Below are 57,671 nucleotides of genomic sequence, written 5' to 3' on the forward strand. Positions count from 1 at the left end.
GATGCCAAGGCCGGGCGGCTCGCACTGTACCGCTGCCGGGTGGACGGCGAGGAGAAGTATGTCATCCCCGTCTACGGCAACGGCCTCTGGGGACCCATCAACGGCTTCATCGCCATCAACGGCGACCGGCGGACGGTCTTCGGGGCCTACTTCAACCACGAGAGCGAGACGGCCGGCCTGGGTGCGGAAATCAAGGACAACGCCGCATGGCAGGCGAAGTTCAAGGGCAAGCACCTCTTCGCCGGCGGCAACGACAGGCGGATAGCTCTCTCCGTGGAGAAGAAAATCTCCGACCCCAGTACGCAGGTAGATGCCGTGACGGGTGCCACGCTCACCAGCAACGGCGTGACGGAGATGTTCCATGCAGAGAAGGGCGGCCTGCAGCCCTACGTGAAATTCCTGAACAGCAAATGAAAATATCCCAACCATTCAGAACGTAAAGAAAAATGGATTTATTCTCAAAGCAAAATAGAGAGGTGTTCAGCAATCCGCTGAACCTGGACAACCCCATCATGGTCCAGGTGCTCGGCATCTGCTCCGCCCTCGCCGTCACTTCGCAGCTGAAGCCGGCGATTGTCATGGGGCTTGCCGTCACCATCATCACGGCATTCTCCAACGTGATCATCTCGCTCATCCGTAACACCATCCCCAACCGCATCCGCATCATCGTGCAGCTCGTGGTGGTGGCCGCACTGGTGACCATCGTCAGCCAGATACTCAAGGCCGTGGCCTACGACGTGAGCGTACAGCTCTCCGTCTACGTCGGACTGATCATCACCAACTGCATCCTCATGGGACGGCTCGAGGCGTTCGCCATGACCAACCGGCCGTGGCCCAGCTTCCTCGACGGCATCGGCAACGGACTGGGCTATGCCCTGATCCTCGTCATCGTGGGTGCCGTGCGCGAGTTCTTCGGCCGCGGGTCGCTGCTCGGCTTCAAGCTGCTTCCGCAGAGTTTCTACGATGCCGGCTACATGGACAACGGCATGATGACGATGCCGGCCATGGCGCTCATCCTCCTCGGGTGCGTCATCTGGGTACACCGTGCTTATTTCTATAAAGAAGACAAGAAGTGATTATGGAACATCTTATCAGTTTATTCTTCCGGTCCATCTTCGTGGACAACATGATATTCGCCTTCTTCCTCGGCATGTGCTCGTTCCTCGCCGTTTCGAAGAACGTGAAGACATCGCTGGGGCTGGGCGCAGCCGTCACCTTCGTGCTGCTCGTCACCACGCCGGTCAACTACCTGCTGCTGACGAAAGTGCTCGGACCCGACTGCCTTGCCGACGGTGTCGACCTGACCTACCTCAGTTTCATTCTTTTCATTGCGGTCATCGCCGGCATCGTGCAGATCGTGGAGATGGCGGTGGAGAAGTTCTCGCCCTCCCTCTACGGCGCACTGGGCATCTTCCTGCCGCTGATCGCCGTCAACTGCGCCATCATGGGCGCATCGCTCTTCATGCAGCAGCGCATCGGCCTCGACCCCTCGAGCACGCAGTACATCGGTTCCGTGTGGGATGCCCTCGTCTACGGCCTTGGCTCCGGCCTCGGCTGGACGCTGGCCATCGTGGCGATGGGTGCCATCCGCGAGAAGATGGAATATTCCGACGTGCCCAAGCCGCTGCAGGGACTGGGCATCACTTTTATCACCGTAGGACTGATGGCAATGGCAATGATGTGCTTCTCAGGTCTTAAAATCTAAGCGAACAATCATGGGACAATTCATAACAACAAGTATTGCGGTATTCCTGATTACCATCCTCGTGCTGGTAATCCTCCTGCTCGTGGCGAAGAAGTACCTCAGCCCGAGCGGAAAGGTGACGATAACCATCAACGGCGACAGGCAGCTGACCGTCGACCAGGGCAGCTCCGTCATGGCGACGCTGAACGAGAACGGCGTCTTCCTGCCTTCGGCCTGCGGCGGCAAGGCCAGCTGCGGACAGTGCAAGGTACAGGTGGTGGAAGGCGGCGGCGAGATACTCGACTCCGAACGCCCGCACTTCAGCCGCAAGGAAATCAAGGACCACTGGCGGCTCGGATGCCAGTGCAAGGTGAAGGGCGACATGGCACTGAAGGTGCCGGAGTCGGTCATGGGCGTCAAGGAGTGGGAGTGTACCGTCATCTCCAACAAGAACGTGTCCAGCTTCATCAAGGAGTTCAAGGTTGCGCTGCCGCCGGGCGAGCACATGGACTTCCTCCCCGGGTCCTACGCGCAGATCAAGATTCCGGCCTACGACTGCATCGACTACGACAAGGACTTCGACAAGAACGACATCGGCGAGGAGTACCTCGGGCCGTGGAAGAAGTTCAACATCCTCTCGCTCAAGGCACACAATCCCGAACCGACCGTCCGTGCCTATTCCATGGCGAACTATCCGGCCGAGGGCGACATCATCATGCTGACCGTCCGCATCGCCTCGACACCGTTCCTGCCGCGCCCGCAGGTGGGCTTCCAGGACGTGCCGACGGGCATCGGGTCGTCGTACATCTTCTCGCTCAAACCGGGCGACAAGGTGATGATGAGCGGGCCTTACGGCGACTTCCATCCCAACTTCACTTCCGGCAAGGAGATGATATGGATCGGCGGCGGTGCCGGCATGGCTCCGCTGCGGGCGCAGATCATGCACATGACCAAGACGCTGCACGTGCGCGACCGTGAGATGCATTTCTTCTACGGGGCACGCTCGCTCAGCGAGGCGTTCTTCCTGGAGGACTTCTGGGAACTGGAGAAGGAGTACTCCAACTTCCACTTCCACCTCTCGCTCGACCGTCAGGACCCGAAGGCGGATGAGGCCGGCGTGAAGTACTACACCGGTTTCGCCGTCAACTGCATCCGTGATGAATATCTCAGCAAGCATGAAGCACCCGAGGACTGCGAGTATTACCTCTGCGGACCTCCCATGCTTATCAAGACCGTCACCGACTATCTCGACAGTCTGGGCGTAGACCAGGATGCCATCATGTACGACAACTTCGGATAATAGGTCGCCGGTCTTCAGGAAGCAGCCTGCCGGACGTCAGACGGCAGATTCGCTGATTTCCCAGACGGCCGTCTGCCGGACTTCAGACGACGGTCTGCTGGTTTCTGGGCGATCTGTTTCCCTGATAACGAACAAGCGGGGGATGCCACCGGTGGCATCCCCGCTTGCTGTTCCTTCCGCCTTTCCGTCTCTCCTCCGTGCGGCTTTTGCTGCAAAATAATGTCTGTGACTACACGCATTCCAACAATTATTCGTAATTTTGCACCGTGTAAGGTGAAATAATTTATTCCTTTCTACCTATGGCGGAAAAGATCAGAATCAAAGACATTGCGGAGCGCGCCGGCGTAAGTGTCGGGACGGTTGACAGGGTGCTGCACAAACGCCCCAACGTGTCGGCGGTGGCCCTGAAGCGGGTGGAGAAGGTGCTCAAGGAGATGGACTACCAGCCCAACGTCTATGCCAGTGCGCTGGCCTACAACAAGAGCTATACCTTCTACTGTCTCCTGCCGAAGCATGCCAGCGAGACTTACTGGGAGGAGATAGAGACAGGGGCACTGAAGGCGGTCGAGATGCGCAGGGACTTTGACGTCGACCTGGAAATCATGTATTACAGCCGGCTGGACTCCCATTCCTTTATCACGACCTACCAGAAGTGCCTGAAGAAGAATCCGGACGGCGTGATTCTCGTCCCTACGACGCTGGAGCTGACGCGTCCCTTCACCGACGAACTGCACGAACGCAACATCCCTTTCATCCTGCTCGATTCCTATATGCCGTCCCTGCAGCCGCTGTCGTTCTACGGACAGGACTCCATCCAGAGCGGACGGTTTGCGGCGAGGATGCTCATGCTCGTGGCGGGAAAGGAACAGGCCGTCATGCTCATGCGGCAGACGAAGGACGGGAAGATGGCGAGCCGCCAGCAGGAGAACCGGGAGGTGGGATTCCGGCGTTACATGGAAGAGAACTGTCCGGAAACGGAAATCCTCGAGGTGAACCTGCCGCTGGATGAGGAGCGCAAACGCTACGACCGCATCCTGGAGAAGTTCTTCTCTGCCCATCCGGAGGTAAGGCACTGCATCACGCTGAATTCCAAGGCGCACATCGTGGGCGAGTTTCTCCTGAAGACCGGACGTCGCAATGTGCAGATCATGGGCTACGACATGGTACACAAGAATGCCGACTGTCTGCGTGCCGGGAGCATCTTCTTCCTCATCGCACAGCATGCCTATCAGCAGGGATTCTTCAGCGTCGACTCCCTCTTCCGTGCCATCGTGCTGAAGAAGAAGGTGGAGCCGGTCAACTATATGCCCATCGACCTGCTGACTCCCGAGAACATCGACTTCTATCACCGTTCCTGGGGGTAACGAGTAAGGTTCATTACCACCCATCGCCGCTTATCATCGCCCATCATTGCCTATCCCCGCTCACCATCGCCTATCCTCCCCCCCAAAAAAAAGCTGTCCCGAAAGCAGGAAACTACTCTCGGGACAGTTTTTTTTGTGTGGGGATGGGGGTCAGAAGTCTGCGCTCCAGATTCCTCTGTAGAAGACAAAGGACACCTCATCGTGGCTGTTGCTTGTCATGCGCAGCCACAGCGGATGCTTGGGATTGTCGATCGACAGTGTATAGTCTGTTGCCTGTCCGTTGACGAGGAAGGTGTTGGCGATGTCCTTCAGCTTGTACTGGTTGTAGAAGACGGCACCGTTCCTCTCGTTGGCCGTACCTTTCGGATTGGGCCTGAAGCCCTTAATGGTAATCTGGTCCTTCCCGCTGGTGCTGTAGAGCGTGCGGAGGTTGCCCCAGTTGTCGCCCACATAGGATGACAGGCTCAGGAAACCCGGTGTAGTGCTGAAGTAGACTGTGACGATCTCCATGTTCTTGCTTGCGGCATAGGCGGCGGCAGCCTTCCATACGTTCATTTCCGCCGTACTGCTGTAACCCACGTTGATGGTCCAGTTGTCGCTGAAGAAAGCTTCGAGCGGCGTGATGTCGCGCGGGGACAGCATGACGCTCTTGTCGTTGGGGTCGACCCACTTGTCGTCTGTGGAATAGGTGAATGCCGTCAGTTTCCTTCCGTTCAGCGAGTCGGCCTTCAGCACCTCGATGCCCTGCGGCGTGTAGATGAACGGAATGGCGACGGCCTTTCCGTTCTTGTCCGTCGTGTGCAGGGTATGCAGGTTCATCCTGGCAGGCAGCGTGTCTTTGTCGATGATGATGTTGTAGCGTTCGGAACTCATGCCCGACGCAACGGTGGCAATCTGCGTGAAGAAGCTGTCCCACGTGAGGTCTTCCGGCATAGGGGTCATGACGACCCGGTCACCGTGCTTGCGCCCTTCCAGGACGATGCTGTCCTTCGTGCAGGACATGACGCGGAACTCGAAGTCGCCCTGGAAGCCTTTCCCGTCCTTGCCGACAGACTTCCCGTTGATCTTCCCGACAGGGTCTGAATACTTGTGCAGGGCGGCATTGAAGGAGTCGAAGGACAGCAGCACGCCCTGTCCCTGCTGTACGGTGTAGTGCGAGGTAGCCTTGGCGTGATCGCTTTCCTCTTCGCAGAACACGTTGTCCTTCTTGTCGAATTTGCAGAGGATGTTGAATCCGCCGAATCCGCCGGAGCCCTGGTAAGCCATTTTCCATCCGTTCGGGGCAGCCGTGAGGATATCCTTTGTCTCGCTGATCGCCTCGGCGATGCGGTCGGGAGACGGCTTGTCGAAGGCATCTTCCACCTCCGGCGTACAGGAAGCCGTGAAGACGAGTGCCGTCAATGCAAACAGTAATCGATATGTCTTTTTCATAACTTAAGTCTTAATTTAATGTTTCCAGATCCAGTGTGCTTACTTCGCTTGCACGGCGCAGCACGATGGTGCGCAGCTTGTCGATGTCCACGCCCCACGCATCCTTCAGGTAGGTGCGGATGATGCTCAGCTTGGCAAGGATGGCCTTTTTGCCGCTCTCGTCGCCGTTGGCTGCCGTGACGGCCTGTGCGAGCCGTTTCTGCCACATGGCATCGGTGTCGGTTACGTAGCAGGAGAAGACCTCGGCGAAGTCCTCGTTGTATTCGCTGCTGGCATAGCCTGTGACGAATCCTTCCGCTCCCGAGTTCAGGTCCTTCACGTTCACCCAGTCGGCCGTGTGGTACTTGCCGGCGGAGATGCCGCGGAAGTCGGTCGAGTAGTCCTTGAGCTGGGTCAGGATGTGTGCGAACTCATGGTGCATCGTGTGGAAGTAGGCCCGGTTCAGGTCGAAGGCATCCGACGTGCCGTAAGGCGTCGTCTGCTCGATGTAGATGTGGGCGGGGTCGAGTGCGTTCACCTGGAAGAGGTTGACACGGATGCCGCCCTCGGCGAATCCCAGTACGATGGAGCCGTTGCTGGTGTATTCCGCCGACCCGATGAGCTGGAACTCACGGAAGCAGTGCTGCTTGAGGAAGTCGGGGCCCATCAGTTCGGTATAGGCATCGAGCCACACGTGCTTGATGATCTTTGCCAGGGCGATGGACTTCTTGATGTCCGCCGGACTGACGTTGTATGACATATCGCTGTTCTGGTCGATGTAAAGGTAGTCGAACCGGATGTTGTACGGGTCGGCGAAGTTCTTCCGCAGCCATTTGTCGAAAGCCGTGCTGTCCGCCTTTGCCTCTCCTTTCTGGAAGATGGAGCGGGACGTGTCGACATCATCGTTTGAACAGGCGGCAGCCAGGGCTACGACGACTGCCATGAGCAGGAATTTTATTGTTTTCATATGTATAGTCCTCCTTTTGTTTAATTTTCTCGTGGGTTAGGTTCCATTCCGGCCTCGATGACGTCGCCCGGCAGCTGCAGGGCACCGCGGAGGTCGCCGGTCTTGAAGTAGATGGGGTTCTCTCCGTCGAGCAGATGGGTGAAGGCGATGCCGTAGCGTTTGATGTCCATGAAGCGCAGTCCCTGCATGCAGGTCTCCAGCCGGCGCATCTGCAGCAAGGCGTAGAGCAGGTTGGTCTGGGTCTCGTCAATCGTGAATCCTTGTGGGTGCAGTGCCTTCTTGACGCCCATCTGGTCTTTGCTTTCCATCTTCTCCGGCACCGTTTCCTGGCTGTCGAAGAACGCCTTGATGGAGGCGATGGTCAGCGTCGGACGTGTCGCCGTACCGGAAGACGGGGCACAATGTACGGACACCCATGTGTTCATGTCGGCCAGTGCCTCGGTGTATTTCTTCAGCAGGATCTCTGCCTCGGCACGCACGAGGAGGGTCTCGTCAGCCGTAAGGACGGGATCGACGACATGGATGTAGCCTCTCGTCTTGGCGGCATTGGTGTATTCCCATTCGTCCGCCAGCTTCGGATAGACTACCACCTGGTTGGGTCCGTAGAGGAGCTTCGTCTCATAGAGCGTGTTGTTGATCGAGCCGGTACCCCAGGGCATCTCCGCCCAGTACAGCTCGCGGTCGACGAGGTAGTTGGCGTAGTTGTAGCGGTTGAAGGCACTTGAGGTGGTCGCATACCCGAGGTAAGAGACCGCCGTCTGGAGCATGAAGTTGGCATTCTCGCTGGAACTGATGTAGTTGTTGTGTATTTCGCGGCGGCCGCCCGAAAGGCTCTTGTAGCGCGAGACGGTGCGCATGAGCGACGCCGGCTGCGTGCCGAGTGCCTTGGTGGCATACTCCAGTGCCTTGTCCCACTTGTGGTAATAGAGGTTGAAGCGTGCGGCGAAGGCATAGGCGGCCCGCGGGTTGAAGTGATACTTGGGCACCGTCATGTACTCGTCGCTGACATGGGGCAGTGCCGCCTCGATGTCGGCGTTGATGTTCTCGTAGAGTTCGCGCAGCGTACCCCGCTTGTCCACCGACCGGTTCGCCTCCTTGGGGTAAGGCAGTCCGAGATACTGGTCGGCTTTCGACTCGTCGTAGGCCATGCAGAAGGCATTGGCGATGCTGAAGACCGCCCATGCCCGGCAGAGCAGCGCCTCGGCGCGTACGGCTTCGATGTTGCCGCTCTTCACCTTGCCGAGGTCTTCCAGCGCCTGGTTGGCGTTGCCGACGGCGTAGTAGGCGTAGCCCCATACGTGCTGCGGGTCGTCGTTTCCGGTCGTGTTGACCGCCTTCCAGCGGTACACCTGGTCCTGGTCGGTCTGGTAGTAGAAGGTCTTTCCGTTGTCCGTGACGTTGTCGCTGCTCCACTCCATCATGAAGGCCGGGGAGGCTGTAGAGTAGGCGGAGGACACGAGCTGCGTCGCTTTCTCGAAGTCGTTCACCTCGGCACGGTCGTCAGGCAGACGGTCCAGGAAATCGTTGCAGGAGGAAAGACCGAGGAGGCCTGCCCCCAGAAGCAAAACACTTATCTTTTTCATTTTCGTTTTCTCCTTATTGTTTTTGTATGTATCAGATTCCAAGCCGCAGCGTCAGGGTGAACTGGCGGGGTACAGGCAGGGCCACGCCTCCTGAATTGAAGAACTCCGGATCCTGTCCGTTGAGTTTCTTGTCAGAGTAGATCAGGAAGAGGTTGGTCGCCTGCAGCTTCAGGCTCATCGAGCTGAGTGCGATGTGCCGGATCAGCTGTGCGGGGAAGTCATACGCCAGGGAAATCTCCTTCATGCGGATGAAGTCGCCCTTGGCGATGCGCTCTGTAGAGTAGTTGTATGCGTTGTAGGCGCGGTGCAGATAGCCGTCCTGCTGGATGGAGCGGAGGTCGGCGATGGCGGGGATGGTGGTGTGGGCCTCGTCGCCGGTCTTTGTCCATCGGTTGCGGAATTCCTTGGGCATGGCGGACATATCCGAATAGCTCGTGCTGAAGAAGGGGTCGAGACGCACTTTGTTGCCGAAGGCGTAGGTGGTGAAGATGCTCAGGTGCCAGCCCTTGTAGGAGAAGGTGTTGCCGAAGGAACCGGTGACGGTCGGGTCGGTCGGCCCTTCGTACTTCAGGTGGTCGAGGTCGTAGCTCTGGAAGTCTACGCCGCTAGTGGTGAGTTCACCGTCCTGGTTGATGACCTGCGGTATGCCGTGCTTGTTGAGTCCCTTGAATTCCCAGGAGAAGAGGGCGCGGTAGGGATAGCCCACCATGGTGAATCCCGACCCGCTGACCATCGACATGATGCGCGAGCGGCTGTCGAGGTCGGTGACGCGTGTCTTCACGTGGGAGAAGATGAAGTCGGTTGTCCACTGGAAGTTCTTTGTCAGGATGTTCTTGCTCGAGATGGAAAGCTCTTCTCCGTGCGACTTCATGCTGGCCACGTTGGCATATTCGGTGATCGTACCCTTCGTGCCGTTCGTCGTGCGCGGCCCGATGAGGTCGTAGTTGTTGCGGGTGTACCAGTCGAAGACGACATTCAGGCGGTTGTTGAGGAAGCCGAGGTCCATGCCGATGTTGAACTCGTGCTTCTTCTCGTATGTCAGGTCGGGATTGGCGAAACGGGAGATGTAGAGTCCCGTCTCCTTGTCGACGGCGAAGGGCCGCCAGATGTTCGAGCTGCGGATGATGACCTGCGAGTTGGTGACGGCCGGCTTGTCGCCCGTCAGCGAGTAGGAAGCGCGCAGCGTGGCGTGGGTCATGGCGTTCTTGAAGGTCTTCTGGAACCACGGCTCTTCATGTGCGTTCCACACGCCGGATATGTTCCACGTAGGCAGCCATCGTGCCGTGCGCGCCTTTCCGAGGCGGTTGCTGCCCTCGTAGCGTGTGGTGAAGTTGGCGGCATAGCGTCCTTTCCAGGAGTAGTTGGCCGTTCCGAAGAAGGAGACGTCGCGGTTGTACGAGTTGTAGAGGTCGTAGTACAGGTTGTTGTCCTCGATGGCATGCTTGAAGTAATGGTAATCGTAATTGGGGAGATAGCCCATGCCGTACTGCATGCCCACCCCCTCGAAGTAGCTCTGCGTGCGGACGGTGTTGTTGATTTCCATACCGCCGTAGAAGTTAACGATGTGCCGCTCGTTGAAAACGTCGTTGTAACTTGCCGTTGCACGGAAGTCCCAGCTGTTCATGCGGTACTTCGTCTCGTCGTAGAATCCGCCCTTCGGCAGCACCGAGAACTTCAGCGAGTTGGGCTGGTCGGGGTCGAGGTAGAGCCAGGGGTTGGCGTTGCGGATGGTGGCATCGTCCATGGCACGGTAGGCCATCGCCATGTTGGAACCCTCACGGATCTGTGTGGCCTGCGAGGTGATGGAGTACTTGTAGGCCCCCAGCACGGATAGCTGCACTTTGCTGACGGGCTTGTACTTCAGTTCCGCCTGCACCTTGAGGTCGAGGACATCGAAGTCGATGAAGTTGTTCGCCAGCTCGTGGTGGATGTTGAACGGTGCGTAGTTGCGCACGTAGAATGTGTTGGGATCCAAGGCCCTTGAGGAGTTGATGGCATAGGAATAGGGGTTGATGTCGAAGTTGCGGTTCACTGCCCCCGACACGACATCCACGTCCTGGTTGACCGATCCCGGTGCCCGCTGCTTGCGGTAGGCGGTGTTGCCGATGAGGTTCAGCGTCACCTTCTTGCTGATGTTGTAGTTGGCGTTGATGGAGTAGGTCAGACGGCGCACCTTGCTCTGCTCGGCCCATCCGGGGTCGTCCATGAAGGAGAAGGAGGTGTAGTACTGCGCTTTGTCCGTACCCGACGACATGGAGATGGAGTGGTTCATCGAGATGGAATTGCTGAACAGCTCCTTGAACCAGTTGGTGTTGCGCATTTCCGCCTCCCGGAGGTAGGCGTTGATGGCGTCGTCGTTGTGGGCGATGCCGAAGCGGCCGTTGGTGGTGTCGTAGGTGTTGAGGAGGTTGTACATCTTCCCGTAGACACCGCTGGTGGATGCACGCAGCGTGCGCGAGAAGGAGAACAGTCCGTCTGCGGCCATCTCCTTGTAGATGCCCATCTGCTCCTGGGAGTTCATGATGTTGAACTGCGAGTAGCTCGGGCGGAGCCGCATGGTGTATTCTCCGGTGTAGCTGATGCGGTTGCTGCCGGCCTTGCCCTTCTTCGTCGTGACGACGATCACGCCGCCCATGGCGCGCGCACCGTAGATAGAGGTGGCGGAACCGTCCTTGAGGATCTGGAAGCTCTCGATGTCGTCGGCGTTCAGTCCGGCGATGGCAGAGGAGATCAGCGTGGCCGCATCACCCGAGGAGAGGTTGTCGGCATCGACTTCGGTGACGTCTTCCATGATGACTCCGTCGACCACCCACAGCGGCTTCGACGAACCGTAGATGGACGTGGCACCGCGCACACGGATCTTCGGTGCCGTACCGAACGTACCCGAGACGTTCTGGACGCTCACGCCGGCGGCGCGGCCTTCGAGCGACCGGCTCACGTCGGCCATGCCGTCGAGCTTCGCCTTGGAGGCGTCGATCTTCGTGGCGGCACCCGAGAAGAGGCGTTTGTCCTGCTGGGTCATACCTGTCACGACGACCTCCGTGAGCTGGTGGTTGTCGTTGGTGAGGCCCACCTTCATGCCGTCCTTGGGCGTGAGGGTCTGCGTGACCATGCCGATGTAACTGACTACGACTTTCTTTCCTGCAGGCACGTCCAGCGTGAACTTTCCGTCGATGTCGGTGACGGTTCCCGCCGTGGTACCCTGTACCATGACGGATGCGCCGATGATGGGTTCACCATCGTCCTGAGAAAATACAGTACCATTGATCTTTGTCTGACCGAACGCCGTGCCGATTGACAGGACGAGCCCAAACAAAAAAAGCGCAAATCTTTTCTCCATAGATTTTTTAAAATTAACTGATTTGTTTACTAAGGCATTGTTTTCAAGGCATCTTCCTCCTCCCTTCCTGGAGGCGCACAGGGCGGACGGCATGATGCGGCGGCAGATGCGGGTATCATGGAGGTGCGGCAGCACCTCGTCGATATTCCGGCATTGAAGCGTGATTGTTTAGGTTTCTTTATGCTTTGTTACTGCCGTTGGGTGCAAATGTAGCGAATATTTATAAAAGAACCAAGAAAAAAACGAAAAAATGTTGTGGGGGGGAGGAGAGGGGAAGCGGAGATAGGCGGCAATAAGCGGGGATAGGCGGCAATAAACGAGGATAAGCGGTGATAACGCGGTAATAAGCGTGGGTAAGCGGTGATAAGACTTATCCCACCTTACCCACCACATCCCCTCCTTCGGTGGGGTTTGGGGAGACATTAGGAGCTTGGGGAGATTCCTCACATCACCCACATCCCCACCTGGAACACGGCGGCACTGACCACCCAGGCCAGCACGGTGGTGTAGCCGGCGGCGAAGAGCGCCCACCGCCAGCTGCCGGTCTCGCCCTTGATGGCGGCGATGGTGGCGATGCAGGGGAAATAGAGCAGTACGAAGAGGAGGAAGCAGAACGCCGTCAGCGTGGCGACCGGTTCAGCCTCACGGTAGCTGATGCCGTGCAGCTTGGCGACATCCTGCGTGATGAGGCGGTGCAGCTTGGTGTATTTACCCGTCTCGTCGCTGTAGCTGTTGTCGTCGGAGAAGCTGTCGTCATCGGAATAGAGCACGCCCATCGTCGAGGCCACGATTTCCTTCGCCCCCACGCCGGCCAGCAGTCCCACGTCCAGTTTCCAGTTGAAGCCCTGCGGCCGGAACAGCGGCTCGACCGTCTTGCCCAGCTGTCCGATGTAACTCTGTTCCTGCCGTGCCTGCCGGTCCATGTGCGGGTCGTCGGGCAGGGGGAAGTAGCCCAGTGCCCATACGATGATGGATGCCACGAGGATGATGCCGCCCATCTTCTTCAGGTACTGCTTGCCTTTCTCCCAGGTGTGCCGTCCGATGGCCTTCCACGTCGGGAAGCGGTAAGGCGGCAGCTCCATCACGAACGGCGTGTCCTCGCCCTTGACGACGAAGACCGAGAAGAGACGGCTCATGACGACCGCCATCACGATACCTATTATATATAAGGAGAGCATGGCGAGCGACCGGTACTTCATGGCGAAGAACGAGCCGGTGATCATGACGTAGATCGGCAGGCGCGCCGAACAGCTCATCAGCGGCAGGATGAGCATCGTCACCAGGCGGCTGCGTCGGCTCTCGATGGTGCGTGTCGCCATCACCGCCGGCACGTTGCAGCCGAAGCCCATGATGAGCGGTATGAACGATTTTCCGTGCAGTCCCATCTTGTGCATCAGGCGGTCCATGATGAAGGCGGCGCGCGACATGTAGCCGCTGTCCTCCATGTAGGAGATGAAGAAGTAGAGAATCAGGATCTGCGGCAGGAAGACAATGACCGCTCCCACGCCGCTGATGACACCGTCTACGAGCATGTCCTTCACCGGTCCGTCGGGCATGTGGGTGGCGATGAAGCCGCCCAGCCGGCTGACGGCGGCGTCGATCCAGTCCATCGGGTACTGCCCGATGACGAACGTGGCGGTGAACATCACCAGCAGGATCAGGAAGAAGATGGGGAACCCGAGGTACTTGTTCGTGAGCACCTTGTCGATGAGGTGTGTCGTCTGGTACGTGTCCTTCTTGTCGCCCGTGGAGAAGCCCGCCTCTTCCAGCGCACCGTGGATGAAGCCGTACTTGGCATCCATGATGGCTGTCTCGCTGTCGCTGCCCGTCTCCTCTTTCACGCGTGCGGCGGCGGTGTCGCGGTGCCGGAAGATCTCGGCCGAGTCGCCCAGCGGTGCGATGAGCTGCTCCACGTCCTTGTCGTGTTCGAGGAGCTTGATGGCGAGGTAGCGGGTGGAATACCGCTGGCGCAGCTCGGGGTATTTCTTCAGGTGCTCCTGCATCTCCCGGATGCCGTTCTCTATCTCGTGTCCGTGGTTGATGTGGATGTGGCGGAAGCAGGGCGACTCGTCCTCCTTCCCCTCGTAGACGGCGATGACCTGCCTGAAAAGCTCCTTCACGCCGCGTCCGCTGGTGAATACCGTCGGCACCATCGGCGCACCGAACAGCTCGGAGAGCCGACGGACGTCGATGTTGTCGCCGCGCTGTTCGGTCTCGTCGAACATATTGAGTGCGCAGACCATGCGGACGTGCATGTCGATGAGCTGTGTGGTGAGGTAGAGGTTGCGCTCCAGGTTGGACGAATCGATGACGTTGATGACGACGTCCGGCGTCTTGTCTACGAGCTGCTTGCGCACATAGAGTTCCTCCGGGCTGTAGGCCGAGAGACTGTACGTGCCGGGGAGGTCGACGAGGTTGAACTGATAGCCGTCGTATGCGGCGTGGCCCACCTTCGCGTCGACCGTCACGCCCGAGTAGTTGCCCACCCGCTCGTGTGCCCCGGAGGCGAAGTTGAAGAGCGATGTCTTGCCGCAGTTCGGGTTGCCCACGAGTGCCACGCTGATGGTACGGCTCTTGCGGTCGGCGGCATCCGACAGCTCGGTCGGGGTCAGCTCCTTGTCGCTGCCGTCTCCGGGGTCGGCAGGCAGGGCGGCGTTGCGGGCCGTACGGACCTCCGCTTTCTCCAGCCTGCGGGCCTCCTCCTCCGAGAGCACTTCGATCTGGTCGGCCTCGCTGTGGCGCAGACTGACTTCATAGCCCATGATCTTGTATTTCACGGGGTCGCGCAGGGGGGCGTTGAGCAGCACCTCGACGGCCTTGCCCTTGATGAATCCCATTTCGATGATGCGTTTCCGGAATCCGCCGTGTCCCGATACCTTCACGATGACGCCGGTCTCGCCGGTCTTTAATTCTGATAGTTTCATAAGCTTCTGGTTCAAAATCCGGCATTCACCATTCACGATGATACCGCTGCCGTTCCCTTGTGCCTGCTGCGTGCGGCAACGTCCGCCCGGGAGTCCCGACGGCTCCTGCTCCTGCCGGAGTGGCCGTACGTCCGGCCGCCTGACAAGCAAAGGTAATGAAAAAAAACAGAACAGCCATCCCCTGCAGGCGAAATACCTAATAATGGGGATGCCGGCCGGAAGCGGAGGCTGCCGGATGATCGGCTTCCCTTGTTCTTTCACCCTTCCACATCTCCCTGTTTCACAGTAGGTTGTAGGTGCGTTGCAAGTAAGGCCTGATTGCAGTCCAAGTAAGGCCTGATTGCACGCCAGACAAGGCTTAGTTGGAACGCAAGTAAGGCCCGATTGAAACGCGGGTAACGCCTGTTCGGAATGCAGGTGAACATGAGGCGGAGTTTCCCTGCATGGCGGCCGCCTCCTTGCCCGGAAAAAAGAACGGATTTGCCCGGACTGTAGAGAATGGTCTGACACAGAGACCAGGGGAACAGATGATTTCCCGGAATCATTCTGCCAATAGGACATTTCAGCTCGGTCTCATGATTTTTCCGCTGCATGGGGGGAGAAGCTGGAGAATTATTGGTAACTTTGCAGCGTCGTTAAAAAAAACTTCATCCAGATGAGTCAACTGCGTCCTGCCAGGCAGATCCTGTATGCAGGAGGCGGCATTGCGGCCGTACTCCTCCTCGCCGGTCTTTTTCTCCGCACCCTTCCTCCCTCACGGCAGGAGGTGGAGGAGAGTGCCGTGACCGTCAGACAGGCATCCTGCTACGTGCTGGAGGCCGACGGAAAGGCAGCGGCCTATTTCGCCGACTATGCCGACTCGGTCTTCACGGGCGGATCGGTCAGCCGGGATTCCGTCCATACACGCTGCGTGGTGCAGCGCGGCTACTGGGTGAACCGCCTGCCTGTCGTCCCCTCCTGCTTCGGACGGATCGTCACGGGATGGAGCAACCGGCCGGCGGCGGTCGTCAACCTCGGGAACGATGCCGTGCGGCGGCTGCTCTTCCGCACGCTTGTCAGGATGGATGCGGAGATGGGCGGCCTGCAGACCCAGCGCAACGAGCTGGGTTACTACCTCCGTGTACACAGTGTGCAGGACTACGGCTACAACAAGATCGCCGACTACCATGAGGTGGTGGTGCAGCGGATGGACTCGCTCCGGAAGGTGCTGGAGGCGGTACACGGCATCGTCACCTCCCATGCACGGCTCCGCATCCGCCAGCTGAACAGCTATTCCATCACTGTGCCGGGCCGGCGGAAACGGACCGTCTGCAACCGTCTGGAAATCTTACGTGAGCGGAATGCCGTGCTCCTGCAGACCGAAAACGGCATGACACCCTTCCGTGTCACCACGTCCCTGCGTGCCGGCAAGGCGGCCGACGAGCTGAAGCGGTACTACCGGCAACATCCGCCCAGACCGTCGCTTCCGGGGCCTGCGGGCATCCGTGTGGACGGCGGACGCTACGACGGCGAGATACGGAAAGGCCGCCCCGACGGTTACGGCCGCTTCTACGGCGATGACGGCCGCTTCTACGACGGACACTGGAAGGAGGGCCTCCGCGACGGGTTCGGCATCTATGTCGCCCCCCACGAGTATCTGCAGGTAGGCGAATGGAAGAAGGGGGTCTTCAAGGGCGAACGCCTCACGTACAATGCCGACCGCATTTACGGCATCGACCTCTCGAGACACCAGCATGAGCAGCAGGGCCGATACTACCACATCAACTGGAACAGGCTCCGCATCACCCACCTCGGCACGCTGAGCAGCAAGACCGTCAAGGGAAGGGTAGACTATCCCGTCTCGTTCGCCTACGTGAAGTCGACGGAGGGCTGCACGGTGCTGAACGCCTATTATCTTACTGACTACGCCGAGGCGCGTCGGCACGGCATCCGCACGGGGACTTACCACTTCTTCTCCACGACGTCGCCCGGTGCGGCACAGGCCGACCATTTCCTGAAGTGCAGCCGCTTCGGCAAGGGCGACCTTCCGCCGGTACTGGACGTGGAGCCGAGCGATGCACAGATTGCCGGGATGGGCGGCGCGGAGGCGATGTTCCGCAGCATCCGTGCCTGGCTGACACGTGTACGGCAGCGCACGGGCCGGCGCCCCATCCTGTACGTCAGTCAGATGTTCGCCAACCGCTACCTGCCGCAGGCACCCGACCTGGGCGACAACTATCTCGTCTGGATCGCCCGCTACGGCGAATACAAACCCAACATCAAACTGATTTACTGGCAGCTGAGCCCCGACGGGAGGGTGCGCGGTATCCACGGCGACGTAGACATCAACGTCTTCAACGGCTACCGCAACCAGTACGGGGACTTCCTGAAACGGCACTGCTTCTGAATGGCGGCCTCTACGGCGGCCGCCGTCGCCTGTCCCGGTCCGCTGCGTCTCCCTCAGTCCGGAGGGTCTTGGAAGAGGCTTCCGGCAGCAGGAGGATGGATTAAGAAAAACTAAATTATATCCTTTTCAAACCACAATCTCAACAGAAAGTGTTACCTTTGCAGTTATGGAATTGAAAAAAGTATTGTTCTTTATCCTCTGCATATTCTCCTTCACAGGCCTCCGCGCACAGTACAACATCCAGTGCGAAGACACCTGCAGCCACATCCACGGTCTCGACATGAGCCATTACCAGGGTGACGTGTGGTGGGAGATGGTGGCCGAGAACAGCAACCACAAGCTCAACTACGTCTATCTGAAGGCGACCGAGGGCGGGTCGCGCACCGACCAGCGTTACCTCGACAACATCGAGGCGGCGCAGCGGTACGGCATGAACGTGGGTTCCTACCACTTCTACCGGCCCGCCGTACCGCAGGAAGAGCAGCTGCGCAACTTCCGTATGCAGTGCCGCCCGCAGGACCAGGACCTCATCCCGATGGTCGACATCGAGACGACCGGCGGACTGGGACGCGAAGCCCTGCGCGACAGTCTGCAGCGGTTCCTCGTCCTCATGACAAGGGAGTACGGTGTAAGGCCGCTCGTCTACACCTACACCAACTTCTACGACCGCTACCTCAGCGGGGCACTGGACGGATACAAGCTCTTCATCGCACAGTACAACGGACGCGAGCCGGTACTGCAGGACGGCAGGGACATCTTCGCCTGGCAGTACACCGGAAAGGGACGCATCAACGGTGTGAACGGATACGTGGACAAGTCGCGGCTGATGGGGAAGCACAGTATGCGCGAGATACGTTACCGGCGAAGGCGATAGCCCCCGTACACAAGAGAGAAAAGGCAAGGAGAATCGGTAAAATCACAATAATCGAACGTTGAATCAATGATCATCAAATGCCCTGAATGTGGCCATCAAGTGAGCGACAAAGCTCCCGTCTGTCCGAGCTGCGGCGTGGAGATAGCGGGACACATCGTCAGGTGTTCCCACTGCGGAGAACTCTATCTCAAGGAGGAACCGTCGTGCCCGAACTGCCATCATACGGAGACTGACGCAACGGAGGCCGGAAGCAAGTCGCCTGCCGGCGTACAGGAAGAGAACGGCGGAAAGGCCGGTCCGATTGTCGTGATGCCGGTGGCGGAAGACGGGGCCGGCAGCAGGGAGACATCCGCCGCCGCTGTGCCCGAGGCCGGCAGCGGGAAGGAGGAAGCACACGGAACAGCGGACAGCTCCTCAGCCGGCAGCGAGGTGGAGGAACAGACGGTAGATGCGGACTTCATCATCGACGATGCCGCCGACGAAGAGGCGATTGCCGCTGCGGAGGCCGTGCAGGAAGCCGCCGCAGGAGAGACTCCGCAGAAGCACGGCCACGTCTCGCTGGCCGTCTCGCTGCTCATCGCCGCCATCACGGCGGCCGTACTGCTGTTCCTGTACAACCAGGGAGCGGACATGAGCAGGGCGAACAGCGAGCAGGAAGCCTATGCACAGGCCCTCGGCAGCGACGAACCGACCGTCCTGCGGAACTACCTCGCCGAGAATCCCTCCGCACCGAAGACGCACCGCGACAGCGTCGCCGCACGGCTGAAGACGCTGGTGACCGCCGACCACAGCCGGCAGGATGCCGACAGAGAACTGGCGGCGGCGATGGCCGGCAATTCGAAAGCGGCGCTGCAGCAGTTCCTCTCTAAACACCCCGACACGGAACACCGCAGTGAGGTGGAAGCCCGGATCGATGAGATAGACTGGGCGCAGGCGGTGGAAAAGAACGACGAGAACGCATACCTCGGCTACAAGGCACAGCACGCCGCAGGCCTGCACAGCAAGGAGGCCGACGAGAAGCTGAAGACGCTTCTTGTACACACGGTATCGGACGGTGAGAAGACGGCGGCTGTCGGTGCCGTTCGCCAGCTGCTGCAAGGCATGAACAGCAAGAGCAGCGAAAAGATTGCTGGTGCCGTGGCACCCTCGCTGAACTTCCTCGGTGCAGGCGGCTCGACGGCAAAGGACATCCGGCGTTACATGACCGACAGACTCTATCAGGCCGACGTCAAGACCATCAACTGGCATCTCGGATCGCCGGCCGAAATCACCAAGGACAGCAACGATGACGGTGCAGAGCTTCACCTGAAAGTGCCTGCCACGCTCGACATCGAACGCAAGGGCGGCAGGTCTCGGCGCAACTACATCCTCTCGGCGACCGTCAAGGACGGGAAAATCACGAGGGTGAACTGGAACCAGATATAGAACCGGCTGCCGGGAAGCACGCTAACAAACAACACGCAATGAAGAAAATAACCATCGCCATCGACGGCTTCTCCTCCTGCGGGAAGAGTACGATGGCAAAAGATCTGGCAAAGGAAATCGGCTACATCTATGTCGATACAGGGGCGATGTACCGTTCGGTGACGCTCTATGCGATGCGCCACGGCCTCTTCCGTCCCGACGGAACAGTCCGTGAACAGGAGCTGCAGGAACAGATGGAGAATATCCACATCAGCTTCCGCCTCAACCGGGAGGCCGGCCGTCCGGACACATTCCTCAACGGAGAGAATGTAGAGAACGACATCCGCACCATGGAGGTGTCGGCGCACGTGAGTCCCATAGCCGCACTTCCATTTGTCCGGAAGGCATTGGTCGGACAGCAGCAGCGCATGGGGGCGGAGAAAGGTATCGTCATGGACGGACGCGACATCGGGACGGTGGTCTTCCCGGATGCCGAGCTCAAGATCTTCGTGACGGCATCAGCCGAGGTGCGTGCCCGCCGCCGCTACGACGAGCTGAAGGCGAAAGGCATGGAAGCAGACTACGAAGACATCCTCCGGAACGTGCAGGAACGCGACTACATCGATTCGCACCGTGAGGTATCACCGCTCCGCAAGGCGGACGATGCCATCGAACTCGACAACAGCGACATGACGATAGCGCAGCAGAAGGAGTGGCTGCTCAGACAGTACAGGAAAGCGGTGGAGTAGAAGCCCTCCCCCAACCCCTCCGAAAGAAAGGATATGGTAGGATAAGGCCCATCCCCGCTTATCATCGCCCATCATCGCCCATTATCGCCTATCCCCGCCCACAGAACATCCAATGACAGGAAACAGGAAAGGACTCCTCGCACTGAGTCCGTTATTCGTATTCATCGTGCTCTATCTGGTCACGTCTATCGTGTCCGGCGATTTCTACAAGGTGCCGATTACCGTGGCATTCATGGTCTCCAGCATCTTCGCCATTGCCGTCTCCGGAGGCTATCCGCTCTCGAAGCGCATAGAAATCTACAGCAAGGGGGCCAGTACGGACAACATGATGATGATGCTCTGGATATTCGTGCTTGCCGGAGCCTTTGCCAACTCGGCCAAGGAGATGGGCAGCATCGACGCTACCGTCAACCTGACGCTGTCGGTCCTGCCGGGCAGCCTGCTGCTGCCGGGGCTTTTCCTTGCCGCCTGCTTCATTTCCATCAGCATCGGGACGAGTGTCGGGACCATCGTCGCCCTGACACCCATCGCTGCCGGCGTCGCCACCTCGACAGGCAGTTCGCTGCCCTTCGTCGTGGCGGTGGTGGCAGGCGGGTCGTTCTTCGGCGACAACCTCTCGTTCATCAGTGACACGACGGTCGTCGCCACACGGACGCAGGAGTGCAAGATGGCCGACAAGTTCAAGGTCAACTTCTTCATCACCGCACCGGCGGCCGTCCTCATCCTCCTTGTCTATGTTCTCATGGGCGAAGACCTGCATACGACAGGGCAGGCTGCATCTGTCAGCATTTACAAAATCATCCCGTACATGGCCGTCCTCCTCTGTGCCGTCTTCGGCATGAACGTGATGGCGGTGCTGACCATCGGACTTGTCCTGACAGGCACCATCGGTATCGTCGACGGCACTTATGATGTCTTCGGCTGGTTCTCGAGTATGGGAACAGGTATCACGGGCATGGGCGAACTGATCATCATCACGATGATGGCAGGCGGAATGCTGGAAATCATCCGTGAGAACGGCGGCATCGACTATCTCATCCGCATCGTCACACGCCACGTCAACGGCAAAAAAGGGGCAGAACTGACCATTGCCTTCCTCGTGAGTCTGGTGGACATCTGCACGGCGAACAACACGGTGGCCATCCTCACCGTGGGCGGCATAGCACGGCAGATCGGCAACCGGTACGGTGTGGACAGGCGCAAGGCGGCCAGCATCCTCGATACCTTCTCCTGCTGCGTTCAGGGGCTGATTCCGTACGGCGCACAGCTGCTGATGGCTGCCGGACTGGCCAAGATCAATCCCGTGAGCATCATTCCTCATCTGTATTATCCCATGGCACTGGGCATCACGGCCCTGCTGTCCATCCTCTTCCAGTATCCCCGCCGCTACTCATAGCATCCCTCTCATCCCTCTCATCCCCGCCTCTCCCCGCTTATCATCGCTTATCATCATGCAAACAATCGATTCTTCTTCAATGGACATCATACAGCGTAATTTCTTCCGCATCCTCTGTTCAGGAGCGTTCGGCACACAGTCGAGCATCGAACCGATGTCACCTTTCAAGTGGCGGAGACTCATGCAGATGGTGGAGGCACAGCAGGTGATGCCGGTATTTGTCAGCGGCATTGTCAAACATACGTCGGACGAGGGACTGAACCTGCCGGACGATGTCATCGGGGACATCAAGGCGAGAATGAGCGAGAGGAAAGCACTGGCGGCCCGGATACCGAAGACAGCCCGGCTCAGCAGCACGTTCCTGAACCGCAGGTTGAGGAACCTCATGTACAACGAGCTGCACAGTATCGACACCTCTGTCGAGGCTCTCGATATGCTGAAGCTCATTGTAGCCAACTCAGAGGTAATGCTCACGCGCGGCATGAATTTGGGAGGGATCATCACGATGGGCGAGTATCTGCGGACACGCGGCGACAAGGTCGACTTCGTCAAACTCGACGGCTGGCTGACGGCATTGCAGCTCCACGGTATGGCGGAACTGCAGGGCAACGTGCTTATCTCGGTCTTCGGTTTCGAGCAAGACGAACTGCCCTTCGTCGCCAGGACCGACCAGAAAGCCTATCGTCTGACACTCCGCAGCGTGTCGGACCTGGCGAAGGACACGGCACAGGAATGGCATTTCAGGCAGAACTCCGCCGGCTTCGTGCAGAACAACAACGCCGTTCTCCGCCGCAACCTCAGCCGGAGTCTGCGTTACATGGGCTATGCGCCGGTCGAGACAACCAGCAATTTCTTCCACAACTTCGTCAGAAGCCTGTCCGAAATCGAGGAGTAAGACCGGGGAGGACACAGTACACAATGACGACTTCCTGTTGCCTGTCCCCGCTCATCATCGCTCGTCCCGTCTGTCATCGTTTTTCCGGGACAGTAGATCTTTCAAGAAAACAAACTGCTTCTATCCGATTATTATCATGCTTAACGTGATCCGTACTGAGCCTTGACACCATGGGTGTACACCCTCGACACCATTCGTGTTTGCCCTCGGCACACTGACAGCAAAGAATCAGTGTGCGTAAATGATAGCCCCCATCGATTATCTACAAGTTCGTTTTTTCCTGCCCGGCATTGCCCATCTCTGTTATCATCGTCCCTTCCCGCCTGTCTCCCCTCCCGTTGAAAAACGCTGAAAAACACTCCCCTTGATTAAACCTTGTCATGTCTCAGGCGTCATATCTCACGTTTTAGTTCAGATAATCAGAAAAGACATTTATGGTAAAAAGACTGTTGATACTTGTCCTCCTGCTTCCCGTCACCGTGGCGGTGCTGGCGCAGAACAGGACAATTACAGGAACACTCTATGACGGAGAGATGAAGGAACACGTGCCCTTTGCCGTCGTCCAGCTGCTGAAGCAGGACAGCAGTTACGTAGTAGGAGCCACCTCCGACGAGACCGGTATGTTCAAGGTGACTGCCCCGGCAAACGGCAGATACATCCTGAAGGCATCGTATGTAGGCTACAGGACGATCTTCCAGAACGTAACGATTGCCAATGAGCAGGATGTCTCCGTCGGACAGCTTGACTTCCAGACAGACGCACACACGCTGAAGGAGGTCAAGGTGGTGGCGAGCGCACCGAAAGTGGTCGTGAAGGCCGACACCTTCCAATACAACGCCTCGGCCTACCGCACACCGGAGGGCTCGACCATCGAGGCACTGGTGAAGAAGCTGCCCGGGGCGGAGGTGTCGGACGACGGGACAATCAAGATCAACGGCAAGGAAGTGAAGAAGATTCTCGTCAACGGAAAAGAATTCATGGTGGGCGACACGAAGACCGCCATGAAGAACCTCCCCACTTCCATCATACAGACCATAAAGGCCTACGACCAGCAGAGCGACCTCACCCGTGTGACGGGCATCGACGACGGCAACGAGTCTACGGTCCTGGACTTCGGCGTGAAGCAGGGGATGAACAAGGGACTTTTCTCCAGCATCGACCTCGGCATCGGGACGAAGCACCGTTATTCCGAACGCGGCATGGCGGCCTACTTCAACGACAAGTTTCGGATGATGGGATTCGTCTCGGCGAATAACATCAACGACATGGGCTTCGGCGGCGGACCGCGCGGCGGCTTCGGCGGTGTACGGCAGGGACTGAATGCGACGAAGATGGTCGGCCTGAACATGAACTACGACAACGGACAGTCGCTGCAGTGGGATGGCAGTGTGCGGTGGAATCATGCCGACGGCGACCTGGACGCACGCATCGCTGCGGAGAACTTCGTGGCGCAGCAGGGCTCTTTCTCCAACCGCCTCTCACAGCAGTACACCCGGACGAATTCCTGGGACGGCCGGTTCCGTCTGGAGTGGCGGCCCGATTCGGTCTGGAACATCATGTTCCGCCCGAATATACAGGTCAGCAAGAACGACGGACAGACTGTCAGCACGTCGGCCGCCTATAGCGCCGACCCTTACGAGACCGTCGACGACCCCTTGTCGGCAGCGGCCATTGCACAGCTCAAAGCCAGGGGACTGATGGTGAACAGCCAGCAGAATACGACCATCACCTACGGCGACAACGCTTCGCTGGGGGCGATGCTGCAGGTGAACCGCCGGCTGGGGAAAAAGGGACGGAACGTGACGCTGCGCATGGACGGCGACTATACGGATGCCGACTCCAGGACTTTCTCGACACAGGACCTCCAGTATTTCCAGCTGCGGGACGCACTCGGCAACGATTCCACCTACCGGGCGTACCGGTTCAACCTCATGCCGACGAAGAGCCGGGATTATGCTGTGCAGGCGACTTACAGCGAGCCGATAGCCCGGAAGACCTACCTGCAGTTCAGCTATCAGTTCAAGTACGGTCTCTCGAAGAGCAACCGCGATACCTACGATTTCTCGGCACTGCCCGCAGCGACATTCAGCGGTGTGCATCCGGCTTACCGCGCGTGGAACAGCTATCTCGGTCTGCTGGCACAGCCGGTGGACAGTTATCTGGACGGCAGTCTGAGCCGTTATTCGGAATACCGCACCTACACACACGACGTGCAGGTGATGCTGCGCATGATCCGCAGCAAGTGGAAGATGAACGTGGGCGTGATGCTGCAGCCTCAGCGTTCCACTTACAGGCAGGATTATCTCGGTGTACACGTCGACACGGCACGGACGGTGGTGAACTGGAGCCCGACGTTCGACTTCCGTTACCGTTTCAGCGAGCAGAGCAACCTGCGCATCAATTACAAGGGAACGGCGACACAGCCGACGATGAGCCAGCTGCTCAATATCACCGACAATACCGACCCGCAGAACATTTCCGTGGGCAACCCCGGGCTGGAACCGGCCTTCACCCACCGTTTCCGACTCTTCTACAACACTTTCCGGCAGAGCCATGCACAGGCACTGATGACCTTTGCCAATTTCTCCGCCACACGCAACGCCATCGGCAACAGCGTCAGCTATGATGCGGTGAGCGGAGCACGTACGGTGAAACCCATGAATGTGAACGGAAACTGGGATGCCGATGCGGCTGTGATGTACAATACGAGCATCGATTCGGCCGGTGTATGGAACATCCATACCTTCACGCGTGCCGGTTTCAACCGTTATGTCAGCTTTCTGCAGCCGGACTTCGCAAGCAGTCTGCAGAAGAACATCACGAAATCGCTGACGCTGGGCGAACGCCTCGCCGGCAGCTACCGCAACAGCTGGCTGGAACTGGAACTGGACGGGTCGGCCGACTTTACCCGGACGAAGAACAACCTGCAGAGCTTCAGCAACCTGCATACCTGGCAGTTTGCTTATGGCGGCACGTTGAGCCTGAGCCTGCCGTGGAACATGAGCCTGTCGACCGATCTTCACCAGACCAGCCGCCGCGGTTACAGCGATGCCTCGCTGAACACGAACGAGCTGCTGTGGAATGCACAGCTGTCGCAGAGCCTGCTGAAAGGCAATGCGCTGACGGTCAGCCTGCAGTTCTATGACATCCTGCACCGGCAGAGCAATCTGTCACGGGTCATCAGCGCCGTGAGCCGTACCGACACGGAGTACAACAGCATCAACAGCTACATCATGCTGCGTGCCACCTACCGGCTGAACCTGTTCGGCGGCAGGAATGCCATGCCGAGACCGAAGGATGCGCCGCCTTTCGACCATCGAGGACCCGGCATGGGCCCTGGTCCTGGCCCGGGTGCAGGCGGCGGCCGGCCACCGATGGGCGGCGGCTTCTAAGATTCAAAGGCCAATCATCCCCCATCCCCGCTATCACCACCCATCTCCACTTACCATCACCTATTCTCGCCTATCCTCGCTTACCACATGAACACATACAGCAGCGACATATACAGCTGCACGCCGATGACGTAGGCCGGTACGATCCGCACCCCGGCCTCCAGCCCGCCGACGAGTACCCGGTGCATACGTGCGACACTGTCCACCGTACCGCTCGCCACGCCGTACGACAGCGACATGACGATGAGGACGAACGAAAGCGAGGGGATGAGGCTCGACGAGAACGCACTGGGGAAGAGTTCGCCCGTCACGCTCAGGAGGATGGCGTGGGGGACGACGGTGAGCAGCAGCATGATGACCACATAGACCATAAACTCTGCCAGTGCCAGGCGCAGGCCTATCCGTTCGCGGTAGTGCAGCCCCTGCCGGCCGTCTGTGCTGTCCCGTCTGTGCAGCAGCCCGGACATCTTCGTGCAGAAAGCGGCCCAGAGCCGGCTGCGGACGCACGCTCCCACGGCCATCGCCGCCGTGATGAACCATGCCAGCAGCGGTGTCAGCTGGTTGGCGGTGAAAGAACCGAAGAACCACCGGACACCCTCGCTGCTCAGCAGCGAACGGATGGGCAGCTCGGGGAAGGCCGCCGTGATGAGCCAGGAGAGCAGGATCAATGCCAGCTGGGCAGTGACGAACACGAGAACGGTCCAGCCCAGCTTACTCTTCATCCGCATGGAGGTTGTCGATGTCGATGATGCGCAGTTCCAGTGCCCTTACGACGAGGCGCGTCGCGTTGACGCTCATGCCGTTGTTGCCGTCGGGGAAGAGTTTCTGCACAAGCTCGTTCTGCCGTTTCTCCAGACTCTTCACGCCGAAGGGCATTCCGCGCAGGTTGGTGATCTGTTCCTTGGTGTAGCCCAGGGCGAGATGGCGCAGGAAACGCTCGTCGTACTCGTCGATCTCGTAGCTCACCATGGCCTCCTGGTGCATGAGCATGCTGCTGACGCTCTGCTTGAACCGCCCCACGATTTTCTCGAGGATGGGCTGGTTGAACACCATCCGCTTGCCCGACATGACGCTCGCCACATCGCCCCGCGTGAGCAGCTCGCCGCTCTTCAGGCAGATGCCGTCGGCACCGGAGTCGAGAACGTCTACCCACAGTTTCTCGTTCAGTATTTCGCCCGTGAAGATCAGCACCTTCACATTGGGGTAGCCCTGCTTGGTCTGCCGGCAGATTTCCACGCCGACGGTCGTCGATCCGCCCAGTCCGAGGTCGAGCAGGACAAGGTCGGGCAGCTGCTGCTTGATGAGTTTCCAGTAGGCGGTCTCGCTCTCTGCCGTCCCGATGATTTCGGCCTCCGGAATCTCGTTTCTGAAGATGCCTTCCGTCCCTTTCAGTTCCAAGGGTACATCTTCGACGATGATGACTTTAAAATTCTCCATACGTATTTTTTCTTTTTGTTTCTTGATTGTCTTTTGACAGGACGATCTGCACACGCACGCCTTCCGGTGTCGCCGTTGCCGATATGCCGCAGCCTCGCCGGTTCGTCGCCTCGCCGTTGTCGCGTACGATCTGCCGGCAGATGAAGGACATCAGATGGGCGGCCGAGGGCTGGAACAGCTGCCGGCACGCCTCGTCCGGCAGGTGGAGCGCAGACATCAGGACGTGCAGGACGACATATCCCGGCTGTCCCTCTCCGGCACTGACGGCGAGGGGCTGGCTGTGGTTGCTCTGGTACAGGATGTCGAACAGGTAGGCGATGAGGACGGGGTCGCCGCTGACCGCCGGTGCGGTGTCGACGGGGGCCGTCAGCTTCGACCTGCTGACGAGTGTGGTGAGGTCTACGTGCCGTGCGATGAGCTTCACCGCATCCACCTGGTGCATGGCCTGTTGGCTCAGTATCAGGTAAAGCTCCTTGTAGTAGACGGCCAGTTCGTCGATGGCCTCGAGCTGGGCGTCAGCCCCGTCGACGAGCTGCCGAATGCGCGAGGGGTAGTACATCGTCTCGTGCTTGAGCGTCGACAGGCAGTTGTCGAGGATGCTGTTGCTGATGTGCAGGCGTTCGTTCTCGTATTCGACGCAGCGCACCTCGTCCTCCAGCATCTCGAGGTCGGCCTGGCTCTTCTGGTCCTCCTCGACCGATGCGTGGAGCGCGTCTCTTATCTGCGTGACGATGGCCAGCAGACGCGGCGGGAACCTGTCGCTTGCCCCGCGCTCCACCTCCCGGAGCTTCTCCTCTTCGCTGACGTCGCTGAGGAGGATGGTGTTGATGTGTCTCACACGCTCCAGACAGAACTGGTAGGAGAGGCGGCGGCGGTAGTACATCACGTAGTAGACGGGGAAGATGGCCAGCAGGAAGAGGACAAGCAGGGCGATGGCCACGTTCTTGTTCGTCTCCGACTTCATCATCATCCGGCAGTACTCGCCCAGCGACCTGTCGGCGTAACGCTCCTTGAAGAGGTGGGTATAGACGGAGTTGTTGTATCGGTAGAGGTCCCACTCGTGCAGGGCGAGTGCGGCCACTGCGCTCTCGTTGCGGATGTCGAGGATGACGCTGTAGTCCATCGGCACGCCCTCGTGGAACCATTTTATTTCCGGCGGGATGTTGGGGAGGGGCCCCGTCCGCTTCATCAGTTCCTTTCCCTTGGGGCGCAGGCGGAGGTAGAGCCTGTTGAGATAGTATCTGCAGGTGTCGGCGTAGGCCAGCGTCTGGGCGTAGGAGCCGTTGATGTTGGAGAAGTAAGCCGAGTCGGCGTAGATGCCGGCCAGGGTGCCGTAGTCGTGGCGGGCCAGTGCCGCCGCCTTGTCGATGTCTCTGGCGGTGCGTGCGGATGCCGCCGCCAGGGGGCAGACGGCAAGGAGGATGCCGGCGACCGTGCGGCCGATGCCTTTCGGCAGGCGGAAGAAGAAGCGGCTTCCCCTGCCTTCACGGCTCTCCACGCCGATGCGGCATACGGAGAAGATCCGGCTGATCTTGCGGTACTTGTTGATGATGCCGTTGCAGTTCATCAGCCCGAAGCCGTGCGAGGTGCTGTCCGTCTGGTCGTGGATGGGCTTGTAGTCGAAGATATGTGCCTGCTGCGTCTCGGTGAGTCCGCAGCCCGTGTCGGCGACGGAAATCTCCACATAGCCGTCGCCCTCCGCCGCGCTGACGGTGAAGCTGCCGCCTGCCGGGGTGAACTTCCGGGCATTGTCGGCAAGGGTGTTGACCATGAAGAGCGTCAGCACCCGATCGGCCTTGACGACGGCGGTGCTGTCAGCGACACGGAGGTCTATGCCTTTCATCTGGAATCCCATGCGTCCCTTCTTCACGATGTCGAACACCTGCTGCACGGGGAAGCTCTCGATGTGGAGCGACAGGCGGCCCTGGCGCAGCTGGATCCACTCCGTGAGCACGGCGTTCAGCTCGTTGATCTTGTCGGTCAGTTCACGGATGTACGTGTAGCGTTCCGCCTTCAGCGTGTCGCTCTCGCCGCCTTTCTTCAGCATGGCGATCTCGTGGAGCATACGGTCGATGAGGGGGATGACGCTGTTGACGAGCGACACCTTCGCCCGCTGCTCGAGGTTCTTGCGCCGGTTGTCTACAAGGTGGATCCGGTTGAGGTCGAGCTGTTCCGCCGTCTCGTCATACCGTCCGGCCACTTCCGCCCGGTGTATTTCGTTCTGCCGCCGCCACTGTTCGAGCGGCACCAGCAGGTCGTCCAGCGACTGCCGGCTGTCCCTCCTCCGCCGCAGGTAGTGGAAGAGCACCAGCAGGGCGAAGACGATGAAGATGGAGAGTGCCACGGCGGCGATGATGAGGTTGAGCTGCTGTGAGGTGCGGTCAAGCTGCTCGGCGCGCGAGGCGAGGTAACGGTCCTGGCGGGTCTCGTCCTGCAGGTCGAGGTAGATGTTGCGGTTGTAGTCGCTCTGCTGCTTGTCGTTGATGGCGGAATAAGCCACGCTGAGCTGTTCGCGGATGGAGGCGACGAGGTCGGGGGCCTGGCGGATGGCCGGGTTGCTGTTCAGAGCTTTCTGCAGGCAGAGGATGGCCGATCGGTAGTCCTTTATCTGCCAGTAGCAGGAGGCCAGCGTACGGTAGGAGCCGGCGGTCTGGTAGACGTCGCCGTACTGCCGGAAGATGGCGAGCGACCGCTGCGCGAGGTTTCCGGCCAGCAGGCTGTCGGGCATGTGGTCGAGGTTGAGGAACTGGAACGACGGCAGGTTGTCGCGCATGAGCGTCCGGCGGTTCCGGTCGTTGACGAGGTGTTCGCTCAGGGCCTGCAGCGAGTTCGCTTCCCAGTAGGGGTAGCCGTGCCGGCGTGCGAGCATGTAGCAGTGCATGAGGTAGTCGAACTCGCGCTGGTTGATCTCCGCCTGCGTCCCCGTGGTGATGATGCCGCCTGCCCCGATGTTGTAGTAGTAGGCCAGAAGCTGTGCCATGTCGGTCTGTATCTCGCCGTCGGGGTTGATCTGGCGGATGGCTCTGACGGACGGCTGCTCCAGTCCCACGTAATAATAATAGGTGGACGTGACGATGGCGAATTCCGTCCGTGCGTAGACCATGCGCCGCCGCTGCCGGTCGGAGAGCAGGCGTTCGTCCTCCTCGATGCGGTGGAGCCGCTTCTGGGCTTTCTCGTAGTAGTCGTAGAATTCCTTGTTGAGCGACTCGCGCTGGCAGAGACGCATGAGCTGGATGTCGGCCACCAGCAGCTCCACCTGGTTGTCGGTTGTCCGGAGCACGGAGTCGAGCCGGGCGTAGGCCTCCGTGAAGCGCATCTTCATCAGGTCGGCGAATGCGAGGTTGTTCAGGGCCTCCGCTCTTCCGGCATCGTACCGTTTCGCCAGTCCGTACGCCCGCCGGGCATACAGGCCGACGGAGTCGAGGTTGCGGTAATGGAAGGCGTATGCCTTTTCGTTGCAGGCATCAGCCTCCTGCTCGTGGGGGACGCTGCATGCCGCCAGCAGCAGGGGCAGCAGTGCCGCCGCCCATCTCCCTGCCGTTCTGTATAGCCTTCTTGTCTTCATCTGTGTTGTTTTGCCGTTCGGAGGTGCTTCCGTGAAATCAGAGGCAAATATACAAAACTTTTCCCGAACAGGAAACAAGCCGGGGGATAATCTGAGCGGAGCGGGAACGGAAGCCGGTGCGGAACGGGCTTTTCCCCCTGTGCTGGGCCATCGGGGGCCGGGCGGAATCCGAAAGGGCCTTACCTGCGTTGCAGAAGGGCCTTGTCTGCACCTCAGAAGGGCCTTGGTTGCACCTCAGAAAGGCCTCTTCTCGATGCAGTCTGTAACCTTTTGTGATACAGCGTGTTGTGAACCGACGTGCAGAGACGTGCGGAGAGGACCTGCCGGGGAGGACTTCCCGGAATCATTCAGAAAGCGGATGGCGTGGGGAAGAAGACTGCCGTCCCACAATTTTACGGTCCCGGTCCGTTTCTTATACAAAGTGGTTTTAAATTCAATTTATATATGATTTACGGTTACATCAGAGTGAGCAGCGACAAGCAGACGGTGGAAAACCAACGCTTCGAGATTACCCGGTTCTGCGAGGGACAGGGCCTGGAGGTGAATGACTGGATAGAAGAGACCATCAGCGGGACGAAGAACTATACGAAACGCCAGCTCGGCAGACTGCTGAAAAAAGTCGGAAAGGACGACATCATCATCTGCAGCGAGCTTTCGCGTCTGGGGCGCAGCCTTTTCATGATCATGGAAATCCTGAACATCTGCATGACCAGGGAGTGCCGCGTGTGGACCATCAAAGACAACTACCGCCTCGGGGATGATATCCAGAGCAAGGTGCTCGCCTTCGCCTTCGGACTGTCGGCGGAGATAGAACGGAACCTCATCAGCCAGCGGACGAAGGAGGCTCTGGCAAGAAAGAAGGCGGAGGGGGGGATACTCGGACATCCCCGTGGCTTCCGCTGCAGACTTAATCCCAGATGCGCCGGCCGGCATGACTATATCGTGAAAGAACTGGCCAAGGGAACGGAAAAGACGCTTATTGCTCGGAGACTGAAAGTGTCAAAGACGACTTTCTACCGTTACCTCGTTTATGCAGGTCTCCACCTGCCTGTAAATTGCCGGCAGGGAGGATGGAAGGAGCATGGCGTCTATCATTGACCCTCAAAAGAGGGCTTCGACATTGTCATCGGCAATCCGCCGTATATTGAAGCGAAAAAACTAAAATACATTGCAAGCACTCTTAAAGGAAAATTTGCTGTATATTCTGGCACGGCAGATTTGAGCATTTATTTTAACGAGTTAGGTTTGAATCTCCTTGCCGAAAAGGGAATTATATCATACATCACCACCAACAAATTCTTTAACACTGGGTATGGTGAGAAAGTAAGAAGTCAACTTTCTTCTCAACACATCAACATCATTCTCAACTTCGAGCAAGTAGAAGTATTTGAAGATGTTTTGGTTTCAAGTGTGATCTTTAATGTTTCTAAGCGAAACAAGAAACCAAAGAACCTCTTTATTTATGAGAAGTTTTATAAACTAAAGTTTCAAGAATTTAAACGGCAATTTGTTGAACGTCAGAATGTATTTGGTGTCTACTCTCAAGACCATCTCAATAACAAGGAGTGGTCGTTTTCTGATATTAGCCAGTTAATGTTGAAAGAGAAAATAGAAAAAAAACATTTACTTTTAAAGGATGTTGAGGGTGTGAAGATATATCGTGGGGTTACTACTGGTTATAACCCTGCATTTATCATATCGAATGAGCAACGTGATAGTCTTATAGCAGAGGATTATAAAAATAGCCAAGTTATAAAGAATATGCTACAAGGGCGTAATATTAGAAAGTGGTATTACAATGAGAGTAAAGAAAATTTGTTATTTATTCCATGGCATTTCCCTTTAGAAAATAATAATATTTCAGGTGCCTCCATTGAAGCGGAAAACGCTCTAAAAGAACAATACCCTTCAATTTATTACAGGTTGAGTCAATATAAAAATGAGTTGGCTTCAAGAAATAAAGATGAAACAGGCATAAGATATGAATGGTATGCCTTGCAGAGATGTGCAGCAAGTTATTATAGCGAATTCGAGAAATCAGAGAAAATTATATGGGGACTTACTGCTGACAAATGGGCATTTACTCTTGATATAGAAAAGAATTATTTGCCAAGTAATGCTTATATACTGACTTCAAAAAACATTCCTATAAGATTTATTCTTGGATTGCTAAATAGTAAATTGCTGCATTATTACTTTAGTTTTATTGGTGTGATGACAGCAGGAGGGGCGTATACGCTTAAAGCAGCTACAATAGAATCACTCCCTATTGCTATAGGGACAAGAGAACAACAGAAAGAAATTGCATTAAAAGTAGACAGCATCCTTAATGCCAAGGCAGCAGACAAACAGGCAGATGTTTCTTCTATAGAAAGCGAGATAGACCTCCTTGTATATGACCTGTATGGATTATCTGAGGAAGATATAAGAATAGTGGAAGGTTAAAAACCCTCCACTATCTTTATCTCACCCTCAGATAGACCATAAAGGTTATATATATGACGATCAATTGAGTTTTCCAAGTCTAATATGTTCGCTTGGGGACTCTGTTTTTTTTTGGTAAGAATTGCATTAACTAAATCTATTATTGGTTGTTGAAGAGATAAATCAATCAATGGCAAAGGAATTCCCTGTAAAGGAACTTTATCAACTTGATAATTACTCCCCTGCATTTTCCCCTTATGACGAAGCCAAAAAGCAACTAACTTGGAGTTTAGAACACCTGTGAGAAACTTCATATTCCATCGTGAAGTCTTGATAGAAAAAAATGTTTGAGAAACATAGCAGTCAAAATCAGAATAGGAGAAACAGGGACGCTCAACACATTTACGAAGGGATATTATTTTTTCACCTTGAAAGAATTTTTCTTTTCTACAACGATGTAAGCCATAAGGTTTATTGTCAGATGTAAAAATATCAATAAATTGGTCAAGATGTGCCTTTATATGGGGGTAATTATCCATACTATCAGCTTTCTTAAATGAAGAGTCAGTATAGATCAACCATTTTGAATTTGAAGGTATGGTACAATATCTTCCAACCTGTTCTGTAGAGAAATATGGCTTGATGATACTTTTCTCATTATCCGTTAGGTTTAGTTTGTTCTTCTCGTCATAAGACAAACCAAAGATGCCGCTTCCTATCGGAAATCTATTCTCTAATTTTGCAGCACCCTTTTTGTTTAAGAAATCTTGTGGAAAAACAATTCCTTGAGCAACTTCATCATCTTGAAGATAAACTTTGTTCTTAGATATTTTGTCGAATATTACATTTTTTTCAGAGAAAGTAAAAAGTTTGTTGGCAAACTTTGTGCGATTAAACTTTTGTATTCGATATATTGTTCTACGAATTTGCTTGTTAAGCAAAGCGAGCATATCTTCCTTGTTTGCACCTTCCATCAATATACGATAATCAAACCCATAGTTATCTGCAGTTGAGTTTTTCTCAAACAACATAATCATTGTTTGTATATCTGCATTTTCAAACACCATATAAGTATTGAAATCAAGCATTTGCAGAATACGGGCATCAGACACTATTTTACTTCGCATTTTCTTTGCACCTGCACTTGTTGTCCAATTGTTTTGGGCAATAAAACAAAGGTGTCCGTTTTGGCAGAGCAGGTCTATGCTGTGACAAGCAAAACCATACCATAAATCCATTTTCCCCATATAATACGAGCTTGCTTCACGGAACCCATCAAAGGCATGTCGGTTTACGTATTCCTTTACATACGGTGGGTTCCCGATGACAATGTCGAAGCCCTCTTTTGAGGGTCACAGTATCTGTTCACTTCGCTTCAGCAGGAAATCAAAAATGTTCAGGATGAGTATGCCGTCATCGTTGCGGAAAGTGGGTTGCATGCCTCCTACAATAACAACTTTCTGAAAACTATCTTTAATCTGTTTGAGCGATCGTAGTTCTTGTTTCGTTTTTTCTTCAGATGGCAAAGCGTAAGCCGACTGGATGTAGATTCTGTCCTGCCCTCTGTTGCATACGAAGTCCACTTCAAGCTGCTTGCGTTCACTTTTTCCATTTGCGTTTTTCGTATTTTGGGTAACCTGCCCTACATCCACAGAATAGCCACGCATCCGCAACTCATTGTATATAAGATTCTCCATCAAGTGTGTGTGTTCTGTCTGGCGGAAATTCAATCGGACATTGCGTAATCCCAAGTCTTCAAAATAGTATTTTGCCGGAGTATCAATGTATTTACGACCCTTGATGTCGTAGCGAACGGCACGCTCCATCAGGAAAGCGTCCTGCATGTAGTCCAGATAAGTCTTGACAGTATCTCTGGTGATGGTACTCCGCTTTGCAGAATGGAAGGTGTTCGCTATTTTCTGTGGATTGGTAAGGCTTCCGATGCTACTTGCCATGACGTCAATGAGTTCTTCCAGATCATCATCGTTTCGTATGCTATACCTTTCTTTGATGTCGACAAGGTAGGTATTGGAGAAAAGCTGTTGCAGATAGCCCTTCTTCTGTTGTTCTGTGGCCATCGTTACCGTTTGGGGCAATCCTCCCAAAAGCATATATTCATTGAGGTGTGTTTCCAAGAAAGGCGCATCTGGCTTCACCGACATATATTCGCTGAAGCTCAATGGGTGGATGCGTAACTCATCGCCCCTACCACGGAAGGTTGTCACAACATCTTTTGACAGGAAGCGTGCATTACTGCCCGTGACATACACATCTAATTGTGGATTTTTCAGCAGCGTATTCAGCACCTCCTCAAAACGGTCAAGCAACTGTATCTCATCTATGAGTATAAAGTATTCCTTCGTATCTGTTACCCTTTGGCTAATGTAATCCAACAAGGGTAAAGGGTTTCGATAACGCTCATTATAAATGTTCTCCAAATCCAACTTGATGATTTGGGTGTCATCTATCCCTTGTTCTTTAAGATACTGGCAGAAAAGTGTAAAGAGCAGATACGATTTGCCACTCCGACGCAATCCAGTAATGATCTTTACCATTCCATTGTGGCGTCGGTCAATTAACCTTTGCAGATATATTGGTCGTTCTATATTCATTCCTATTAGTTATTTGTGCGTAAAGACGCATTCTTTGCGACTGCAAAGATATGGCTATTTTCTCACAACATCAAGATTTTATTCGTTTTTTTTGCGTAAATACGCATTAACCAATAAAATAGGGAGAATGCATTATATGTATAGTGCGGAAACCATCTGATTGACTTTCTGTTGCTCCGCTTCACTGTCTTGCCCGCCATGTATCTTTTCCATGATGATTCTGACGAGCTGAGCTATCCCCTCTTGCTGCTTGGGAGTCGCAATAGGAATAGGCAGATTGCGTATATGCTCGGGGTAGATGTGATAATCTCCGCCTCGTTGGTCAGCCAACAATTGACCAGCCATTGAGGAATTGAGGACACCCAGCAAATAAAGCAAGTCCACTTCACCTGACAACGCTTCCATCTCTGCACGAGTGTGTTTGCAGAATTTCTTGATACTTGAAGATATGCTCTTGTTGTTAACACCTTTCAGATCCTTCCAAAGAATAGCACAATAGATAGAGTGATTGTGCAAGAAATGTTCTTCTGTATCAATTGTCACATTGATAGTCCCCAAACAGTTCATAATCAGTTTGGGGCAGTCGTACAACTCACGAAAAGTCTGACGACTCAATTTGTCAGGACATCGTTCTGTATTCCATTCAAGAAAACGGACACGCTTTACTTGGTACTTATCTATATCTTTGGCTTCTATGTATTTTCGACAATGAACTTCATCATATATATTGCTAATCAAGTCTTCTTTCTTAAAAGCTCCTTTTTCAATGTTCTCATTTGCATTAAGTACCATTCCTTTACTGATATAGCAGAAGTCACCCAACACATTCATGTTGGCAAAACGATTTCCAGTCCTTCTTTCTTCTGTCAAGTTCCAGACATATTTATTTTCGTCCTGTTTTAATGTTTCTGGGGACTTACGTAACACGTTACGGAATGTCTTGTCTCCAAATAATTGAGTTATGCGAAGTTCACCTTTTGGTGATGAGTTCTGAATGAACGGTATACAGTTGCTCACAGTTGCGTTCTCAAAAATCTTTGTACCGTTCAAATCTGCAATTTCCAATAGGCAATATTCTTCCACAATCATCTTACGGAGTTTCTTACCATACTTCTGGTTTGTCAAAGGATATGGCACTATCATCGAAAAAACACCATTGGGAGAGAGAAGCTGCAATCCAAGTTCCATAAAGGGAACGTATAAATCCCATTTCTCATTGAGCGATTTATACTTTTTGCATGCCACAATGCGCTGCCTCTGTTCATTCAATTCAGGTGATGCAATCTGTGTCGGTGCGCTGATGTATGGAGGGTTGCCAATAGTAATGTCGAATCCACCCTCTTTTGAGGGTCGGGAGAATACGTCGTGGAACCATGTGTGCCACAAGAAGAACTGGCTGTTGGCAGCGAGGTCAATGTCTCCGAAATCGACGGTGATACCCTGTTCGACGAGTTCTTGCTTTACGATTTCAGCAATTTGCTTTCTCAGTTCAACTTTTTGGGTATGTTCCGGGCAGGCATAATACTCGTCAAGTCTCTCGCAAAGCTGTCTGCGGGAATCGTCTACCAGATTTCCGAAGAAGGTTACAGTCTTTTCGGCCTCTTCCTTTCTTCCGGTCACAGCGGAAAGGTCTACCCCCTTGTACTGTTCCAGCAGGGAGTTCCCCTGCATGATTTTGAAGTCAAGGTTAGGCAGTGCCTCGGGCGACTTCTCGTCGACGATCAGCGAAAGCCAGAAGCGCAGCCGGGCGATATCCACCGCCCCCCTTTCGATATCTACGCCATAGATATTGTTCTGAATAATGTGCCGTTTGATGTCGGCCGCATTCTCCGCTACGTCCGGCTCGATGGCTGCCCGGCAGAGGAACAGTTCGCGCAGCAGTCCCATGGGGAAGGCTCCGGATCCGATGGCCGGATCGCATATCTTCACGTCACGGAGTTTCTGGTCGAGGACTCCTTTCAATCCGTCCAGCTGTTCGCCGTCGTGTGTGGTGACGAACCGGCGGATGCGTTCCCTGTCTTCTTCTGTCTGACCGGTCTGCAGGTAGGCGATGAGACTTTCTCGGCACATGTACTGTACGATTTCCTTCGGTGTATAGAACGCACCTTTGTCCTTGTTGTCTTCCAGCAGGTTCTCGAAAATGCGTCCGAGCATTTCGGGGTCGATTCCTACTTCGGCATCATCAGGGTCGTTCTCATCGATGGTGAAATTGTATCGCGAAAGCATAGTGAGCAGACTGTCAAAGTATTCGGCAGGAAACTTTACCGTCTTTTCGTCAAGCGGGTCGCGTTCGAAAAGACCGCCGTTCAGATACGGAATTCTGCAGTTCCGGAAGCCTTCCACCTTGGTATCGTACAGGTCGTTCCTGTCGGAACGGTCACAGTCTAAACCGTCGGCGAACAGTCCCTCCAGCACCTCATCCAGGAAACTGTCTTTCTGCTCTTCCGAGGCATTCTCGAAAAGATGGAGCATGAAGCTGCGGTCGCCGTCTCCCCAGTCTTTCCCGGCCGGCACACCGAGCCAGCCTTTCTTCTGTAGGAAGTGCAGGAATACGATACGTCCCAGGAGTTTCTTTACATAGTCGCGTACCAGCTTGTCATTGCCGCCGAAGGCAGGATATAAGGTCGGGTGGGGGGCGTGCGTCTGGGCCTCCACATACTTTCCACCCTTTTTCACATAACGTTTTCCCGTAATGTATTCAACGAAGCTGTCATATTCCGACTTGTATTTGCCAAAGAACTCGTTGGACAGTGCCTCGACATTAAAGGCATTCTCAATGTCTTTTACCTCTATAGGGCCATGTTTCTCATAAAGTTTCATGAAATTCTGTCCTGCTGTGTGGCATGACTGTTCAGGACCCAGCAGGAACGTATAGCGTTTGCTGTCAGTAGCCGTTTTCCTGTCTCCGCTGATATGGCAGAAGGTGAAACGCCAGTCCCACCGTACGTCATTTTCGTAGTGGAACAGCATGAAGGCGCAGGAGTAAGTCCCCATGATGGAGCGGACGAGCCGCTGGATTCCTACCCTGTTGCGTTCCATCCTGACCCTGTCGCTGACCGTCACGTCGAAGATGTAGAGGGGTTCGACACCTACTTCTATCTTTCCTACCTGCCTGACGCTGCGTATGCCAAGTGTCTCGGATGTTTTCCTGTATTCGTCCTTCTGATTCAGGAACTCTGTTTCATGACCATCTTCAAAACTGTCTTCTCCGAAGATCGGGAAGATGATGTTCTCGAGGAACGACCTGCTGCCCTGGTACCGGTCGCTTAAATACGTCTGTAATAAATTCTTGTCCATCCTGCCTGTTTACTTGATTGTTCCTAAAACGATTGTAGCCTCACCCTGTCTGCTCTCTACGTTGGCGACGAGCCTGCCGATCTCCCGTTCCAGTATTTCGTCGATGTCCTGCTGCCCGATGGCAAACAGGCGTGAATCCTTTTCTCGCAGCTCCTTTCCGATGACAAGCATCTTCCTGATGATGTCGGCACTGCCTTTGTCTGCAAGTTTCCTTGCATTCTTCAGGAGAGCCTTGGATTTCGCGGAGACCGGACTGCTGTTATACAGCTTCACGATGACCTCAAGAGCCTGTGTGCGTTTGTCTCCCGTCCTTGGCCTGCTGATACGCACGAAGTACTGATTGTAAGTCCTGATGGCTTCCGATGCCAGCTGCTGCCAGTTCTCCGGCAGGGGCACACGTCTGGCATCTTCCTCTGTCCGCATCTCTTCAAGCAGATCCAACAGGGAAATGATTTCGGCATTATGGCGACCGTCCTCCGTTTGACGTATTCTCACGGCAAGTCTTGCGGACCGGGGGGCTTTTACGACAAAGTAGGCTGTCCCGCAATCTGCCTGGGCGATCTGCCAGCCGTCCTCCGCCTGTTCGATCCGGGCATAGCGTTCAGGGTGGGTGTTCTTGTATTGTTTCAGTTCATACACATATTTCTGCAGAGGCGACTCTTCTCCGTCTACAGCCTTGGCAAGGTTGTAGTGCATGATGTCTTCCTCCTCCGAGAAGATTTTGCTGTCCCCTCCGAACAATAGGTGGAACGACTGCAGTTTCGTGTGTGCCTTGCGGACAAGCTGTATCTGGGCGTCACCTTCCGCACTCGGCATGAAGTTGTAGACGTAGACAAACGGCTCTTTGCTGCCGATGCGGTTCACACGTCCTATGCGCTGCATCAGGCGGGTCGAGTTCCACGGAGTATCATAGTTCAGGATGACATTGGTCCGGTGCAGGTTCACTCCCTCTGCCAGCACCTCGGTCGTGATGATCACATCATAGTCGTCCTTCCATTTTCCTTCGTAATTGGCGTCGAAGTTCTCTTCTATCGTGTGCTCCATCTCGTCGCGGTTGGCGGCGGTGATGACAAGTGTCTTGTAGCCTTTGGCCTTGACGGCTCTCGCCAGAGAACGGACGGTGTCGATGGCCTCGGAGAAAATGACCAGTTTGCCGGATGTGTTCGTCTGCGGGTTGAACAGCTCGGGTTTTATCTTCTCCTTGAACGCATCAAACTTGGGGTCTTGGGAGTTTCTTGCCCAGCGGTCATACAGGTTTGAGATGAGCCGGTGGTCTTCCTTCAGCTGGGCAAAGTATTCCTCCTTGAAGTCTTTCCGCCTGTATTCGGCATTCTGTCCTCTCTCATTCCGCCCCTGCTCCGTGAGCCGGGTTATTTTCTTCCTGATGTCTTCCACGCAGTCATTGAAAGTAAGTTTCTTCTTCTGCACCTTGCCCTTCTTTCGTTTATTTTTCTTTTCTTGCTCCTTGTTCTTTGTTTCAAAATCGAGTTCTTTATTGACATCGATTTGCGGACAGACGAAGATGGTGTCATTCTCCCACATCCTGATCATATTCTCCGTATAGCGGCGGAGGTTGAGCAGGGACTGCGTGAAAGCTGTAAACGAACTTTCCAGCCGCTTTACGAGCAGGATCTGCATGATGGTGGCGAGCTGCTTTGCCACATCGCCTACGCTGCGGTTGCCCCGTCCGGTGTGTTTCTTTTCGTTGGCAGGGTCGGCAAAGTACTCGATGGCACGGTAACGGAAATATCTCAGCCATTCATCAGTCTGCATCTTTTCCTTCTCGGTCGGGGCGATGATGGTCATGGTGTCAGAGAAAAGCGTTGCCAGTTCCTCGTCCATGATGTATTCAAGGTTGTTCGGTCCGACAATCTTCGGGAATACCAGGCCTTGCGCTTTTATGTCTTCTTCATAATACGTCTCGACGTCGGTTCTTGTCCTGCGCTCAAGGATGTCGCTCAGAATGCAGTCGCGGAGTTTCCTGGAGACCTCGTCGAGCCGTCTGCGGCGTTCGTCTGATGGGATGTCATAAATGAGATCGCCTGTGGTAGCATCTGCTTCAGGCTTGCGGATAAGCAGGTCGTATTCTCTGTTTACGTCGGCAAAGAATTTTTCAATGTTACCGCCTTCAGCCTTCTTCAGTGTGCTGTCATTATGGTTGCGTTCGAAAAGATAGATCTGGTTCTTTAGATCGTTGGGGCGGTTGTTCTGCGGTGTGGCAGAAAGCAGTCCGATGTATGGATATGTCCCCGTATCGGCACCGATTTTCTGTATCAGTCCGTCAAGCGACTGGTACATCAGCGTGGCACTGTTGCGGAACTTATGGCTCTCGTCAATGACGATAAGCCCGTAGTTTTTGTCTTGCAGCGTTTCGCCGAACTCTCCGGTATCTCCGCTGTCATCATCTTCCAAATCCGCTCCTTCTGCAAGATTCCCGATGCGTCCTGTGGTGACGAAGTCAATGTAGGGTGCAATCTTTTCTTCAGCATCCTTGTCGAACATCATGATGGTTTTCTTCCATCCAGACTGAATGGCCGGTGGGGTGATGACCAGCACCTTGCGCTCCCGGCCGTCATCTTCAGGAACAGAGAGAAAACGTTTTATGATCAGGATTCCGATGATGGTCTTGCCGAGGCCCACGACATCAGCCAGCATGAAGCCGCCGTGTTCGTGCATGATGCCGATGCACCGCTTGACTGCTTCTATCTGGTATTCCAGCCTGTGGATGCCGGCGGGCAGGTAGGACTGAATCTGTTGGCCGAGCGACTTGTCAACCACTTCTCCGAACTTGATTCGGAGCAGCTTGATATACAGCTCGTATGGGGTAAAAGGTTCTTCCATGACTTTTCGGGTGATGGGTGCCCGCTTCAACACCTGTTCCAGGAACTCCTTGTTCCATGGCTCTGACATATTCCACTTTTCATCGAACCACTGCACATGGGTCTTATGATTGGGAATGGGCGCCTCTGACAGCACCCGGACCACATCTGTCTCCAGATAATTCAACTCTGCGTTGCCTTGCAGTCCTTTTCCTGTAAAGTTGGAACTGCCGATCAGGCCGTATCCTTTACCGGCATCGCGGCCATCGAAGATATAGCATTTGGAATGAAGGAACTGTGCGGCATTGTCTTTGTTCTTTCGGAATATGCGAATCTGTATTTTGGAACCGTCGTCTTCGGTGCAATACTCCAGAAGAAGCCGCACCGCATTCTCGAATTCAGTCTTCGGCTCAAGTTCGCACAGGTCTGTACGGATGAAGTCACCAGGGTAATCCATGTCCCTGTACTTGGGATTCCTGACCTGAGACGCATACACGTACGGGTCTTTTCCGATGAGCAGCAGCAGCTTTGTCCCTTCTTTCCGCAGGAAGGATCTGATGTCGTCTGCCAGCAGAGCAAGTCCCGGAATGTCCCAGTATCCTGTTGCGATCCTGACAGTGAGAATACCTTCAGAAGCCAGACAGTCCCTCAATGCCTGAAGCATTGAGAGCTGTGCTGATGAGTTGTCTATCAGTGTATTATTCATGTGCGGTTTTTTTATCGTTTTCGAGATGTTTGTCTTTGGGAAACCGGGATGTTGTGGCTTCTGGAAACTGGGGCATTGTGTTGTAAGGGATTCTCTCCTGCCCCGTCATAGAACGGCGGTCGCTTGTCTCAATGTTCCTATGCCGGCCGTACCATCGCCGCATCGTAACAAGGTGGATGACTTCCTCGGCATGACGGAATCCATTGCATCGTATTGCAGACAGCGATTCCGGAAGTTTTTGTAAAAGACGTAAATCACGTGTGTCGAGGAGACTGGCTTTTCCTGCCTGTCCTTTTTACTTTTTTACCTTCTTACCTTTTTACTTTTTTACTTTTTTACTTTCCCCATTCGCTTCCCCAGTTGTAGGATGGAGGGTGCGAGGATGCAGAGTGAGAAGAACAGTCCGCCGTACATCATCCGCTCGCTGCCATGGAAGAGGTCGATGAGTTTTCCGTCATTCATCTGCGGCATGAAGTTGAACATCAGGTAGGCTACGGTGTTGTTGACCCAGTGGAACAGGACTCCCGGGAGAATGCTGCCTGTGCGGTAATACATCCAGCCCAGCAGCAGACCGACCAGAAAGGCGTGCGTACCCTGCGCCAGGTTCAGGTGGATGGCGCCGAAGACGAGGGCGGAGAACACGATGGCTGCCCAGTGGGCTCTGCTACCAAAGATGTCCAGCAGCGTATGCAGCACTGCTCCGCGGAACACGAGCTCCTCGGCTATCGGAGCCATGATGCCCAGGGCGAGATAGCCCCAGGAGGTTCTCATGATGCTTTCGAACAGCTGCTGTGTCTGCGAGGGGAGGGTCAGATTGATTTTCTCTGCCACGAACTCCATCGGGAGTATCGAGCCTGCCGCCAGCAGGAATGCCCAGAAAAGGACACCCCAGGGGCGTGACCTGAGGTAGTTGCGCGACACCGGTGCCCAGCCGGCACGGGTGAAGAGGGCGAAGGTGAGCAGGCTGCTGATGACAGTGGTGACGGCAACGGCCGTTCCGCTGCTGTCCTCGTTCATGGCGGTACGGAACGGTATGCCCCGGACAATGGCAATGCATCCTGCCGACAGGTACCGTGACAGGAACTGCAGCAGTACGAAGACTGCAACGAACAGGATGATGTAAAGGACGTTTGTCCACGTGTCTTTATGCTTCATATTTCTCTCTTTTCCTTAATGATGATCACTTTGTTCTTCTGCGGGCTGCCTACAGTCGGGCTTCCATCTGCTGCCGGATCTGTCCGACATCGAACAGGTGGTTGATAGCTTCCCGGTCCTGTTCCAGCTGGTGAGCCAGGGCTTCCAGCGACCCGAACCTCCGCTCGTCTCGGATTTTGGCAATGAAGCTGACAGCCAGCGGCTTGTCGTAGAGGTCGCCGTCGAAGCGGAAGATGTTCACCTCCATCGACATCGCCTTGCCGTTGAATGTGGGACGTGTGCCGATGTTCATCATACCTCGCCTCCACTCTGAGGAATCCTTCTGCCGTACGGCCACGGCATAGACACCTGCTGCCGGGATGAGCTGGCGGCAGGCTGCCATGTCGAGGTTAGCGGTAGGAAATCCCAGCCGGTGCCCGTTCCCGTAACCGCGTACGATGGTGCTCTCTATCGTATAGGCATAGCCCAGCAGGCGGTTGGCTGATGCGATGTCGCCCCGGCGTATGCGGTCTCTGATGACCGACGAGCTGACCTTCTCTCCCCCCGGGAGGAAGGCATCGGCACGGACGACCTCGATACCCAGTGCCTGTCCATAGCGTACGTAGTCGTCGAAGCCCTCTGCACGGTCGTGTCCGAAGCGGTTGTCGTAGCCGATCAGGAGCTTCCGCACGTTCAGCTGCCGGCGGAGCACCTCGTCCATGAACCGGCGGGCAGGGAGAGCGGCCAGCGACCTGTCGAAATGCAGTACGAGGGTGTTGTCGACCTGTGTTTCCGAAAGCAGCTGCAGTTTCCTCTCGAGCGTCGTCAGCAGCTCCGGCTGATAGTCAGCCTGCAATACCTGTCGTGGATGGCGGTCGAAAGTGATTACGGCCGATGCCATTCCCGACTGCCGTGCCTCGTCGACGACACGTCCGATCAGGAACCGGTGTCCCCGGTGTACCCCGTCGAAGAATCCGATGGTAGCCGCCAATGCCGGCAGCTCCGGCTTCTCACCCTCTTTGATGTATATGATGTTCAATTCCGGTTGTCTGTAAATCTGTTTTCTGTTCCCGTCTGTTCCTGTATGTTCATCCGTTATGTCCATCCGTGCCGGAGGCATATCATATACGCCCTTGGTCCGGACATATCAGGAAGCCCGCTTCTGCAGGCCCGTCCGGATGAAGCGTCATGGGATGCCGTTGCTGTCTCCGGTCAGCCGGGAAGTATGCTGCAAAGGTACTCCAAATCGGCGTAAAAGCCCTCCTGTCCCGCTCAAAATGTGTTAAAACCTTAAAAATCCTTACCTTCCTTTCCCCTGTTTCCATTTTATTGATTATCTTTGCACCCGAATTAATATAATCTCGGACTTGTAGCTCAGTTGGTTAGAGCAACAGACTCATAATCTGGAGGTCCCTGGTTCAAGCCCAGGCTGGTCCACATTAATAATCAAGGAGTTACAGCAATGTAGCTCCTTTTTGCTTGTATTCAGGTGACCCTTCAGGTGACCTTTTGAAGGACCAGTAGATAATTAATGGGGATTATCATTTACCTCCACTGATTCTTTACTGTCAGTGTGCCGAGGGTAAGCACCAATGGTGCTGATGGTGTACTCCCATGGTGTCAAGGCTCAGTACGGATCACGTTAAGCATTATAACCGGATAGAAGTAGTTTGAATGTAGGTTTTCTGAATAAACATTTCCTGATAAAGAGTCTGCCGCAGAAGAATATACTTCAGGATAAAACATAGACATTCATCCACGGCAGATGCGCCTGTGATTGGTCTGCTGTGAAATTATTTTCCTGTCACTGCCGTCACTCTGCAAACACACATAACATACTGATAAACAATTTATTATTGAAGAATGTTAAAAGTGATAGCAAATGAGAAATAGACTTTTGCAGTAAACAGTCGGTAATCCTGTCCTCATTGTCAGCATTCTGGCCATTCTAAACTTTAGAAGATTTTTTATAAGCAGAATGAGTATACCCCCACGAAAGATCTACTGTCCCCCTTTCTAGCAAGATACTCATGTTATGGTTTCCTGAAAAACTTAACACGAGGATGGTAACGTGTTACATTTTTGCGATTTCCTTAACACATTATGCCCTGAGACATGGTATTCTCTCTATCATTGTTCTTCCTTTGTGAAATGATGCTACTCTTTTTTGTTGTTTTCTCCGTGCAGAAATCGCAAATTGGACAGGCTCTCGCCAATTGCTTTGTAATTTCCTATAATGAGTATGATAAATATGAAAGCAGATAATACCTCCAAGGTTACTAATACTTTAGCGAGGATTGACGCTGCCGTTATCTGGGTAATAATAGAACTTGTCAATACACCAAAACTGTAAAAGAAGAAGTTAGCTAAATCTTTGTACCAACATTCTGGTTGTATGTTCACATATGCTTCTTTTTCATAATCGAAGAGGATATTGTATTGGATAGCAAAGTTTAATGCTATAGCAAATAATATTGCTATGATTGTAGGTAGCAGCGAGAAGAAACTTCTTTTTTCCGAAAAGGCTTTCTCCAGTTTTTCTAATGCGTATGCAATACAAAATAAGTCAATCAGAACAAGAAAAAGTATGAGTCCATATTCCCATCCTAATTCATCTTTATTAGTTTCAAGATATATTTCATATGTTGCTTTATGTATGCCATAGACAAACAATGGCATAACGATTAGAGTCCAAAGCATTCCTATTTTTTCCATGCTTTTAGTTACACACTTGTCTATATATTTCTTATACTTTAAGAAGATAAAACAGCCTATAACTATGATAGTATATAAGTAGAAAACTTTTATATCCATTTCTATTTATTATTTGAGGTATTTATCCAGTATTGCCTGCTTCATGCTTGGGCAATCGGCAATGGTTTGTTGAAGCGTTTCTATCTCGTGTTCGAGCTGAACTAATTCCTTTACTATGCGCTGCTGCTCAGCAAGGGGTGGTACACTAATGGGATAGCGCATGATAACTTCCTTTTTCCCACGTGGCATCTTCACGCCCTTTACGTCAGCCATAACAAAATCGAAAAATTCTTGTCGAGCAAGCTGGTAATAAAAATATTTGGGCAGTATCCTCACTTTGTTCACCCTCAGCACAAGTACATCAGGATTGCACCCGCCATCTCGGTCAGACAGCCATAGCTTTTTAAGATAAGGTCGGATGTTAGACAATAACAAATCTCCCACTTGATATTCTATTACAGAGTCTATATTAGGAACACCGTCATAAGGCTTCACTCCCTCACAGTTCTGCAAGAGATTATCGGTGGTAACAAAGGTTTCTGGCGAAATGCTTGAATATCCTTTGCGATCTGTAGCAAACGACGCAACTGCTGATAAGGGTAAATGTTCCCCATAGGCACCATCTACAAGTTTGTATATATCCAGTTTTAGTTTTTCAACATTATTTTGGCTTGTAACGATCGCCTCATCCACCTTTTGACACTCTTCTACAATCTGCTGCTGGATAGAGAGAGGAGGAAGAGAGACCTCTATTTCTTTAAGATATTTATAGTGCCGTTCATACCTATCTTTATTTGTTATTTCGATATATGACAAGAAATAATAGAGATATTTTGGCATGCATTGTTTCCAGTCAACTTTTATAAGTTGTGTCCCGTCTGCTCCCCGCAAAAAAGGAAAATCTATGTATTTAATAGCACATGTATGATCCCCAAATAAAACCAACGGTAAATCCGTAATGACGTTCACGTTATCGGAATACCCAGCAATCAAGTTATCCGTTTGTTGAGTAACAACAGGATACTTACCAGATTGCTTTATTTCATATTGTGCTATTTTGGTCGATGCTCCGACAACATTTACTAATAAATTGCCGAGTCGTTGTGTTGGGAAGCGATAGTTTATTATGTTTCCTTTTGTAGATGAAAGTTTGATTGTTTTATCAAACTCCACTCTTCCAAAGTCCATCAAGTCATAAAGGTGATGCGTCTTGACATATTTTGCCACATCATCAGGCAATGTGGTAGTGGAATTGAGGAAGGCATTACGTATGGCACAAGCCAAGGTTCCACGAGCAAATCGATCTTCGTCGTTATAGAGCATGCCGCCAGGGATGTGAATTACGATGCCTTCGGCTCCCTTACGATTGCTCCAGTCATAACCTAAAAAGGATTTCTGCTCCTTCACATCGGTTGGCCCCGTTACTACAGTAGTTGCCTGTTTGCACGTAAGGGCGAAATAATAGAGTTTGCTACGCTCGATGGATTCCACAAAATCGAAAAGATGTTCTGTGCGTGCAGCCTTGCATTGCTCTGCCGAGAAATTCTTGGGATATTTCACGTCGGGCAATGTATTGAAGATATTGGTATACATCTTGAAATAGCTGTCTGCCGAGAGATCGTCTGCACTCAGCGTACGTGCTATGATATCTTTATAGCGCGAGACCTCTACCTGTTGCATACGGCAGTAGGCTTCCAGTAGCTCTTTATCCTCCCAATCACGGTCGTCTAAGCCCTGCATAATGGCATTGACGGCATCTTGTGCCAGCTCTGTCACCTTGGGAGGCTCGTTGTATTTTTCGAGGAATAGCACAATGGTGTTGGTACCTGTGGCCCCGAAAGTCTTGCTACCGAAGCTCACAATGGCATGGAGCATAAAGTGTTGCAGCAACTGTTCGCGTGCCCCCATATAACTGGCTGAGTTGTTGCTAAGGATGCTTGACGGCAGTACCACAGCAGCGATGCCCTGTGGTTTGAGCACCTGAGCGATACGTTCTACAAACAGGGTTTCGATATCGGAGCTGTCTGTTGTGATGCGTGGCAGTAGCTCAAAGCTGTTGTTTTTGAGTTTAAGGTGCTGCTTGAAGCCACTAACTGAGTAAGGAGGATTGGCTACAAGAATATCAAACGAGCCGTTGTCTATCTCCTTTTCAGGGTAGTTTTCCAGTCCGTCACCAAAGATAATGTTGGCACCGCCGGCACCGTTCATAAACATAGAGATCTTTGACACTCGTGCCAGTCGATAGTCTTTCTCCACTCCATAGATATGTTTCTCTACCCAAGAGTTATCGGCATCTTCTCGAACACCATTGATGGCTTCCACTGCCTCAGTGAGAAAGTGACCGGCACCACAGGCGTAGTCGATGACGCGAGGTAGTCCTCTGCGATTGATGTAATCGGATATGGGAAGCGAGTCCCAGATAAAGCGGGTGATGGGCATAGGAGTGAAGAATTGTCCCTCATTTTGTTTGAATCCCTTGTTGAGTAGTTGTTCGAATAGATCACCAAGAAACTGATGCTTAGAGGGATACACAATGCGGTAAGGTTGGAACAACTGCACCACCTCGACAAGTGTTTTGCCGTTCTGATAGAACAATTCCTCATTGTGCACATCCTTGAAGGCAAAATCGTTGTTGCTATAAAACTTCAGAATACGGATGGTATTGTTCAAGTCGGCAATTGCTTTCTTGCGGTTTTGCCCTGTGTATTGCATGAAAAGACGCTCGGCATAATCGGCCTCCACATAAAAGATTTTCTCTTTCATGAAGTCGTTCATGCCTTGTGTATGCAGTCGTTGTAGTCTGTCCTGCAGGGTCTCATAGGTATCAACACCCGGTTTGTATTGAAACTCCACCTCTTCGAAGTCTTGCTTCTGTATCTCATCCACAAGTTTACAGATGAAGAGCGCCACCAGACGGTTAAAGGCATTTTCTTTGTCCGACACATTGTTATGACGGAGTATCTCCTCAAACTTATTGACAATCTTATCGTCGTGTGTAAAGTCGCGCAGCTTCCCTTTACGCAAAGGCGGTATGCCGATATTATAGGCTTGGCTCTCCTCGTCGAAAATCAAGTTGTCGAGCCATTGGCGGTTGTAAGTCTCATCCCACGTCTCATACTTATCCACCTCGTTTCTTGCCTGCTGGTACAATTTCACATCATCGTCCTTTTTAGCCATGAGCACGATATTGGCATCATCAGTACAGTTAATTACAGGCGAGAAATAAACGAGCCTCTCGTCTTTCCAGTCAGACGCATAGAGTGCCAACCATCGTGTGGCAGGTTCCTGTTGCCAGTAGCTGAAGAGTTGCCCACCATATTCTTCGGTATTTTTTATTTCCTTGTTATACTCTTTACCCGATGTCTTACATTCGATGATGATAAGCGACGTACCCCTCTCATCGGTTACCAAAATATCAGCCTTTCCGCTTTTTCCATCATGCCCCAGTTGCCATCGACGCTCCAATTCGATGTGTTCGGGGCGATAGCCCTTTTCAAGCAACCGACAGACACACTCGAACACCACGAAATTTTCAGGATGCTCAAAGTTGCTCGTCGTCTTATCGTTTACAATCAGTCCTTTGGCTTCAGGGTATATAAGTCTTTTGTTATCAAAGTCCACCGCCATGATACATGTGCCGTAGTCTTTGGTGTAGTATTCACCCACATTTGCTTTTTCGAAGCCAATATGTTTAAGAACCTGCAGAAGATTTGAGGTCGTTATCATTGTCTTAGTATTCTATTAGTTCGATTATATCTACTTCAAGAAGTTTAGCTATTTCTACCAGTTGCGACACCGAAGGTTGCACTTTATTGGTACTCCATCGCGACACTGTCATATCGGTAACGCCTAACTGTTCTGCCAACCAACGATTGGTGATTTGCTTTTCTGCAAGCACTACCCTAATTCTATTGGGATGGAATATTTCTTTTGCCATAGCCGAATTTATCATTATGTGTTCAAAGATAAACATTATTTGCGATACTAAAGAGAAAATACATATATTTTTTAGCTGACCATAAAAAAACACGCAATATAATCCCATTTTAACTATCAATCTATCTTCTGAACCTCAGTTTGATCCTCGTCTCCTCTTGTTGCTTCTGCTTTTTCTTATAATAGTCAAAGTTATCAACCACATTTTCGATTTCCGCCTTTCCTTTCTTATGCTCGAATAAGTTGAGAAAGGGACGGGTGAGGAGAGCCAGAATCGTGGCACCATTATGCCTGTCGCTTGACTCTTTAGAAAGATATTCGTTGATGGCTGTAGCCTGAGGGAAGGTAAAGTGCTGCAATTTAGTGTCGTGGGCAAAGCCGATAACGGCATTAATGGCATTTTGGCAAATAATCGTGAATCCTCGTAGGAAATCTGTTAGCCCAGCCTTCATTGTAGCGATAATGTTATCACGTTGCTGCAACTCTTGCTTGAGGTCAACCTCCCGATTCTTCGATTGTGTGAGCAACCCTTTGTAGATACGCTCTTGTTTATTACATTCAGCAAGCCAGAAATCAGCACGATTCTGCTCCTTAGTTATCTCCTCTTTATAGGTAATGGTTAAGGTTTCTACTTGCTGAGCAACCACTTGCGGAATTGCAGCAACTTGTTTTTTCATTTCTTCATTTTCCGCCTCCAATTGTGCATACTTGCCCTTTCCTGCAAGGTTGGCCAAGCCCGACAGGATGGCGCTGCCATTCTCTCGATTGGCTTTTTCCTGCTTGTCGTGGATTTCCCTATCCAACTTTTCACAGGCGAGAACTTTCTGCTCGTTCTCCTTTGCCAGCTTCTCCGCTTGTTTCTTGCTTTCATCCAACTCACGCTTCTGTTTGGCCACGATATAGTCATTCCGTTCCAGATGCAGCTTGCCCGTCTCCAACTTGGAAACGCCGCGCTCCATTCCCAATGCCTCGGCTGCCATGTCCTGCACGAGGCTGATGTCCTCATTGTCCAGCTTGTAGGACTTACCTGTCTCGTGGTTCATCCAGTCCCAGATGACATGGGCGTGATAGTTAGGCTTCCATGTAGATGTGTCATTCGGATCAAGACAATGCCCCTCGTCACGATGGAGGTGTATCTGTATGGCCGTAATGCCGAAACGCTGCCGATAAAGGTCGGCGAAATGTTGCAACTGCTCCATGGTGGTGTCTACCTTGCACACCACGACGCCCTCACGCAAGGGAGTACAGCCGGCTATCTTGGTTACCTTGCCCGTCTTCTTGTTGATTCGCTCCCGTTCCTTGGTCTGCATGGCCCTGCCCGTCTTTTCCTTCACCATTCTGCCAATGGCATCGTAATACTGCCGCAAGGTCATATCGCCTTGCAGTTCCGATGTCCACGATTGGTCCTCAGGTATCAGGCCTTTCCTGATATAAAGCTTCTCTGCATTGATGTGGTCGAGATATGCCTTTGTCCGTTGGTTGTGTGCCTCACTTTGTCCGATATTGCAGGGCTTGATGTGTACCGATGTCATTTGTGTCATAACAAAAGGGATTTAAATGATTGTTGGTTTTTCTTTTCATAAGGTTCTTAGGGAGGCTCCCTAAGCAGAGAGTCCAGAGAGAGGGTCACGCTCTGGTCAGGGGTCTTGGGGGCAGATGCCACCGAGTGGAGGGTGCAGGGGGAGAGTCATCCCCGCCGGTTCTACAAGGCTGGCCTTGGGCCCACAACTACGAAAGCGCAGCGGGTAGTTATAGTAGGCTATAACAAGGGCAGAGCCCTGTTCTTCCCTCCCCCCCAAGTTCAAGGACTGCCACGACCTCTGATTCTGTCAATCAGGTATCGGTTAATGTCCCGATGGACAAAGCCACGGTCCACCTTGAACCTTGCCCCGAACTGCTCTTCCCAATAATCACAGCTTATATCATCAGGGAAAAGGACCACCCGCTTGCCAGCCAGTTTACTCATCATGTTATTGGTGAGATTGTAGCCTTCTCCAACCGCCAACCAGTCAACGGCCAGTTCCGCCAGCGTACCCAGCAAGGCTGTCTTTTCCTCCTGCACAATGGCGACAGGCTTGTTTGAAAGCAGATGCTCGCCAAAGAAGACCTCATCGTCCGTGTAATAGTCGAAGCAGTACCAGCTATAAAGATGTTCCACCAAGGGCTCTCTTTGCAGGATTGCCCCACTGTCCGTATCAAAGTACTGCACACTTCCTCCTACGACCTTGTTGTTCCGATTTATCCGAGGCAACACCGTGCCATAGTGTCCGTTCACAAGTTTGGTAACGGCTCCCAGATGAAATCCCATCATCAAGCGATCAATGGCCGACAACAGCTTGGAATCATAACCAGCTACCTTATCCAGATAATCTGTAAGAGAAGAATAATGACATCCTATATCCTGTTTAGGTATCTCTATTAACATCCGATCATTGGTCGCAGCCTTAGTCGCCGACATTCTCTTCAAGTCCTGATTTTCCATGTTTGCTATGCGCTTTATGCAGTTTATGCACTTATGCATATTGCATAAACTGCATAAAGTGAATAATCAGCCGTTCAGAAGCCTTGACACCTTGCTCTGGGTGATACCGCATTCTTTGGCTATGTCCTGCTGCTTCATGCCCTGCGAGGACAATTCCCTGACCTTCGCCTTCAGCTCCTCCCGTCCGCTGGCAGATGTCGTTTCCAGATGGGCGGTCTCCGTGTCATTGCCACGAAAGGTAAAGCAAAGATTGCCTTCTCCGTTCTTGGCCCGCTCATACAGAGCCACATTGTCGGCATCGAGCATCAGCTCTCCATTGCGCCACTTGCACTGCTTCACATAGACCAGCGACTTGTCACGGCCTGACTGTCCCAGTCCCACGGCGTCGTCTATCAACTGGTTGAGTTTGGCAGAGCCCTGTATGGCCGACAGGGAAAGAGGGACAGAACCGGAGAATATCTTGGGAACATGGTTGAGGACGACCAGCGTCCAGTTATACTTCCGTTTCAAGGCGTTCAGCGATGCCATGAGCGAGCCCGCGTCAGAGCTTTTGTCGAGCGACTGGCTGAGGGCGGTAATATTGTCGATGAACACCACCTCTGCAAGATTCGCCACGGCTGCTTTTTCTATTCCCTTCAATACATCATCAACGAGATTGTCCCTGTCCATCTCCGCACGGAAGAAAGTAGGAGGGAAGTCCGGAACCTCGTACCGCAGGGCCAGCTGACGCAGTGTCATCTCAAAGTCGGCATAGAGCACGCGCTTCCCCTGTGCGGCAATATCCCTTGCCACCTGCATGGCAAAAATAGTCTTGCCGATACCTGACTGTCCGAAGATAATACAGAGATCACCTTCGAGGACAATGTTGGGATAGAGCACTACGAGGGGAGGAAGCGACTGCCCTTTTATCAGGCAGTCGTTCATGGATGCCACATGAAAGCCACCCGCATCAACGGCCTGTTGCTCCTGCAATTCATGAAAGGAGGACAAGATATAATCCATTTCAGGAAGTTTGGGAATCGTCTTGATCAGTTCATCCATAGCATGGCCCTATTGATTATTTGTATTGGCAGAAAGCCCGTTGGAAATCAGTGCGTCCACTTCCTGCTTGGAATACAGGTTGCGCCTTCCTATCTTGTGCGCCTGGATGTCGCCACGCTTCTCCATGCGCCACAATGTTGTATAGGTGATGTGCAGGCGTGCGCACAGTTCGTCACGGGTGTAATACTCGGTGGATGCTGTCGGAGTTGTCTCTTTCAGCAGATTCTTGCCCACCATTGTCTCCAATACTTCTGCAATGGCCTCCTTGAGGTCTTCCTTTTGCAGCATGATGAAATTTCCTTGCATGTCTCTTGGTTTTAAAAGTTTGCTGCAAAAGTATCATGGAATTACATGGCATTATGCCCATATAGGTACCACATGGTAACTATATATGGGTATGGACGCATATCCTCCTATGGAACGGAATGCTTGTATAGTAAGAGAAATAGATGAAAAAGCCCATGCAAGGCTGACTTACATGGGCTAAGGATTTCTTCTTTTAGCGGAATATAGATTCCACGATTTCATGGTCTGTGGGCAGCTTGCCCGTCTTGTTGGTATAGGTGTTCTTGTAATTGGCCAGTCCAGAAACACCAAACAAGGTTTCAAAGGGTTTCCAAAATGTTTTCTTCTTTCCGTCCTGTTCTGCTTTTGACAGTTTCAAATGCTCACAGGCACAATCAGAGAAATAGGCCAGCAGGGAATTGGTCTTTTGCCAGTGATATTCATTGTCGCACAAGCCTAACGAAATAGCCTTGTCAAGAATCAGTTGGGCTTCTTCCGTCTGGAGTTCGGTTGGGATGGGGGCAGGCTTGTTCTCAATTTTACATTCATCATCGGGTGCCATCTCCAGGCCAAAGAATCGATTCCAATCATCCTGAGTCTTGATGCCATTTCGCATACTGGTCTCAACTAATTGCTGCTGTAAATCGGAATAGGCGTTCTTCTCTAATCGTTCAGGGGCTTCATCAGTTTTGACTATGATTTTTGAGACAAGCGTTTCGTACAGGTTGCCACCGACAAGCCAGTATTTTAATGTATTCTTTATCCTGTTTGGACAAAGAAAATTCATGTTCCCCTCACTGAGCAGAAATACTATCGCTGCCACCAAGGTATCACCAACTCTCGTATAATTGTTGGAAAACAGAATGGGGAAGTCCTTCTGGCTCACAATATGCTCCAATTTCAATGATTTGGCAGTATAGGCATAGAAGTGCATCACCGCCTCAAACGACTGCTTCTTCAGGTCATTGATAATGCGGTCTGCCGTTATCTTGTTGGCTTGATACCATGTTAGAAAAACCACTTTGCGTTCTGGTTCCATAAGTTACAATTTTAAGCTATCCTTATTCAACAGAAAATCGAGCAAGCCTATGGTTACGATCCCTTGCTCGTCCCGTTTAGGCTTAATATCATCTTTCACGACGACAATTTTCTTGAAAGAGTCATTGATAAATGAAAAAGAAGTCTTTTCCTGACGCTCCTTCTCAATGTTGGGCATGGCAAAAGCAGACTGGATATAGTATCTGTCACTTCCCTCATTCACCACGAAATCAACTTCATATTGCTGGCGGATACTTTTCCCGTCAATTTTTCTCTTAACATCTACCATGCCGACATCTACATTATAACCCCTCATTCGCAACTCATTATAGAGAACATTCTCCATAATATGATTTTCTTCTTGTTGACGGAATTTCAAAATGGAATTTCTTACTCCTAAATCGCAAAAATAGTATTTGGACAAGGATCCAATGTATTTACGTCCCTTGATGTCATAACGTTCTGCTTCTTCTATCAGAAAGGAGTCTTTTAGATAGGAAATGTACTTTACTACTGTGGGATAGGACAAATCAACGTTCTCTTTACTTTTAAAGGTGTTGGTCAATTTGTTCGGATTGCAAGATGAACCTATAAAAGAAGACAGCATCTTTGCCAATTCCTGAAACTCATGTTCCTTAATTTCATGCCGTTCTTTTATATCCGTCAAGTATGTTTTGCGATAAACATTATAAAGGTAGTCGCTTTTCTTCTTATCACCTACTAAAGTCAATACGTGAGGTAACCCGCCGTATGTATAATAGTCTTTCCATGCCCCTTGCTTATCCCCACCTACGGCTGCATAATACTCAGAGAAAGAGAATGGATACATGTGTATTTCATCGCTTCTGTCCCGAAACTCTGTTACAATATCATTTGAGAGAAAATGAGAATTGCTACCTGTTACATAAACATCCACATTCTCAATATGCAACAAGCTGTTTAGAACATCTATAAACTCATCTACCATCTGAATTTCATCCATAAGTATAAAATACAACTGGTTATCCTTGACTTGCTGGCGAATATATGCCAACAAAACGTCAGGATTTCTTAGCTTTTGATTGATGCGGTCATCCAAAGCAATAGAAATGATGTGGTCAGCAGGTATGTTCTGTTTCAACAAATAATCACGAAAAAGAACTTGTAAAAGTGTGGACTTGCCACACCTTCGCATACCTGTGATTACTTTAATAAAACCATTTTCTCGTCCGTCAATCAGCTGCTTCAAATAGACGTCTCTGGGAATTGTTGTTCTCATATTTTAATTTTTTGCCCCATGGAGCACTTTTTTCAATGACAAAGATACAGTATTTATTTGAAAACAAGACATGCAATTTGAAAAAAGTGCCACCTGTGGCATATTTTTCAAATCAACTCGTTCGTTACAAAGATGCGAGCAATTCTTTTCTATCCTTTTCGCTCATATTTTTCAATAGTTCCAAGACCATTTGCTTATCAGTAGCTTTGTTTTGTCTTTCTTCGTTCAAAAGGTACCAATTATATTCCAACATCTTATCCAAAGGATAGGCACCAATATAGTTAGATGTTATATCCTCATTGCCACTATGCCCCATACTGTCACTGATGTATTTATACGGCACTAATCCAGAATTATTCAGATTGGTGGCGAAACTATGTTGAGCCCAAGTGGATGATGGGCGCTGTTCCATGCCAAGCAGCTCTGCCACCTTCGCCATATGCTCACGAATATAGCGATTATATCGTTGGATTACCCATACTTCTTGTTCTGGAGTTATCCACTCACTCATAATCGGGAACACACGCTTGTCAAGTTTAGGCTCATTGCCATACTTGTCTATAATCTTTTGTAGTTCTGGAGTAATGGGAAAGATGACCTCGCTAGCACTCTCGTTTCTGTCTCTCGTTTTATGACGCAAGAATCGGAGTTGCTTTCCATGTGTAGCAAAATACCAACCATCATAAGTCAGTCGCAAGGTGTCAGCCAAATTTTGTCCGTCACCCAGATACATAAATAGGAATAGCCCTAAATCACGAAAGACGGCGTGTTTCTCTTTTGGAAAGAATAACTCCTTGCCTTTTTCGTCTTTGGCTTCGTCTCTTTCCCAAAAGTCATAAAGCATCTTCATGGTAGGAACATCAAGGAACTCATGCTTACGACTACACACCTTATTGTAGCCCGTGTCCTTGAACATTTCTTTGGTGCTTCCTTTAATCAAACCACGGTCAATGCAGATATTTACAATGGTGCGGAATGTACGCAATGATATTCCAATGGATGTTGTACTAAGCTCATTTTTCTTCATTACCTTTACCCAATCCAGAATAAAGTTGTGACTTATATCACTTAAAGATACATCTTTTCCCATATCCCGTACAAACCTCTTTAATATATCCTCACTGCATCGAGCTGTTCCTGCCTTGCCATCGTCGCGCTTGGATACAATAAAAGATTCCCAAATGGAGTAGATTGTACTATCGTCATCTTTCCTCC

Annotated in this window: 38 protein-coding genes, 1 tRNA gene and 1 pseudogene (2 of these 40 only partly in view); 15 read left to right on the forward strand and 25 right to left on the reverse strand. The window is 52.9% G+C overall.

Annotated elements, in window-relative coordinates; translation table 11 throughout:
* The 5 genes from nqrC to DYH27_RS09995 form a co-directional block, all read left to right on the forward strand.
* Nucleotides 1–414, forward strand: partial view of an NADH:ubiquinone reductase (Na(+)-transporting) subunit C gene (gene nqrC / locus DYH27_RS09975; protein ID WP_025067200.1) — the 3' portion only. 300 nt of this gene lie to the left of the window's left edge; only the last 414 of its 714 coding nucleotides appear in the window; the start codon falls outside the window, past its left edge; its stop codon occupies nt 412–414.
* 32 nt (nt 415–446) lie between these two features.
* Nucleotides 447–1,076 carry an NADH:ubiquinone reductase (Na(+)-transporting) subunit D gene (locus DYH27_RS09980; RefSeq protein ID WP_004353594.1) on the forward strand — a complete coding sequence of 210 codons (630 nt, stop codon included), beginning with the start codon at nt 447–449 and terminating at the stop codon, nt 1,074–1,076.
* A gap of 2 nt (nt 1,077–1,078) precedes the next feature.
* Entirely contained in the window at nt 1,079–1,705 is a 627-nt protein-coding gene (gene nqrE, locus DYH27_RS09985; protein WP_013671860.1) for an NADH:ubiquinone reductase (Na(+)-transporting) subunit E, read from the forward strand.
* 10 nt (nt 1,706–1,715) lie between these two features.
* The gene (gene nqrF / locus DYH27_RS09990; RefSeq protein ID WP_004353570.1) at nt 1,716–2,984 is read left to right on the forward strand and encodes an NADH:ubiquinone reductase (Na(+)-transporting) subunit F; all 1,269 of its coding nucleotides are present in this window, start codon (nt 1,716–1,718) and stop codon (nt 2,982–2,984) included.
* 299 nt (nt 2,985–3,283) lie between these two features.
* Nucleotides 3,284–4,348 (forward strand): LacI family DNA-binding transcriptional regulator, encoded by a 1,065-nt coding sequence (locus DYH27_RS09995; RefSeq protein WP_025067201.1) that lies wholly within the window; start codon nt 3,284–3,286, stop codon nt 4,346–4,348.
* A gap of 150 nt (nt 4,349–4,498) precedes the next feature.
* Here DYH27_RS09995 and DYH27_RS10000 read toward each other — a convergent pair whose 3' ends face one another.
* The 5 genes from DYH27_RS10000 to feoB form a co-directional block, all read right to left on the reverse strand.
* Complete coding sequence (locus DYH27_RS10000) at nt 4,499–5,779, reverse strand: DUF4302 domain-containing protein (RefSeq protein ID WP_029216506.1); 1,281 nt, start codon at nt 5,777–5,779, stop codon at nt 4,499–4,501.
* 10 nt (nt 5,780–5,789) lie between these two features.
* The gene (locus DYH27_RS10005) at nt 5,790–6,725 is read right to left on the reverse strand and encodes a zinc-binding metallopeptidase (RefSeq protein WP_004353573.1); all 936 of its coding nucleotides are present in this window, start codon (nt 6,723–6,725) and stop codon (nt 5,790–5,792) included.
* 20 nt (nt 6,726–6,745) lie between these two features.
* The gene (locus DYH27_RS10010; protein WP_013671862.1) at nt 6,746–8,308 is read right to left on the reverse strand and encodes a RagB/SusD family nutrient uptake outer membrane protein; all 1,563 of its coding nucleotides are present in this window, start codon (nt 8,306–8,308) and stop codon (nt 6,746–6,748) included.
* 31 nt (nt 8,309–8,339) lie between these two features.
* A complete protein-coding gene (locus DYH27_RS10015; RefSeq protein ID WP_025067202.1) occupies nt 8,340–11,648 on the reverse strand; it encodes a SusC/RagA family TonB-linked outer membrane protein in 3,309 nt (1,102 codons plus the stop codon).
* Between the two features lie 443 nt (nt 11,649–12,091).
* Nucleotides 12,092–14,572, reverse strand: coding sequence for a ferrous iron transport protein B (gene feoB / locus DYH27_RS10020; RefSeq protein ID WP_025067203.1), 2,481 nt, complete (start codon nt 14,570–14,572; stop codon nt 12,092–12,094).
* A 655-nt stretch (nt 14,573–15,227) separates the two neighbouring features.
* Between feoB and DYH27_RS10030 the strand changes: the two genes are divergently transcribed.
* From DYH27_RS10030 to DYH27_RS10060, 7 genes are all read left to right on the forward strand, one after another.
* Nucleotides 15,228–16,958 carry a GH25 family lysozyme gene (locus DYH27_RS10030; protein WP_029216505.1) on the forward strand — a complete coding sequence of 577 codons (1,731 nt, stop codon included), beginning with the start codon at nt 15,228–15,230 and terminating at the stop codon, nt 16,956–16,958.
* 166 nt (nt 16,959–17,124) lie between these two features.
* Nucleotides 17,125–17,832 carry a glycoside hydrolase family 25 protein gene (locus DYH27_RS10035; RefSeq protein ID WP_025067205.1) on the forward strand — a complete coding sequence of 236 codons (708 nt, stop codon included), beginning with the start codon at nt 17,125–17,127 and terminating at the stop codon, nt 17,830–17,832.
* Between the two features lie 66 nt (nt 17,833–17,898).
* Nucleotides 17,899–19,257 carry a zinc ribbon domain-containing protein gene (locus tag DYH27_RS10040; RefSeq protein ID WP_025067206.1) on the forward strand — a complete coding sequence of 453 codons (1,359 nt, stop codon included), beginning with the start codon at nt 17,899–17,901 and terminating at the stop codon, nt 19,255–19,257.
* Nucleotides 19,258–19,295: 38 nt separating this feature from the next.
* The gene (gene cmk / locus DYH27_RS10045; RefSeq protein ID WP_025067207.1) at nt 19,296–19,985 is read left to right on the forward strand and encodes a (d)CMP kinase; all 690 of its coding nucleotides are present in this window, start codon (nt 19,296–19,298) and stop codon (nt 19,983–19,985) included.
* A gap of 112 nt (nt 19,986–20,097) precedes the next feature.
* Complete coding sequence (locus DYH27_RS10050; protein WP_029216504.1) at nt 20,098–21,381, forward strand: Na+/H+ antiporter NhaC family protein; 1,284 nt, start codon at nt 20,098–20,100, stop codon at nt 21,379–21,381.
* Nucleotides 21,382–21,460: 79 nt separating this feature from the next.
* Nucleotides 21,461–22,276, forward strand: a complete 816-nt coding sequence (locus DYH27_RS10055; protein ID WP_013671869.1) for a hypothetical protein — start codon at nt 21,461–21,463, stop codon at nt 22,274–22,276.
* Nucleotides 22,277–22,710: 434 nt separating this feature from the next.
* Complete coding sequence (locus DYH27_RS10060) at nt 22,711–25,668, forward strand: TonB-dependent receptor (protein WP_025067209.1); 2,958 nt, start codon at nt 22,711–22,713, stop codon at nt 25,666–25,668.
* Between the two features lie 80 nt (nt 25,669–25,748).
* Here the strand turns inward: DYH27_RS10060 and DYH27_RS10065 are convergent, their stop codons facing one another.
* Genes DYH27_RS10065 through DYH27_RS10075 form a run of 3 tightly spaced genes read right to left on the reverse strand, consistent with a single transcriptional unit; the run spans nt 25,749 to nt 30,670 of the window.
* Nucleotides 25,749–26,390: an ABC transporter permease gene (locus DYH27_RS10065; RefSeq protein ID WP_013671871.1), complete on the reverse strand. Its 642-nt coding sequence runs from the start codon at nt 26,388–26,390 to the stop codon at nt 25,749–25,751.
* Complete coding sequence (locus DYH27_RS10070) at nt 26,380–27,105, reverse strand: DUF5932 domain-containing protein (RefSeq protein WP_029216503.1); 726 nt, start codon at nt 27,103–27,105, stop codon at nt 26,380–26,382. Before DYH27_RS10070 ends, DYH27_RS10065 begins: the two co-directional genes overlap by 11 nt.
* Nucleotides 27,092–30,670, reverse strand: a complete 3,579-nt coding sequence (locus DYH27_RS10075) for an ATP-binding protein (protein WP_025067210.1) — start codon at nt 30,668–30,670, stop codon at nt 27,092–27,094. The genes DYH27_RS10070 and DYH27_RS10075 overlap by 14 nt, the downstream gene beginning before the upstream one ends.
* A 444-nt stretch (nt 30,671–31,114) precedes the next feature.
* Between DYH27_RS10075 and DYH27_RS10085 the strand changes: the two genes are divergently transcribed.
* Nucleotides 31,115–31,768: a master DNA invertase Mpi family serine-type recombinase gene (locus DYH27_RS10085; protein WP_029216502.1), complete on the forward strand. Its 654-nt coding sequence runs from the start codon at nt 31,115–31,117 to the stop codon at nt 31,766–31,768.
* A gap of 27 nt (nt 31,769–31,795) precedes the next feature.
* Nucleotides 31,796–33,115 (forward strand): Eco57I restriction-modification methylase domain-containing protein, encoded by a 1,320-nt coding sequence (locus DYH27_RS10090; protein WP_081640763.1) that lies wholly within the window; start codon nt 31,796–31,798, stop codon nt 33,113–33,115.
* On the opposite strand, the gene DYH27_RS13700 is transcribed toward DYH27_RS10090, so the two are convergent.
* The 7 genes and pseudogenes from DYH27_RS13700 to ribF all read right to left on the reverse strand — a co-directional run bounded on the left by DYH27_RS13700 (nt 33,112) and on the right by ribF (nt 44,782).
* Complete coding sequence (locus DYH27_RS13700) at nt 33,112–33,633, reverse strand: TaqI-like C-terminal specificity domain-containing protein (protein ID WP_317047483.1); 522 nt, start codon at nt 33,631–33,633, stop codon at nt 33,112–33,114. The genes DYH27_RS10090 and DYH27_RS13700 overlap by 4 nt on opposite strands.
* 276 nt (nt 33,634–33,909) lie before the next feature.
* Nucleotides 33,910–34,428: pseudogene (locus DYH27_RS13705) on the reverse strand (Eco57I restriction-modification methylase domain-containing protein); the annotation flags it as partial.
* 18 nt (nt 34,429–34,446) lie between these two features.
* On the reverse strand, nt 34,447–35,706 hold the full coding sequence (locus DYH27_RS10100) for an ATP-binding protein (protein WP_025067214.1): 1,260 nt from the start codon (nt 35,704–35,706) through the stop codon (nt 34,447–34,449).
* A gap of 132 nt (nt 35,707–35,838) precedes the next feature.
* Complete coding sequence (locus DYH27_RS13605; RefSeq protein ID WP_025067215.1) at nt 35,839–39,003, reverse strand: Eco57I restriction-modification methylase domain-containing protein; 3,165 nt, start codon at nt 39,001–39,003, stop codon at nt 35,839–35,841.
* A 9-nt stretch (nt 39,004–39,012) separates the two neighbouring features.
* Entirely contained in the window at nt 39,013–42,528 is a 3,516-nt protein-coding gene (locus DYH27_RS10110) for a helicase-related protein (protein WP_029216562.1), read from the reverse strand.
* A gap of 327 nt (nt 42,529–42,855) precedes the next feature.
* Nucleotides 42,856–43,683, reverse strand: a complete 828-nt coding sequence (locus DYH27_RS10115) for a CPBP family intramembrane glutamic endopeptidase (protein ID WP_025067216.1) — start codon at nt 43,681–43,683, stop codon at nt 42,856–42,858.
* A 49-nt stretch (nt 43,684–43,732) separates the two neighbouring features.
* Nucleotides 43,733–44,782 carry a riboflavin biosynthesis protein RibF gene (gene ribF / locus DYH27_RS10120; protein ID WP_029754998.1) on the reverse strand — a complete coding sequence of 350 codons (1,050 nt, stop codon included), beginning with the start codon at nt 44,780–44,782 and terminating at the stop codon, nt 43,733–43,735.
* Nucleotides 44,783–45,025: 243 nt separating this feature from the next.
* Here ribF and DYH27_RS10125 point away from each other — a divergent pair.
* Nucleotides 45,026–45,099, forward strand: a tRNA-Ile gene (locus DYH27_RS10125).
* A gap of 720 nt (nt 45,100–45,819) precedes the next feature.
* Here DYH27_RS10125 and DYH27_RS10130 read toward each other — a convergent pair.
* The 10 genes from DYH27_RS10130 to DYH27_RS10175 form a co-directional block, all read right to left on the reverse strand.
* Nucleotides 45,820–46,377: a hypothetical protein gene (locus tag DYH27_RS10130; protein WP_147287464.1), complete on the reverse strand. Its 558-nt coding sequence runs from the start codon at nt 46,375–46,377 to the stop codon at nt 45,820–45,822.
* A gap of 108 nt (nt 46,378–46,485) precedes the next feature.
* Nucleotides 46,486–50,142: an N-6 DNA methylase gene (locus DYH27_RS10135; protein ID WP_025067219.1), complete on the reverse strand. Its 3,657-nt coding sequence runs from the start codon at nt 50,140–50,142 to the stop codon at nt 46,486–46,488.
* A gap of 4 nt (nt 50,143–50,146) precedes the next feature.
* Nucleotides 50,147–50,353 (reverse strand): helix-turn-helix transcriptional regulator, encoded by a 207-nt coding sequence (locus DYH27_RS10140; RefSeq protein WP_025067220.1) that lies wholly within the window; start codon nt 50,351–50,353, stop codon nt 50,147–50,149.
* A gap of 121 nt (nt 50,354–50,474) precedes the next feature.
* Entirely contained in the window at nt 50,475–51,893 is a 1,419-nt protein-coding gene (locus tag DYH27_RS10145) for a recombinase (protein ID WP_025067221.1), read from the reverse strand.
* 260 nt (nt 51,894–52,153) lie between these two features.
* Complete coding sequence (locus tag DYH27_RS10150) at nt 52,154–52,873, reverse strand: DUF6371 domain-containing protein (RefSeq protein ID WP_025067222.1); 720 nt, start codon at nt 52,871–52,873, stop codon at nt 52,154–52,156.
* A gap of 27 nt (nt 52,874–52,900) precedes the next feature.
* Nucleotides 52,901–53,875: an AAA family ATPase gene (locus tag DYH27_RS10155; protein ID WP_029216560.1), complete on the reverse strand. Its 975-nt coding sequence runs from the start codon at nt 53,873–53,875 to the stop codon at nt 52,901–52,903.
* Between the two features lie 9 nt (nt 53,876–53,884).
* A complete protein-coding gene (locus tag DYH27_RS10160; protein WP_025067223.1) occupies nt 53,885–54,181 on the reverse strand; it encodes a helix-turn-helix transcriptional regulator in 297 nt (98 codons plus the stop codon).
* 193 nt (nt 54,182–54,374) lie between these two features.
* Nucleotides 54,375–55,199, reverse strand: a complete 825-nt coding sequence (locus DYH27_RS10165) for a DUF6043 family protein (RefSeq protein WP_025067224.1) — start codon at nt 55,197–55,199, stop codon at nt 54,375–54,377.
* Between the two features lie 3 nt (nt 55,200–55,202).
* Nucleotides 55,203–56,456: an ATP-binding protein gene (locus DYH27_RS10170; protein WP_025067225.1), complete on the reverse strand. Its 1,254-nt coding sequence runs from the start codon at nt 56,454–56,456 to the stop codon at nt 55,203–55,205.
* Nucleotides 56,457–56,580: 124 nt separating this feature from the next.
* Nucleotides 56,581–57,671, reverse strand: partial view of a phage integrase SAM-like domain-containing protein gene (locus tag DYH27_RS10175; RefSeq protein ID WP_025067226.1) — the 3' portion only. It continues 397 nt past the right edge of the window; 1,091 of the gene's 1,488 nt are visible here — the last part of the coding sequence; the start codon falls outside the window, past its right edge; it ends in the stop codon at nt 56,581–56,583.

The organism is Prevotella denticola, assembly GCF_900454835.1.
GTDB lineage: Bacteria > Bacteroidota > Bacteroidia > Bacteroidales > Bacteroidaceae > Prevotella > Prevotella denticola.

Excerpts from the sequence above, each read along its gene's own strand:
- DYH27_RS10150 (WP_025067222.1), bottom strand. The coding sequence starts at position 52,873 with ATGCATAAGTGCATAAACTGCATAAAGCGCATAGCAAACATGGAAAAT.
- DYH27_RS10040 (WP_025067206.1), top strand. The coding sequence starts at position 17,899 with ATGATCATCAAATGCCCTGAATGTGGCCATCAAGTGAGCGACAAAGCT.
- DYH27_RS10050 (WP_029216504.1), top strand. The coding sequence starts at position 20,098 with ATGACAGGAAACAGGAAAGGACTCCTCGCACTGAGTCCGTTATTCGTA.
- DYH27_RS10170 (WP_025067225.1), bottom strand. The coding sequence starts at position 56,456 with ATGAGAACAACAATTCCCAGAGACGTCTATTTGAAGCAGCTGATTGAC.
- DYH27_RS10100 (WP_025067214.1), bottom strand. The coding sequence starts at position 35,706 with ATGAATATAGAACGACCAATATATCTGCAAAGGTTAATTGACCGACGC.
- ribF (WP_029754998.1), bottom strand. The coding sequence starts at position 44,782 with ATGCCTCCGGCACGGATGGACATAACGGATGAACATACAGGAACAGAC.
- DYH27_RS10010 (WP_013671862.1), bottom strand. The coding sequence starts at position 8,308 with ATGAAAAAGATAAGTGTTTTGCTTCTGGGGGCAGGCCTCCTCGGTCTT.
- nqrF (WP_004353570.1), top strand. The coding sequence starts at position 1,716 with ATGGGACAATTCATAACAACAAGTATTGCGGTATTCCTGATTACCATC.
- DYH27_RS10160 (WP_025067223.1), bottom strand. The coding sequence starts at position 54,181 with ATGCAAGGAAATTTCATCATGCTGCAAAAGGAAGACCTCAAGGAGGCC.
- DYH27_RS10065 (WP_013671871.1), bottom strand. The coding sequence starts at position 26,390 with ATGAAGAGTAAGCTGGGCTGGACCGTTCTCGTGTTCGTCACTGCCCAG.
- DYH27_RS10035 (WP_025067205.1), top strand. The coding sequence starts at position 17,125 with ATGGAATTGAAAAAAGTATTGTTCTTTATCCTCTGCATATTCTCCTTC.
- DYH27_RS10110 (WP_029216562.1), bottom strand. The coding sequence starts at position 42,528 with ATGAATAATACACTGATAGACAACTCATCAGCACAGCTCTCAATGCTT.
- DYH27_RS13700 (WP_317047483.1), bottom strand. The coding sequence starts at position 33,633 with ATGGATAATTACCCCCATATAAAGGCACATCTTGACCAATTTATTGAT.
- DYH27_RS10070 (WP_029216503.1), bottom strand. The coding sequence starts at position 27,105 with ATGGAGAATTTTAAAGTCATCATCGTCGAAGATGTACCCTTGGAACTG.
- DYH27_RS13605 (WP_025067215.1), bottom strand. The coding sequence starts at position 39,003 with ATGGACAAGAATTTATTACAGACGTATTTAAGCGACCGGTACCAGGGC.
- DYH27_RS10000 (WP_029216506.1), bottom strand. The coding sequence starts at position 5,779 with ATGAAAAAGACATATCGATTACTGTTTGCATTGACGGCACTCGTCTTC.
- DYH27_RS10030 (WP_029216505.1), top strand. The coding sequence starts at position 15,228 with ATGAGTCAACTGCGTCCTGCCAGGCAGATCCTGTATGCAGGAGGCGGC.
- DYH27_RS10115 (WP_025067216.1), bottom strand. The coding sequence starts at position 43,683 with ATGAAGCATAAAGACACGTGGACAAACGTCCTTTACATCATCCTGTTC.
- DYH27_RS10140 (WP_025067220.1), bottom strand. The coding sequence starts at position 50,353 with ATGGCAAAAGAAATATTCCATCCCAATAGAATTAGGGTAGTGCTTGCA.
- DYH27_RS10130 (WP_147287464.1), bottom strand. The coding sequence starts at position 46,377 with ATGGAAAAAATAGGAATGCTTTGGACTCTAATCGTTATGCCATTGTTT.
- cmk (WP_025067207.1), top strand. The coding sequence starts at position 19,296 with ATGAAGAAAATAACCATCGCCATCGACGGCTTCTCCTCCTGCGGGAAG.
- feoB (WP_025067203.1), bottom strand. The coding sequence starts at position 14,572 with ATGAAACTATCAGAATTAAAGACCGGCGAGACCGGCGTCATCGTGAAG.
- nqrE (WP_013671860.1), top strand. The coding sequence starts at position 1,079 with ATGGAACATCTTATCAGTTTATTCTTCCGGTCCATCTTCGTGGACAAC.
- DYH27_RS09995 (WP_025067201.1), top strand. The coding sequence starts at position 3,284 with ATGGCGGAAAAGATCAGAATCAAAGACATTGCGGAGCGCGCCGGCGTA.
- DYH27_RS10055 (WP_013671869.1), top strand. The coding sequence starts at position 21,461 with ATGGACATCATACAGCGTAATTTCTTCCGCATCCTCTGTTCAGGAGCG.
- DYH27_RS10085 (WP_029216502.1), top strand. The coding sequence starts at position 31,115 with ATGATTTACGGTTACATCAGAGTGAGCAGCGACAAGCAGACGGTGGAA.
- DYH27_RS10165 (WP_025067224.1), bottom strand. The coding sequence starts at position 55,199 with ATGGAACCAGAACGCAAAGTGGTTTTTCTAACATGGTATCAAGCCAAC.
- DYH27_RS10075 (WP_025067210.1), bottom strand. The coding sequence starts at position 30,670 with ATGAAGACAAGAAGGCTATACAGAACGGCAGGGAGATGGGCGGCGGCA.
- DYH27_RS10060 (WP_025067209.1), top strand. The coding sequence starts at position 22,711 with ATGGTAAAAAGACTGTTGATACTTGTCCTCCTGCTTCCCGTCACCGTG.
- DYH27_RS10135 (WP_025067219.1), bottom strand. The coding sequence starts at position 50,142 with ATGATAACGACCTCAAATCTTCTGCAGGTTCTTAAACATATTGGCTTC.
- DYH27_RS09980 (WP_004353594.1), top strand. The coding sequence starts at position 447 with ATGGATTTATTCTCAAAGCAAAATAGAGAGGTGTTCAGCAATCCGCTG.
- DYH27_RS10015 (WP_025067202.1), bottom strand. The coding sequence starts at position 11,648 with ATGGAGAAAAGATTTGCGCTTTTTTTGTTTGGGCTCGTCCTGTCAATC.
- DYH27_RS10145 (WP_025067221.1), bottom strand. The coding sequence starts at position 51,893 with ATGACACAAATGACATCGGTACACATCAAGCCCTGCAATATCGGACAA.
- DYH27_RS10005 (WP_004353573.1), bottom strand. The coding sequence starts at position 6,725 with ATGAAAACAATAAAATTCCTGCTCATGGCAGTCGTCGTAGCCCTGGCT.
- DYH27_RS10155 (WP_029216560.1), bottom strand. The coding sequence starts at position 53,875 with ATGGATGAACTGATCAAGACGATTCCCAAACTTCCTGAAATGGATTAT.